At 66.5% G+C, this 55,348-nt stretch carries 59 protein-coding genes, 1 tRNA gene and 1 pseudogene (2 of these 61 running past the window's edge); 23 read left to right on the forward strand and 38 right to left on the reverse strand.

What is annotated here, in order from left to right:
* The 25 genes from QE452_RS17310 to QE452_RS17430 all read right to left on the reverse strand — a co-directional run.
* Positions 1-387: the 5' portion of a hypothetical protein gene (locus QE452_RS17310; protein ID WP_309660093.1), read on the reverse strand. The gene continues 255 nt to the left of window position 1, outside the view; 387 of the gene's 642 nt are visible here — the first part of the coding sequence; the start codon lies at positions 385-387; its stop codon lies off the left edge, out of view.
* Positions 384-1,082, reverse strand: coding sequence for a hypothetical protein (locus QE452_RS17315; protein WP_309660092.1), 699 nt, complete (start codon positions 1,080-1,082; stop codon positions 384-386). The genes QE452_RS17310 and QE452_RS17315 overlap by 4 nt, the downstream gene beginning before the upstream one ends.
* A complete protein-coding gene (locus QE452_RS17320; protein ID WP_309660091.1) occupies positions 1,079-5,020 on the reverse strand; it encodes a phage tail length tape measure family protein in 3,942 nt (1,313 codons plus the stop codon). The genes QE452_RS17315 and QE452_RS17320 overlap by 4 nt, the downstream gene beginning before the upstream one ends.
* Positions 5,007-5,180 (reverse strand): hypothetical protein, encoded by a 174-nt coding sequence (locus QE452_RS17325; protein WP_309660090.1) that lies wholly within the window; start codon positions 5,178-5,180, stop codon positions 5,007-5,009. Before QE452_RS17325 ends, QE452_RS17320 begins: the two co-directional genes overlap by 14 nt.
* Before the next feature lie 56 nt (positions 5,181-5,236).
* Positions 5,237-5,830 (reverse strand): hypothetical protein, encoded by a 594-nt coding sequence (locus QE452_RS17330; protein WP_309660089.1) that lies wholly within the window; start codon positions 5,828-5,830, stop codon positions 5,237-5,239.
* Positions 5,827-6,075 (reverse strand): hypothetical protein, encoded by a 249-nt coding sequence (locus QE452_RS17335; protein WP_309660088.1) that lies wholly within the window; start codon positions 6,073-6,075, stop codon positions 5,827-5,829. Before QE452_RS17335 ends, QE452_RS17330 begins: the two co-directional genes overlap by 4 nt.
* A 16-nt stretch (positions 6,076-6,091) precedes the next feature.
* On the reverse strand, positions 6,092-7,033 hold the full coding sequence (locus QE452_RS17340; RefSeq protein WP_309660087.1) for a phage tail tube protein: 942 nt from the start codon (positions 7,031-7,033) through the stop codon (positions 6,092-6,094).
* A 27-nt stretch (positions 7,034-7,060) separates the two neighbouring features.
* Positions 7,061-7,501 carry a hypothetical protein gene (locus tag QE452_RS17345; protein WP_309660086.1) on the reverse strand — a complete coding sequence of 147 codons (441 nt, stop codon included), beginning with the start codon at positions 7,499-7,501 and terminating at the stop codon, positions 7,061-7,063.
* 2 nt (positions 7,502-7,503) lie between these two features.
* Entirely contained in the window at positions 7,504-8,196 is a 693-nt protein-coding gene (locus QE452_RS17350) for a DUF6441 family protein (protein WP_309660085.1), read from the reverse strand.
* Between the two features lie 10 nt (positions 8,197-8,206).
* The gene (locus QE452_RS17355; RefSeq protein WP_309660084.1) at positions 8,207-8,548 is read right to left on the reverse strand and encodes a hypothetical protein; all 342 of its coding nucleotides are present in this window, start codon (positions 8,546-8,548) and stop codon (positions 8,207-8,209) included.
* A 57-nt stretch (positions 8,549-8,605) separates the two neighbouring features.
* Positions 8,606-8,767 carry a hypothetical protein gene (locus QE452_RS17360; protein ID WP_309730435.1) on the reverse strand — a complete coding sequence of 54 codons (162 nt, stop codon included), beginning with the start codon at positions 8,765-8,767 and terminating at the stop codon, positions 8,606-8,608.
* Positions 8,716-9,918, reverse strand: coding sequence for a major capsid protein (locus QE452_RS17365; RefSeq protein ID WP_309730438.1), 1,203 nt, complete (start codon positions 9,916-9,918; stop codon positions 8,716-8,718). Before QE452_RS17365 ends, QE452_RS17360 begins: the two co-directional genes overlap by 52 nt.
* Positions 9,919-9,997: 79 nt before the next feature.
* Positions 9,998-10,360, reverse strand: a complete 363-nt coding sequence (locus QE452_RS17370; protein WP_309660081.1) for a head decoration protein — start codon at positions 10,358-10,360, stop codon at positions 9,998-10,000.
* Between the two features lie 29 nt (positions 10,361-10,389).
* Positions 10,390-10,932, reverse strand: coding sequence for a hypothetical protein (locus tag QE452_RS17375; RefSeq protein ID WP_309660080.1), 543 nt, complete (start codon positions 10,930-10,932; stop codon positions 10,390-10,392).
* A 43-nt stretch (positions 10,933-10,975) separates the two neighbouring features.
* A complete protein-coding gene (locus QE452_RS17380) occupies positions 10,976-11,842 on the reverse strand; it encodes a S49 family peptidase (RefSeq protein ID WP_309660079.1) in 867 nt (288 codons plus the stop codon).
* The gene (locus tag QE452_RS17385) at positions 11,835-12,896 is read right to left on the reverse strand and encodes a phage portal protein (protein ID WP_309730570.1); all 1,062 of its coding nucleotides are present in this window, start codon (positions 12,894-12,896) and stop codon (positions 11,835-11,837) included. The genes QE452_RS17380 and QE452_RS17385 overlap by 8 nt, the downstream gene beginning before the upstream one ends.
* Positions 12,778-13,536, reverse strand: a complete 759-nt coding sequence (locus QE452_RS17390; RefSeq protein WP_309730440.1) for a phage portal protein — start codon at positions 13,534-13,536, stop codon at positions 12,778-12,780. Before QE452_RS17390 ends, QE452_RS17385 begins: the two co-directional genes overlap by 119 nt.
* Complete coding sequence (locus tag QE452_RS17395; protein ID WP_309660077.1) at positions 13,536-13,778, reverse strand: hypothetical protein; 243 nt, start codon at positions 13,776-13,778, stop codon at positions 13,536-13,538. The genes QE452_RS17390 and QE452_RS17395 overlap by 1 nt, the downstream gene beginning before the upstream one ends.
* Before the next feature lie 11 nt (positions 13,779-13,789).
* Complete coding sequence (locus QE452_RS17400) at positions 13,790-15,871, reverse strand: terminase gpA endonuclease subunit (protein WP_309730443.1); 2,082 nt, start codon at positions 15,869-15,871, stop codon at positions 13,790-13,792.
* 89 nt (positions 15,872-15,960) lie between these two features.
* Positions 15,961-16,581, reverse strand: a complete 621-nt coding sequence (locus QE452_RS17405; RefSeq protein ID WP_309660075.1) for a hypothetical protein — start codon at positions 16,579-16,581, stop codon at positions 15,961-15,963.
* A 928-nt stretch (positions 16,582-17,509) separates the two neighbouring features.
* Positions 17,510-17,719, reverse strand: coding sequence for a hypothetical protein (locus QE452_RS17410; protein WP_309660074.1), 210 nt, complete (start codon positions 17,717-17,719; stop codon positions 17,510-17,512).
* 120 nt (positions 17,720-17,839) lie between these two features.
* On the reverse strand, positions 17,840-18,547 hold the full coding sequence (locus QE452_RS17415) for a hypothetical protein (RefSeq protein ID WP_309660073.1): 708 nt from the start codon (positions 18,545-18,547) through the stop codon (positions 17,840-17,842).
* 4 nt (positions 18,548-18,551) lie between these two features.
* Positions 18,552-19,190: a DUF3164 family protein gene (locus QE452_RS17420; RefSeq protein WP_309660072.1), complete on the reverse strand. Its 639-nt coding sequence runs from the start codon at positions 19,188-19,190 to the stop codon at positions 18,552-18,554.
* Entirely contained in the window at positions 19,187-19,372 is a 186-nt protein-coding gene (locus tag QE452_RS17425) for a hypothetical protein (RefSeq protein WP_309660071.1), read from the reverse strand. The genes QE452_RS17420 and QE452_RS17425 overlap by 4 nt, the downstream gene beginning before the upstream one ends.
* Before the next feature lie 12 nt (positions 19,373-19,384).
* The gene (locus QE452_RS17430) at positions 19,385-19,702 is read right to left on the reverse strand and encodes a hypothetical protein (protein WP_309660070.1); all 318 of its coding nucleotides are present in this window, start codon (positions 19,700-19,702) and stop codon (positions 19,385-19,387) included.
* A 185-nt stretch (positions 19,703-19,887) separates the two neighbouring features.
* Here QE452_RS17430 and QE452_RS17435 point away from each other — a divergent pair, with 185 nt between their 5' ends.
* Complete coding sequence (locus QE452_RS17435) at positions 19,888-20,931, forward strand: methyltransferase domain-containing protein (RefSeq protein WP_309660069.1); 1,044 nt, start codon at positions 19,888-19,890, stop codon at positions 20,929-20,931.
* Between the two features lie 63 nt (positions 20,932-20,994).
* Here QE452_RS17435 and QE452_RS17440 read toward each other — a convergent pair whose 3' ends face one another.
* From QE452_RS17440 to QE452_RS17460, 5 genes and pseudogenes are all read right to left on the reverse strand, one after another.
* Positions 20,995-21,336, reverse strand: a complete 342-nt coding sequence (locus QE452_RS17440; protein WP_309660068.1) for a hypothetical protein — start codon at positions 21,334-21,336, stop codon at positions 20,995-20,997.
* 1,049 nt (positions 21,337-22,385) lie between these two features.
* On the reverse strand, positions 22,386-22,616 hold the full coding sequence (locus QE452_RS17445) for a hypothetical protein (protein WP_309730447.1): 231 nt from the start codon (positions 22,614-22,616) through the stop codon (positions 22,386-22,388).
* A gap of 175 nt (positions 22,617-22,791) precedes the next feature.
* A pseudogene (locus QE452_RS17450) lies at positions 22,792-22,870 on the reverse strand.
* A gap of 811 nt (positions 22,871-23,681) precedes the next feature.
* A complete protein-coding gene (locus tag QE452_RS17455; RefSeq protein WP_309660067.1) occupies positions 23,682-24,875 on the reverse strand; it encodes an XRE family transcriptional regulator in 1,194 nt (397 codons plus the stop codon).
* Entirely contained in the window at positions 24,865-25,548 is a 684-nt protein-coding gene (locus tag QE452_RS17460) for a hypothetical protein (RefSeq protein ID WP_309660066.1), read from the reverse strand. The genes QE452_RS17455 and QE452_RS17460 overlap by 11 nt, the downstream gene beginning before the upstream one ends.
* A 446-nt stretch (positions 25,549-25,994) precedes the next feature.
* Between QE452_RS17460 and QE452_RS17465 the strand changes: the two genes are divergently transcribed.
* The 3 genes from QE452_RS17465 to QE452_RS17475 all read left to right on the forward strand — a co-directional run bounded on the left by QE452_RS17465 (position 25,995) and on the right by QE452_RS17475 (position 29,264).
* Positions 25,995-26,423: a hypothetical protein gene (locus QE452_RS17465; RefSeq protein ID WP_309660065.1), complete on the forward strand. Its 429-nt coding sequence runs from the start codon at positions 25,995-25,997 to the stop codon at positions 26,421-26,423.
* A gap of 1,016 nt (positions 26,424-27,439) precedes the next feature.
* A complete protein-coding gene (locus QE452_RS17470) occupies positions 27,440-27,850 on the forward strand; it encodes a hypothetical protein (protein ID WP_309660064.1) in 411 nt (136 codons plus the stop codon).
* Between the two features lie 787 nt (positions 27,851-28,637).
* Entirely contained in the window at positions 28,638-29,264 is a 627-nt protein-coding gene (locus QE452_RS17475; RefSeq protein ID WP_309660063.1) for a PEPxxWA-CTERM sorting domain-containing protein, read from the forward strand.
* A gap of 143 nt (positions 29,265-29,407) precedes the next feature.
* Here the strand turns inward: QE452_RS17475 and QE452_RS17480 are convergent, their stop codons facing one another.
* The 6 genes from QE452_RS17480 to QE452_RS17505 all read right to left on the reverse strand — a co-directional run bounded on the left by QE452_RS17480 (position 29,408) and on the right by QE452_RS17505 (position 33,715).
* Positions 29,408-30,040 (reverse strand): SOS response-associated peptidase family protein, encoded by a 633-nt coding sequence (locus QE452_RS17480; protein WP_309660062.1) that lies wholly within the window; start codon positions 30,038-30,040, stop codon positions 29,408-29,410.
* A 4-nt stretch (positions 30,041-30,044) separates the two neighbouring features.
* Complete coding sequence (locus tag QE452_RS17485) at positions 30,045-30,293, reverse strand: hypothetical protein (RefSeq protein WP_309660061.1); 249 nt, start codon at positions 30,291-30,293, stop codon at positions 30,045-30,047.
* Positions 30,294-30,455: 162 nt separating this feature from the next.
* Positions 30,456-31,175: a hypothetical protein gene (locus QE452_RS17490; RefSeq protein WP_309660060.1), complete on the reverse strand. Its 720-nt coding sequence runs from the start codon at positions 31,173-31,175 to the stop codon at positions 30,456-30,458.
* A gap of 11 nt (positions 31,176-31,186) precedes the next feature.
* Positions 31,187-32,209, reverse strand: coding sequence for a DGQHR domain-containing protein (locus QE452_RS17495; protein ID WP_309660059.1), 1,023 nt, complete (start codon positions 32,207-32,209; stop codon positions 31,187-31,189).
* A 72-nt stretch (positions 32,210-32,281) separates the two neighbouring features.
* A complete protein-coding gene (locus tag QE452_RS17500) occupies positions 32,282-32,686 on the reverse strand; it encodes a hypothetical protein (protein WP_309660058.1) in 405 nt (134 codons plus the stop codon).
* Between the two features lie 207 nt (positions 32,687-32,893).
* Complete coding sequence (locus QE452_RS17505) at positions 32,894-33,715, reverse strand: helix-turn-helix domain-containing protein (RefSeq protein WP_309660057.1); 822 nt, start codon at positions 33,713-33,715, stop codon at positions 32,894-32,896.
* Positions 33,716-33,798: 83 nt separating this feature from the next.
* On the opposite strand from QE452_RS17505, the gene QE452_RS17510 reads away from it, so the two are divergent.
* From QE452_RS17510 to QE452_RS17535, 6 genes are all read left to right on the forward strand, one after another.
* Entirely contained in the window at positions 33,799-34,041 is a 243-nt protein-coding gene (locus QE452_RS17510) for a YdaS family helix-turn-helix protein (RefSeq protein WP_309660056.1), read from the forward strand.
* Between the two features lie 177 nt (positions 34,042-34,218).
* Positions 34,219-34,689 (forward strand): hypothetical protein, encoded by a 471-nt coding sequence (locus QE452_RS17515; RefSeq protein ID WP_309660055.1) that lies wholly within the window; start codon positions 34,219-34,221, stop codon positions 34,687-34,689.
* Positions 34,690-34,796: 107 nt separating this feature from the next.
* The gene (locus tag QE452_RS17520) at positions 34,797-35,102 is read left to right on the forward strand and encodes a hypothetical protein (RefSeq protein WP_309660054.1); all 306 of its coding nucleotides are present in this window, start codon (positions 34,797-34,799) and stop codon (positions 35,100-35,102) included.
* A 58-nt stretch (positions 35,103-35,160) separates the two neighbouring features.
* A complete protein-coding gene (locus tag QE452_RS17525) occupies positions 35,161-35,628 on the forward strand; it encodes a hypothetical protein (RefSeq protein WP_309660053.1) in 468 nt (155 codons plus the stop codon).
* Positions 35,618-35,893, forward strand: a complete 276-nt coding sequence (locus tag QE452_RS17530; protein ID WP_309660052.1) for a hypothetical protein — start codon at positions 35,618-35,620, stop codon at positions 35,891-35,893. Before QE452_RS17525 ends, QE452_RS17530 begins: the two co-directional genes overlap by 11 nt.
* Before the next feature lie 163 nt (positions 35,894-36,056).
* Positions 36,057-37,400: a hypothetical protein gene (locus QE452_RS17535; protein WP_309660051.1), complete on the forward strand. Its 1,344-nt coding sequence runs from the start codon at positions 36,057-36,059 to the stop codon at positions 37,398-37,400.
* A 14-nt stretch (positions 37,401-37,414) separates the two neighbouring features.
* On the opposite strand, the gene QE452_RS17540 is transcribed toward QE452_RS17535, so the two are convergent.
* Positions 37,415-37,490, reverse strand: a tRNA-Thr gene (locus QE452_RS17540).
* A gap of 157 nt (positions 37,491-37,647) precedes the next feature.
* Between QE452_RS17540 and QE452_RS17545 the strand changes: the two genes are divergently transcribed.
* Positions 37,648-38,970 carry a hypothetical protein gene (locus QE452_RS17545; protein ID WP_309660050.1) on the forward strand — a complete coding sequence of 441 codons (1,323 nt, stop codon included), beginning with the start codon at positions 37,648-37,650 and terminating at the stop codon, positions 38,968-38,970.
* Between the two features lie 51 nt (positions 38,971-39,021).
* A complete protein-coding gene (locus tag QE452_RS17550) occupies positions 39,022-43,629 on the forward strand; it encodes an NAD-glutamate dehydrogenase domain-containing protein (RefSeq protein ID WP_309660049.1) in 4,608 nt (1,535 codons plus the stop codon).
* 379 nt (positions 43,630-44,008) lie between these two features.
* On the opposite strand, the gene QE452_RS17555 is transcribed toward QE452_RS17550, so the two are convergent.
* The gene (locus QE452_RS17555) at positions 44,009-44,839 is read right to left on the reverse strand and encodes a flagellin (protein WP_309660048.1); all 831 of its coding nucleotides are present in this window, start codon (positions 44,837-44,839) and stop codon (positions 44,009-44,011) included.
* Between the two features lie 292 nt (positions 44,840-45,131).
* Between QE452_RS17555 and QE452_RS17560 the strand changes: the two genes are divergently transcribed.
* The 11 genes in view from QE452_RS17560 to fliN are tightly spaced (at most 24 nt apart) and all read left to right on the forward strand, a layout consistent with a single transcriptional unit that may run on beyond the window.
* The gene (locus tag QE452_RS17560) at positions 45,132-46,481 is read left to right on the forward strand and encodes a sigma-54 dependent transcriptional regulator (protein WP_309660047.1); all 1,350 of its coding nucleotides are present in this window, start codon (positions 45,132-45,134) and stop codon (positions 46,479-46,481) included.
* A complete protein-coding gene (gene fliE, locus QE452_RS17565; RefSeq protein WP_309660046.1) occupies positions 46,478-46,846 on the forward strand; it encodes a flagellar hook-basal body complex protein FliE in 369 nt (122 codons plus the stop codon). Before QE452_RS17560 ends, fliE begins: the two co-directional genes overlap by 4 nt.
* A gap of 4 nt (positions 46,847-46,850) precedes the next feature.
* Positions 46,851-48,527, forward strand: a complete 1,677-nt coding sequence (gene fliF, locus QE452_RS17570) for a flagellar basal-body MS-ring/collar protein FliF (RefSeq protein WP_309660045.1) — start codon at positions 46,851-46,853, stop codon at positions 48,525-48,527.
* Positions 48,524-49,528, forward strand: a complete 1,005-nt coding sequence (gene fliG / locus QE452_RS17575) for a flagellar motor switch protein FliG (protein ID WP_277600151.1) — start codon at positions 48,524-48,526, stop codon at positions 49,526-49,528. Before fliF ends, fliG begins: the two co-directional genes overlap by 4 nt.
* The gene (locus tag QE452_RS17580) at positions 49,521-50,246 is read left to right on the forward strand and encodes a FliH/SctL family protein (RefSeq protein WP_309660044.1); all 726 of its coding nucleotides are present in this window, start codon (positions 49,521-49,523) and stop codon (positions 50,244-50,246) included. The genes fliG and QE452_RS17580 overlap by 8 nt, the downstream gene beginning before the upstream one ends.
* Positions 50,240-51,559 (forward strand): FliI/YscN family ATPase, encoded by a 1,320-nt coding sequence (locus QE452_RS17585; RefSeq protein WP_309660043.1) that lies wholly within the window; start codon positions 50,240-50,242, stop codon positions 51,557-51,559. Before QE452_RS17580 ends, QE452_RS17585 begins: the two co-directional genes overlap by 7 nt.
* Positions 51,559-51,987 carry a hypothetical protein gene (locus QE452_RS17590; RefSeq protein WP_309660042.1) on the forward strand — a complete coding sequence of 143 codons (429 nt, stop codon included), beginning with the start codon at positions 51,559-51,561 and terminating at the stop codon, positions 51,985-51,987. The genes QE452_RS17585 and QE452_RS17590 overlap by 1 nt, the downstream gene beginning before the upstream one ends.
* A 24-nt stretch (positions 51,988-52,011) precedes the next feature.
* A complete protein-coding gene (locus QE452_RS17595) occupies positions 52,012-53,553 on the forward strand; it encodes a flagellar hook-length control protein FliK (protein ID WP_309660041.1) in 1,542 nt (513 codons plus the stop codon).
* A 14-nt stretch (positions 53,554-53,567) separates the two neighbouring features.
* Positions 53,568-54,227: a flagellar basal body-associated FliL family protein gene (gene fliL / locus QE452_RS17600; protein ID WP_309660040.1), complete on the forward strand. Its 660-nt coding sequence runs from the start codon at positions 53,568-53,570 to the stop codon at positions 54,225-54,227.
* Between the two features lie 3 nt (positions 54,228-54,230).
* Positions 54,231-55,163 carry a flagellar motor switch protein FliM gene (locus QE452_RS17605; RefSeq protein ID WP_309660039.1) on the forward strand — a complete coding sequence of 311 codons (933 nt, stop codon included), beginning with the start codon at positions 54,231-54,233 and terminating at the stop codon, positions 55,161-55,163.
* Positions 55,160-55,348: the 5' portion of a flagellar motor switch protein FliN gene (gene fliN, locus QE452_RS17610; protein WP_125993587.1), read on the forward strand. 114 nt of this gene lie beyond the right edge of the window; the window shows 189 of its 303 coding nt (coding positions 1-189); it begins with the start codon at positions 55,160-55,162; its stop codon lies off the right edge, out of view. Before QE452_RS17605 ends, fliN begins: the two co-directional genes overlap by 4 nt.

Below are 55,348 nucleotides of genomic sequence, written 5' to 3' on the forward strand. Positions count from 1 at the left end.
GATGACGTCGCGCACCTGGATGGGATCGAGCTTGCCCCGGCGATAGACATGCGCGTCGAGCAGCCGCTTGCCGTCGCCCGAAAAGATCAGCCGCCACAGCGTGGCCGGCGCGCGCTGCACCTCCTCGGCATCGAGGAGCTTCAGCGCCTTCTCGTCGATCCCCGACAGCGTCAGCGTGACATTCTGCGCGGCCCCGCCCAGCGCGCCGCCCGACACCTGCGCCAGCGCGCGGTTGCCGATCGGCTGGAAGGTGCGGCCCGCGAAGCTCAGCTCGCCGTAACCGCTCCACAGCCGGATCGGCACCTGGCCCAGCACCTCGACCGCGCCACCGACGATCGCGGTGCCGGCCTTGATCTCGGCCATCGCGGCCGCGGTGAAGATCTTCATGGCCGCAGGTCCTGGATACCCGCCAGCACCGTGCCGGTCGCGACCAGCCGCCGGTCGATCGGTGCGACCTTGGTGTCCTGCGGCATCACGGTCATGACGCAGGCGGGATTGTCGAGATGCGCCTGGGCGGTGGGCGGGATGAAATAGGGCAAGGGCGGCTCGATCGCGACGGTGACGATGCCGGTCGCCGAGGCGGTGCCCGCCTCGACGACGCGCGCGATCGTCCGCCGGCCCCAGCTTTTCGCGGCCGCGCCGCCCACGTCCCAGCGGAAGCCGATCAGGTCGGTGAGCGACAGCACGAGCCCGGCCGGCAGGCCGCGCAGCGTCAGATAGGCGGTGCCGACGCCGTCGATCGTCTCGGTCCAGCCGGTCGCGCTGCCGTCGAAGGCATTGCCGTCCGGACGCACCAGGCCACCGAACCCGCGCGGATAAATGCGGGGAAAGCTGCGCGCATAGTCGCGGCCGAGGAATCGCTTCTGGCTGCCGCGCATCGTCGACAGCCAGGCGATCCATTCGTCGGACACGTCGCGCGTGTTGCGCGCCGTCGTCCAGGTCGCGATCCACAAGGGGAAGCCCGCCTGGACGCCGCCCATCGTGCCGCCGGCCTCGGGCGCGGCGAAGTCGACGCGCTGGATGTCGAAGAGCTGCTGCCCGATGCCGGTGAGCGGCATCGGGCGCGGAAAGACGATGGTCATCGGATCACCCGCCTTTGCCTGGCTTCCTGATAGACGGAGATGATCTGGCCCGGCAGATCCTGGCGGAGCTGGTCGAGCTTCGCCTCGACCCGCGCCAGGCCGGCCGCGTCGGCCCCGGTCGCGTCGATCGTGATCGGCATGTGGATGCTCGGGCCGCCGTCACTGTCGGCCGCGAAGGCGCGCGAGGCGGCCGCCGAGCGGACGCGGGTGCCGGCGGGCAGGTCCGCCAGCTCCGGGCCATGCTCGCCGACCCAGGTCAGGCCGCCCGACCAATTCTCGGTGCCCGAGGCCAGCCGACCGATGCCGCTGCCGCCCATCGCCGATGGGGCCGGGCCCAGGCTGCTCGGCGCGACGATCGGCACGCTGGAGCCGCCGATGCCGAACAGGCCGCCGAGCTTGCCGAGCGCCCCCGCCAGGGTCGGCAGGTCGGAATTGCCGTTGATGAGGTTCTTCAGCGGATTGAGCAGCGCGAGCTTCATGAATTCGTCGCGCAGCATCTTCAGCACGGTCTTGCCGGCATTGCCCCAGCTCGACCACGTATCCTCGTCGAATATCGTGTCGATGCAGGCGCTGCCGAACCGCCGCATCTCGTCCAGATTGGCGGCTGCGATCTTCAACCTGGTGTTCATTTCCGCCTGCGCATCGACGCCCGCCAGGATCGCCTCGGCATCCTCCCTGGCGAGATCCGGGAAGCGGCGCCGGATCTCCTGCGCGGTGCGCAGCTTCTCCAGCTCGGCCGCGCGCACCGTGTCGCTGGCGCCGAGCAGCTCGAACTCGCGGCGCGACATCTCCAGCGCATCGGCCTGGTCGCGCAGCCGGCCGGTGGTGAAGCGCGCCTTCTCGGCTTCATAAGCGCCCTGCGCCTCGTCGGTGCGCGCCCGGACCAGGTCTTTGCGGTCCTGCGACTCCTGTGGCAGGTGCAGCTTGTCCGCCTCGCGATTGGCGGCGCGCGACGCGGCATTCAGCGCCTGGTCGAGCGGGGCGAGCGACAGGTCGGCGATGACCGACTTCAGCTCCTTGGCGCGATCCTTGCTCTCCTCCAGCGCCCGGGCGAAGCCCATCCGGTCCTCGGAGGCATGCGCCTCGTCCAGGCTCTGGCGGTAGGCGTCGATGACCTTGTTCAGGGCGACGAGCGCATCGCCCTGGGCGATGCTGCGCAGCTTCACCAGCGAGCGCATCGCCGCCTCGTCGGACAACGCGCGCGACATATCGGCGACCGACAGCGTGCCGCCGCGCACCTGAGCGATGACGGCGCTGCGCGCAGCGGTCTCGTCGCGCAGGCCGGCGACGGTCTTCGCCCCGCCGGCGACCGCGTCGGCGACCTGCAGGGCGAGCTGGCGGCGGACCTGCGCGTCGACATCGATGCCGCGCCGGGTGGCGTCGGTCAGCGCCTTGCGCCGCGCCTCCGCCTCCGCGCCGGCCGCGCTGCTGGTCAGATAGGCGTCGGCGACCGCCAGCGCGCCGCGCGCATTGGCCTCCATGCTCTCGGCCTCGCGGCGGAGCTGCTCGGCATGACGATCGCGGCCGGAGCCGGACGAGGCGCGCGCGCGATCGGCGCGGGCCTGGGCCTGCGCCTCGGCATGGGCACTGGTGATGACCTGGCCCGACAATTCCAGCCGGGCCTTCTCGGTCGCCAGCGCGGCCTTGGCCTGGGGCGTCTTCGCCGCCGCGATCCTCGCGTCCAGCTCCGCCATCCGCTGCATCTTCTCGCCGCGCGGGATGAAGGTATCGATCGCGTGGCTGTAGGCGTCCAACGCTTCCAGAGTCGCCTTGCGCTGGTCCGCCGGCAGGTCGGTGGCGAGGGCTGCGCGCAGCTTGCCGACGGTCTTTTGATAATCGGACCGCTGATCGCCGGTATATTGCTCGACAATCGACGCGCCAGCCTGCTGAGTGCGGTTGGTCGCCGCTGCCCTGGCCTGGTTATCCTCCTTGCGCGCTTGGCGCTGGAGATCGGCAATCTGCTTGTCGAACCCGGCCTGGAATTCGGCTTGGCTGGTGCCGGTGACCATTTGCCAAACCGAGCGACCGCGCGCCTTCTCTGCCTGGATGTCTGCGATCCGCTCGGCGATGACGCCACCACCGGCCGCCCGGTCGATCGCCTTGCCTAGCCACGACCAGGCGCCTGATGCAGCGTTCTGAACATGCTCCCAGCCACGCGCGAGCGCATTGGCCTTGTCGGCCGCGCCATCTGTAGCCTCGGCCAAAGCCTCCATCAGGACGCGCTGCGCGCCCGTCTTGTCGTTCTGCTCGACGAGGTTGCCGATATACTCGATCGTCGCCTGGTTAATCCAGCCGTACCGCTCGGCGAGCTGCTGCGCGCCGTCGATCGGATCGGCCATCGCTGCGTCCAGCGCCTGAGTTGCAGTGGGCACATCCTGCCCGGTCGCGGCCGCGAAATCCTTGGTCATGGCGGTCAGGCCGAGCAGCACGCCCTTGGTGACATTGCCGCTGGTGACATAGGCCGTGGCGATCTCGCGCGCGGCGGAGACGGTGATGTCACCGGCACTTGCCGCCGCCTCGGCTGCCGCCTCGATCTGCTGGCCCGTCATGCCGAGGGAGCGACCCGAATAGAGGCCGGCGGTGTTCAGCTTGTCGAGTGCCTCGTTATAGTCCCACCAGCTCTTCGTCGCGATCGCGACCACCGCGGCGGTCGCGCCGATCGCGAGGCGGGTCGGGGTGAGGAGCGCGCGGACCTTGCCGAGCGCGCCACCGACGCCACCCTCACCCTCGGCAAGCGATCCGGCGGCCTCCTTGGCCTTCTCCTTCAGCGCGTCGAGCGCCGCGCCGGTCCGTTCGCTGCCGCCCTGGACCTCGCGCGCGCTTTCCTGGCTGGCATCGCCGACCCGGCGGATGCTGCCGGCGACGCTGTCGTCGCCCATCGACATCGCCTGGACGACGTCGATGCCCTGCTCCATCAGCACGCGGAACAGCGGCATGCCCGCCGCCAGCGACGAATAGGCGTTGAAGCCGGCCGAGCGCAGCATCATCATCTGCACGCGATTGAGGCCGGCGGACTGCGAATTGCCGTCGAGCGCCTGGCGCGCTTCCTCCAGCCGGTCGGTGGAGACGGCGAGCGCCTGCGCATGCTCCTTTTCGCTCAGCTCGCCGCGCTGGAGCAGGTCGTTGTAGACCCGCAGCTCGGCGTCATAGCGTGCCTGGGCGACCGACAGCGGATCGATCATCGCGCGGATCTTGGCGAGCGCGGCCGCCCGGTCCTCCTCCGCCTTCAGCTCCGCTTCGAAGACCGAGCCGCTGTCGCGCGCGCTCTTGCCCGAATGCGATGCGCCGATCGCGCTGAACCGGGCCTGCTGGGCCTGCGCAGCGATGTCCGCCTTGGCGGCCGCGGCATCCTCCCGCCAGCGCTGCTGCTCCTTCTCGGCCGCGACGCCGGCTGCATCCGCCACCTCGCGATACGCGTCCGCCGCCTTCTTCAGCGCGGCGGTATGCTCGGCCTCGGTGATCGCGCCCTGCGACACCAGGCTGTTGGCGGTGCGGAGCTGGTCGTCGTAGCGGACCCGGGCGAGATAGAGCGGGTCGAGCGCGGCCCGCAGCTTCGCCGCGCCGGCGGCCGCCTGCTCCTCGCGTTCGAACATCTCCTGGAAGACCTTGGCGCTGTCGCGCGCGGCCCCGCTCGACCGGTCCAGGTTGACGGTCGCGAACTGCTGGCTGCCGGGCGTCGCCATGGCCTGGTCGACCGCACCGCGCTGCGCGCCTGCGGCCGCCGCCAGCTTGGCAGCGGCAGCCTGACGGTTCCACGATTCAATCTGGCGCTGGGTGAAGCGGTCGGTGGCCTCGGCCGAGCGCTCGGCCGCCCTTTCTGCCGCTTCGGCGACGCCGGTCATGGCGTCGGTCCCGTCCTTGCGGATCTCGGCGAAGTCGTTCTTGACCTGGGCCTTGCCGTCGGTGCGCAGGTTGAAGCCGATGCTACGGATCGTCATCGCCCGGCTCTCCCTCTTCCTCGTCGCCCATCCCGTCATCCGGGTGGACGATCGCGCCCTCGATCCGGGGCAGGATCTCGGCGAGCAGCGCCTGGTCGACACCGCGGCCGGCGCCGAGCGCCATCACTGCGCCGAAGTCGAGCCCGACCGGCCGCGACACCACGCCGTCAGGCGTCGGATAGCTCGCCAGCCGGACCTGACCGCCGCAGCCGCGGATCAGCTGCCAGACGGCTTCGCCGGCTTCCGTGCGCGCTTCGTGCGTTTCGTAGGGACAGGCGGGGCGGCCGTCGTCGTGCCGGCATCGCCCGAGCCGTCCCGCGTCGCAGGAGAGCCGGCAATATTGCCCTCCTGCGTCGCCCCCGCCGAAGTGCCATTCGGCGAGGGCGACCAGCCGTTTTTTTCCGCGTCCGCCTGCGACCAGGGCAGGACATATTCGCGGTCCGCCGCCTCGACCAGGCGCGGCTCGGCGAGGAAGTCCGAGATGGTCCCGGGCTCGATGCCGATCACCGCGCCTTCCGCGTCCAGGATCTCGGTATCGGGCGTCGGCTCGACCGGCTCGCCATCCTTGCCGATCCCCGACCAGGCCAGGATGTTGTGGCGGATGATCTCGGCGGTGAAGGCGTCGCCGGCGCGCTCCTCGACGTCCGGCCCGCCCTTGCGCAGCACCGCCAGCGCCGCGCGCCGGCCGGCGCGGATCGACAGGAGGCTGGGCTGGGCGGCGAAGGTGACGCGGACGGGCGGCCGATCGCCGATCGCCGGGATCAGCTCATGCTCGACGGGCTTGGCCCCGGTCAGCGCATAGCCGCTCATGCCGCGTCCTCGTGGCGATCGGTATCGGCGACGACGCCGGTCGACGCGCCGGGCACGTCGAGGCGGATCTCGCGCGCCTCGTCGAGGATCACGAAGCCATCGGCATCGCGGACGAAGACGTCGTCCTCCACCTGGAAGCGGCGGACGCGGCCGGCGACCGGATCGACCTCGATGACATGCGACAGGATCTCGCCGGAGACGACATCGACGATGCGCTGGTGCGGCGCGGGCGTGAAAAAGGCCATGCGGTACTGCTCCCGATCAGGCGTAGGTGGCGACGTCGTTGACCAGGGTGACGGTCAACTGCGCGGCGAGCGCGCCGGACGCCTGGAAGTTGAAGCTGCCCTGGAGGCCCTTGGGCCCGTTCACCGGACGCTTGGCCTTGGGCAGCCAGACGCGCGGCAGCGTGAAGACCAGGCTGAAGCCGCCGTCGAGCTTCCAGCCCAGCGCCACTTCGGCCGGGATCTTGCTGCGCGACTTGTTGAACAGCACGCCCCGCGCGCCGCGCGCGGTGATCGCGCCATTGGTCATCGCCTTGCCCGGATCGATGCCGCCGATGCGGCCGTCCTCCCGGATGACCTCGACCTTGTCGAGCTGGTTGGAATAGGTGATGTCGGCGGAGACGATGTCGGCCGCGACATTGCCGTCCAGCTTGATCGAGCCGGTCGCCTGGGCGAAGCGAAGGCCCTGGAGCGCGGTGGGCGCGCCGGCGACGCTCGCCGCGACCGCGTTGGTCTCGCCCTGCGCGATCAGCGACAGCACGGCATTGAGCAGGCCGGAGCGCGCCATCGCGATCTTCAGCGAATTGACCGCCGCGCCGTAATGGACCGAATAGCTCGGCTCGTCCGGATGGCCGACCTCGATCGACGTCGTCGGGAGCGATGCCGCACCCGACTTGAAGACATGGGTGAACATGCCGTTGGCACCGGTGGTGGTCGGCGCGCCGAAGGTCTGGCGCAGCCAGAAGCCGATCCCGCGCAGGTCGACCGGCACGGTCAGGTCGCCGTCATTGGTGATGACGTCATAGACCGGGTCGAGGCCCTCGCGGCCGAAGCCGAGCTGGTCGTCCTCGATCAGCGGCTGCTCCTCGCCCATCGAATGGCCGACGAACGGCAATTTGAAGAAGCCGCCGGCGGGCGTCTGCCCGTAAGACGGCTCGATCGCGGCCGACATGACCGCGTTGATGCCAAGGGGACGTCCCATAGCGTGTCTCCTGTCAGGTGAAGGGGATCAGCCCAGCGGGCTGGTGGTCGAGTAGAAGGGCACCAGGTTGAAATCGGCCCAGCCGACCGGGACCGCGCCGGGCATGTTCTGCTCACCGTCGACCGGCATGGTCGCGTCGAGATGGACGCAAAGGCCGCCGAGATACGGGTCGGCCTGGCGCGCGACGTCGATCCGGCCGATCATCTCGGCAAGGACGATCTGGGCGCGCCGGCCGGGCTCGCCATAGGCGGCGATCTCGATCGGCACGACATGCTCCCACCACCAGGTGGGCGGCGACAGGTCGATGTCCGGGTCGCCCGGCATGCCTGAGCGGACGATGACCAGGCCACCCGGCCCGACCGCCTCCGGCTTGGCCTCCTCGTCGTCCAGGCCGATCACCTGGGCGTCCGGCAAGGCGGTCTGGATCAGGCGCTTGATCGCCTCCAGCACGGCTAGGCGCTTGGACATCGCTATTTCCAATGCTTGTCGAGATTGGCGGGGAAGCGCGACTGCGCCAGCCGTTCCGGCTCGGACAGGTCGACGGTCTGCGGCTTCTTCACGCCGGGGGTCAGCGTGAACATGATGACGCTTTGCACCGGCCGGGGATTGCGGGTGCGGCCTGCCAGCTCGCGTTCGGAAGCATTGCGCCAGCGGCCGGTGGCCTTGCGGATGACCAGCCCCTTCAGGACCAGATAGGCGACGCCGGCATGGCGGATGCTCGGCGTCCGGAAGCCGCGGTCGCTGGGCGAGACGAATTGCAGCGGCCGGCCGAAGCGCTCTTCCACCTCCTCGGGCGTGAGCGCATCGCCGGACCGATGACGCGGGCAGTCGTCGGTCGGCACCGCCAGCCAGCGCTTGCCCTGGCGCGGGGTGATGTAGGCGCCGCTGGCATAGCTCTCGATGATGGCGGCGGCACCGCGGCCCTTTTTCGACGGCTGCGCATAGACCCAGCCGGTCGGCGCCAGCGCGTCGCGGTTCTTGGGATAGGTGACGCCGCGCACGGCGTTGGCCAGCCGGTCGCCGAGACCCGCCGCGCGCACCTGGGCGCGGAAGGCGTCGCGGACCTCCTCGGTGGTGTCGCGCATCGCCGCGGTCATGAAGCCGGCGACGTCGCTCTCCAGCCCGGCGGTTTCCTTCTCGAAATCCGCCGTCCCGATCTTCATGCCCAGCATGTCAGGCGGGGACCAGCTCGCACATCCAGCCGGTCGCCTCGATATCGAGCCTGGGCCGGCCGGCGATCGTGAAGCGCTCCAGGACCGCGCCGGTCTTCTCGTCGACCATCTCCAGCCGGGCGCCGGCGATCGGCTGCGGCACGTCGGCGCGGATGATCGAGGCGAATTCGGTATCGACCGAGAGGGTGGCGCTGTTGAGCTGCATCTCCTCGGTCGGGCGCTTGCGGATGACGCGGATGTCTTGCGGAAAGACCGCGCCCGGTCGCCAGTAGCGCGCCGCGGTCGAGCCCGGCGCCGCATGGATCACCGGCAGCGCAAGCGCGAAGGGATCATCGAGTGGCATTGGCGCCTCCCGGCAGCAGAGGGCAAGCGGGCCGGCCTGGACGGCCGGCCCGGCCGGTCAGGCGGCGTAGACCTCGACCATCTCGATCACGTCGAGCTTCTTCAGCGCGTCGATATCGAGCTTGGCCTTGGCGATGATTTCCTCGGTCAGCACGGTGCCGCCCAGGATCACGCCCTCGCCGCCCTTGCCGTAATGGAGCTGGTATTTGGTGCGGGGCATCTCGACCGTCTTCGGGCCGCTGTCGGTCGTCTCGGTGGCCATGAGTCTGTCCTTCGTAAAAGCCGGCCGCGCCGGCGCTGGTCGGGGAAAGCCCGCGCCGATCGGCGCGGGCGGGGCATCAGGAGCGGACGGTCATTCCGGCCGACGGCGTTGATCCGCTTCGCCACGAAGACCGGGGCCGACTGCGTCATCAGGAATTCGCCGGCCGGATCGTCGTCGATCCAATTCTTGGAGAAGAGCCGGGCGGCGCCATACGCGTTGCGCGGGTCCTGGATCGCGCCGTAGCAGGGCGTGCCGCCGAACGCCGCCGGGGCGCCGGCAATGACGGTATAGTCGGGCAGCAGCGACTTGATCGTGCCGTCCGTGTCCTCGTAATTGTCGTTGTAGATGTAGATCTCGGTGACGCCGATCCGGCCGAGATAGACCGGCGATCCGGGCACGCCGGGCTTGAATCCCAGGTCGATCGCGCTGGTGGTCTGCCCGAGCGTGATGTCGAGCTTGTCCTTCAGCTTGGTGTCGGCCTTCAGCAACCGGCCGGCGAGCTTGTCCATCACCACATGGCTGGGCGCGGCCCCGCATTCCGAGGCGATGTCCTCGATAAAGCCCTCCAGGCTGTCGACGGCGGATACGCCATTCTGCCCCCAGCCGGCGCCGGACAGGAGGATGCGGGTCAGCGACGCCTTGCGCTTGAAGTCGACGACGGCGCGCGGATATTCCTTGCCCTCCATGACGCAATAGCCGTTGAGCAGGATCTGCGACGCCATGATCTCCTCGCGGCGCTCGATCTGGGTCTTCTGGCCGAGCAGATAGTCGGTGAAGTACAGGTCGCGCCGCTGGGCCAGCGAGAAGCCCCCGCCGATCGGCTCACCCGGGCGGCGCTGTTTGATCTTGTCGGCCTCGATCCGCTTCTTCGGCTTCACATAGCCGGGCGCGAAGCTGTCGGTCTGGAACGTGCGGTCGGGGCTCATCGAGCCGAGCGCAAGGGGGCTGACCCAGGGCGCAGCGCGCAGGTCGTCGAACACGCGGTCGAACTTCACATCCGCGGTGTCGAACTCGATCGATGCCGCGCTGAAGAACAGGCTGCGCAGGAAATTGCCGGGCACGTACAGCGGCGCGATGACGCCGACGAGCGTCTGGGGTTCATAGAGCATCGTGGCACTCCGAAAATGAAAAAGGGGGCGGCACGACCGCCGGTCGCACCGCCCCACGGACAAGTCAGACGCGGACGCGTCAGACCGAGATGGTGATGCCCTTGTCGCGCAGGCCCTCGCGGATGCTGGCGAGCGTATGGCCAGCGCCGAGCACCAACGCCTCACCGATCAGATTGCCAGTTTCGATCACGATGGCGTCGACGTCGCCAGCGGTGGCATCCACCGCATAGGGCAGGACGAAGTCGGGCGCTTGCGAACCATCAGTCGCGGCAGCGGCCGACAGCGTCGCCTTCTTCGACGCGGTGATGGTGCCGAGGACGGAGCCGAAGGCATAGACGCTGCCGGCGAGCAGCGTCACCTTGCGGGTGATGGGCGTGCCGGCACGAACGAGGGAATTGGCGACGGGCGACGTCTGCGACGCGCTGCCAGCGGACTGGTACATGAGCGGTTCCTGATAGTTGGAGGACGGGATCAGTCGCGCTTCAGATGCGCGAGGCCGGGATGGTTGGCGGCGGCTGCCAGGCCGAGGATGCCCTTCGACAATTCCGCAGCGGTCTTCGGCTTGCTCGGGTCGGCGGTGGCGGTGCTGGCGCGCTGCTCGGGGAGCTGCTCGGCCGACACGGCGCTATCGCGCAGGTCGGACATCGACGCGCCGCGCGTCTTCGCCGCCTTTGCTAGGCCGATCGCGAAGGCGCCGGCCTCCTGTCCGTTCTCGATCGCCTTGCGCAGCGGTGTCGCGAACACGCTTGACGGGCACAGGTCGGCGAGCGCCAGGATGCGCTTGCGCTCGGCCGCCGTCGCGGCCGCCGCCGGATCGGCCGGCTGATCGGCCGAAGCCGCCGCCTCGGCCGCCGCAACCTTCGTCTTCAAGCCCGCCAGCTCGGCTTCGTCGGCCGTCTGCGCGGCTTCCTCCTCGGCGGTCAGGTCGCGATTCTCACCGAGCGCGGTGTTGATGCGGGTCTCCATGCGCGTGGCGACCGCACGCGCCTGCGCCCGAAGGGCTTCCAGGTCCATTGTCTACTCCATTGGTGCGGGCGCACATCGCCCTCGGGAAAAATCAGAAGGCGGCGGCCTGCGCCTGGGCGCGCCGGCGCATCAGCGCCAGCCGGGTGCGGCTCGACGAATATTTCGCCACCACCTCGCGCAGCGTCATCACGCCGTCGGTGACGCCGGCGGCCGCCGCCTGGGCGGCCGAGAAGGTGCGGCCCGATCCGTGAATGCCCGGCACCGCCGCGGCATCGATGCCGCGACCGCGCGCGATCGCCGCGATGAAGGCGAGGTTCATCTCGTCGATCTCGGCCTGCAACTCGGCCCGGTCCTCGTCCGACAGCGGCGCGTAAGGGTGGCCGGCGATCTTCTGCGGGTCGGATGCGATCAACGTGGTTTTCATGCCGATCTTGTCCTCGAACCCGGACATGTCGACATGGCCGCCGCGCACCCCGACCGATCCGACGCCGCCGCTGGTCGAGGCGTGATAGGCGGACGCCTGCGTCCCCACCCAGTGCGCGGCCGAATAGGAATAGGGGCTGGCGACCGCGATCACCGGCTTGCGCTGGCGTACCTCGAAGACCGCGTCGCCCGCCTCGGCAGTGCCGAACACCATGCCGCCCGGGCTCATGATCGGGATGATCACCGCGCCGACCGAATCGTCGTCGCCGGCCTCGCGCACCTGGTCGGCGAAGCGTTCGGTCGAGGTGCCGCCATAGCTGCCCCGGGGCGACAGCGGCCCGGACAGCGGGATGATGATCGATCCGCCCTCCCTGACCGGGTCCTGTGGTTTGGCGGCGGCCGCACCGCCCCCGATCGCCGCCAGCGCCTTCAATGCCGCCGGCATCATCGCATCGAGCGACCCGCGTTTCAGGAGCGCGCCGAGTGCGTCCGGATGCATCGCCCAAAGGGTGCGCGCGCCGAAAGTCTCAAGCATCCTGATTCTCCTGCTTGTCCGCCGGTGCCTCGTCGGACGCCGGCTCGTTGTCCGGCTTGCCACCGGCCGGGGCCTTGGCGGCGCCGGCGGTGGTCGGGACCGGCAGGCCCTCCGCCACCCAGGCGCGATGCTCCGCGCCGCGCCGCCGGATGTTCTCGCGGAAGCTGCCGCCGGTCAGCTCGGCGGTGATGTCCTCGCCGGTCCGCCAGCCATGCGCCTCCTGCACCTCGAAACCCTTGGCCTCCTGGAGCGGATTGAGGCTGATCTTGCCGTCGCCGCGCCAATTCGCGCCCAGCCAGGCGGCGCGCACCCGCAGGTCGCTGAAGAAGCCGGGCATGACATAATGGCCCAGCACCACCTGCTCGGCGACGAAGCACAGATAGGTGAGCGCGCAATCGTCGCTGGCGAACCAGGCGCGATCGGCCCGCACCTGCATGTAGAGCGCCTCCAGCTCGGCCTTGCTCGCCGTGTAGCTGGAATTGAACATCAGCATCAGCGCGCCGGCCGGGATGCCCAGCGCCGCTCCGATCTGGCGGACGATCGCCTGAAAGAACGGGTCGAACGCCGAATTCGGCCGGCCGGGCGACTTGATCTCGACGTCGCTGTCGCTGTCGATCTCCATGATCGAGCCGGCTTCGAAGCGGTACTGGCTTGGCTCGGGCGCGGCGGCATAGGGCTCGCCACCCTCGACGCTGACGCCGCCCTCGCCTTCGCCATAATCCGGCTCGGGCATGGGCTGCGCGCCGCGCGATTTGTAGACGACCGCGATCATCGCCGACATGACGGTCGCGTACAGCTCCGCGTCCGACGCATCCGAGATCATCTTCAGCGGTTCGATGATCGTCGCCAGCATGCCGACGCCGCGATCCTGCTCGGGCCGCTCGCGCTTGAAGACATGGACGACGCGCGGCAGCGCCAGCTTGCGGTCCCACGCTTCAATCCGCTCGGGGATCAGCCCATCGTCCAGTCGCAGCATCAGGTCGCCTGGATGCTGCTTCAGGATGTGATAGGCGACCGGCGCGCCCCATTCGTCCGTCTCGACGCCGCCGGCGATCTGGCGGCGCGGTGGTCGGGTCGATCGCGCCGTCCGCCACGGTCGGCGGATTGCACAGCCGGTCGGCCTCGATCAGCTTCCAGGCGGTGGCATGGACGCGGCCGGGCTGGTCCTCCGGCATGACGCGCAGCTTGATCATGTCGCCCGAGGTGATCGTGCCGCGATAGGCGACCGCCTGGAGGCCATAGCCGGTCGACTTGCGCTCCGCGTCGACGTCCTTGGACGCCATATAGGCGTCGAAGTCGATCGCCAGGCGCCGCTGCCAGGCGTCGACCTCCTCGGGCGTCAGGCCCAGCGCCTCGCCATCGATGGCGGGGATCGCCATCAGGCCGGTGCCGATAGTGAAGGTCACCATGCGGTTGAGGGCGGCGACCGCGATCGGCGCGTTCATCGCCGCGTCGCGCTGCTCGGCGCGCAGGCGATCCGAGCCGGGGATCATATCCGCATTGGCGGAGCGGCCGCGCGCGAAGAAGCCGCGCCGCTTCTGGCGGTCGCCCTGGCCCCCGCGATAGCCTCCGGTCCCGAACATCGACGTCGACGCCGAGATCGCTGCCCGGCCCGCCAGCCGCTCGGCCCCGGCCCGGGGCGAGAACCAGGCGACCGCCCGGTCGAGGAGATTGGGGCGAACGTCGATCGCCATCAGCGGCTCCGATAGACGCCGCGGCGGACGCGACCGACCGCAGGCAACCGGACGCCGCCCAGGCTGCGGAGCTTCTCGTCCCAATAGGTCAAGCCGGCCCGGATCTCGCCGAGATCCGCGCGCGTCAGCTCGCGGCCATCGGCGAACTTCACCGACTGGCCCGCCAGCACCGCCTTCTCGGCCTCCAGGTAATAGTCGACGCGCTCCTTCGCGACCGCGATCGTGATGCCTTCACCGGCCATGCCTGTCTCCTTCAGCGGGGTCGGACGACGCGGATGCCGCGCCGGGCGCCGGGCCGTCCTGCCGGCCGGTTGCCGCCCGGCCGGGTGACCACGACCCGCTCATGGCCGGCCGGTGCCGGCGGGGTGGTGTCGGGATCGTCGTCCCCGCCGGGTGGCAGGGCGACGGCGGGCGCGGTCGGCTTGGGCGGCCGCGCCCAGGCCGGCACCCGGGCCAGGTTCTGGTCGAGGCCGCAGAGCCGGACCATCACCACCAGCGCGTAGATCAGCAGATCCCACGTCTCGTTGCGGACGCCCTCGGGCTTGGTCCAGACGCCCTCGACCACCTCTTCGGCGCGCAACTCGGCGACGTGCTTCTCATGAGCCTTGTCGGCGAACTCGCGCGGCAGATCGATGAAGGCCGGGCCCGACGTCGGCCGGCGCATCCGGATATCGGCCATGAACTTGAAGCGGTTGACGTTCGGGATGAACAGCTCGCACTCCGGCGCGTCCTTCACCTGCCGGCGCGCATCGACGGTCGGGCCGGGCAGCAGCAGCTTCTGGGTCGGCTTGCCGCCCTTCAGCAGCGTGATCGCCGTCGCCGGCAGCGCCGCGCGCCCCTCGCGCTGGCTGCCGGCCATCATGTCGTGCCACCAGGCATAGGCATTGTCGGTCGCGTCGTCCGATCCGCCCGTGTCGATGCCGGTGCACAGGATCTTCATCAGCCGCGACGGGTCGCGCTGGAGCGGATAGCGCCGGCGCAGGACCTTCTCGTACAGCACCGCCCAATGCTCGCGCCGGGTGAAGGGCGACAGCTTGGTGATGCCGTCGGAGAGCGTCAGGATGTCGAAGCGGTCGATGATCCAGGCGCGATTGCCGACACCGTGGCCGACGATCATGACCGAGAAGCGGTCGACGCCGAGATCCACCGTGGCGGTCAGCGCCACCACCCCGTCCGGCACCTGCCCGATATGATAGGTGGAGGCGCGGGCGCGCTCGACCAGCGTGTCGACCGTCACCGGCGCGTCTCCGCTCGATCGGGACACGTAATTGCGCCCGACCTTGGTCTGGAAGAAGGACTTGAGCGGCCCCTCGTCCTGATGCTCCTCGAACCGCAGCTCCGCCTGGCGGTACTGGCGGGCGAGCGAGGACCACGGCGCCAGGCCGAAGGTGCCGTCCCACCAGTAGCTGTCGATGCTGTTCGGTTCGAGCAGGCCGGTCTTGCCGGTTTCCGTCTCGACCGCCCAGGACACCGCCGTCTCGCCCTTGCCGACCCAGCGGCCGGTCGCCATCAGCGCCGGCTTCTCGTCCTGGACGTGCGGCCGGCCGCAGGACGGGCAGCAGAGCAGCGCCGATCGGGCGGCCTCCATGGCGGTGCCCGCCTGTTCGAAGCTCAGCCGCTCCCACGCCATCTCGAACGGGTCGTGGCATTGCAGGCAATCGACCCACCAGCGCTTGCTGGTGCCCGAGGCGACGAGCGGCTCGATGCCGCGTTTCGGTCCCTTCTTGGGGCTGGAGTTGACATAGAGCTTCCAGCCATAGCCCTGGAAGCTGGTGGTGCGCCCTTCGAACAGCGACACGGCATCGCCCTGGTCGCCGATGTCGTCGGGGAAATCGTCGTAATCGTCCTGCCGGCCGCGCGAGAACGGGCGAGCGCGGAAATTCGCGCCGGTCGGCCACAGGAAGTGCCAGTCGCAGCCGCGGAACTGCTTGAGGAAGATGTTGTCGGCGCTGGCGCCGGTGAGCTGGCGCTCGGCGACGTCGGGGCATTCCTCCAGCAGCTTGTTGATCTGGGTGGTGACGTAGGAAGCGGTCAGCTCCTTCGTCGGTGCCCAGAAGCCCATGTCGGCCGGATCGTAAATGACCGAATGGAGCTGCCAGTTGTTGCCGACCTCGGACTTGCCCATCTGGCTCGGGCTGATCACCGCCACGATCGAGTAGGGGCTCGTCATCGCCAGGTTGTTGGTCGGCTCGACCAGGTGCTGCATCGGCTCCGGGCTGTCGCGCCACGGGCCGCTGTACGCGCCGGGGTTGCGCAGATGCCGGTGCCGGTTCGCCGCCTCGATCGGGGTGATCTTCTCGGGGAAGCACACCTCGCGAAAGCCGCGCAGGATCACGTCCCGGGCGTTTGCGAACTGGGGCGGCTCCCGTTTTCTGCTGCCGGACGAGGGTCAGCGCGCCGAGGCGTGGGTGCGGCTGGGCCGCGCTATCCTGCATCGGCGTCGGCAGGCACGCCGATCTTCGTGACGAAGGCCATCAGCCGCTCGGCGATCAGCGTCTCGATCCCCGCCTCGACCTCGCGGCCCAGGTCGAACTTCTTGCGGATCGTCGGGCCGATCGCCTGGAGCTGGCGGCGCAGCTCGATGACCGCGTTCATCATCGCGCCCTCGATCTCGTCGGCCCGGCAGAGCAGGCCCTTCTTTTCGAGGAAGTCCATCTCGGCCTCGCCGGCCTTGTACTCCTCGTACCGCTGCCTGCCGGTGAGATTCAGGCCCTCGTCGCTGCCGACGTCGCCCAGCATCTGGAGGCGCCATTCCTCCAGTTGCCGGCGCCGGATGTCGTCAGGGCCGGACGCGCCTGCGGTTTTCCGCGTCCGATACCAGGCGAGCGCGCCCTTGGCCTCGATCTGGTAGCCAACGCCCGGCCGGCCGCGCACCCGCATCCAGTCCGCGTCGACGGGCGCGGTCTTCAGGTGCGACCGCATCGTCTCGGGCGTCACGCCGCACAGCGCGGCGAACTCATCCAGCGAGACGGTCAGATCATCGGCGGGCTTGGCCTTTTTCGAGGCCTTTCTGGCGGTTGCGCGCGGCTTCGGTGCTTTCGCCATGGCACCTCCCGCACACGCTCAGCGGCCCGCCCGACAACCCAAAGGCGTAACAACAAGGCGTAATGGTTTTCGACACGGGAAACGCGCGCGGGTCGCGCCTTCGCCCCCCGTATCGGTCCCGATCGCCAGGGAGGACCCAAAGGGGGGTCTAGCGGCGCCGGGAGCTGAAGCTGGACCGTGACGTCACCGAGGTGATACGCGTCACGGTCTTGGTGCCGCCGAATACTACGCGCCTGGTGGTGTTCGTCGTCACAGTAATACGGCGGACATGCTTACGGCTGCGCTGATAGTTTGCGATCGGACGGCGGTAGCCACGATAGCTCCTGATCTGACACGATACCAGCTGCCGCCGGCCTGTGCGCCCGCGCTTGCGGTTGTCAGGACGATGCGTCGGCGGTGCCCACTTCTTCCTAGGAGCAGCCTTGGCAGCCGAGGCTTGGGGCTGGAATGGCATGCTTGACGCACCTTGATCAAAGTTAGAGTGGCTGCACCTCAACGTAGGCAGAGGCTGAGGTATGCGGTGAGACTCTGGACGGCTGAAGATGACGAGCGGCTGGTACGTGCGCTTCAAGCAAAGACATCTATTGCAAAAATTGCTGCCGATCTTGATCGAAGTCGAGCTTCGATAGAAAGACGAGCACGTAACTTTGGATTTTCGCAATTAAACACGCGTACCCGACCGTAGAAGATCGTAGCAAAGCCTATTTGCTTGAACGTTGAATTAATGTCGGGCGTTGATGCGCGGCACTTTCTATGGCTCGACATGCACCGGGCAACGGGGAGACCGTGAGGCGCACGGCCGACGCGTGAGTCGGATCGTCGAGAATCGCCTGGACCTGCGCCATGGGGCTGACCGCCTGGCGCACCTGGATGGCGACGAGGAGCGGCACCATCCGGCCGCCGCGAGGGATGACGGGGAGCCGGCCGGTCAGCACCGGCCACGCACGACGGCGCGGACATCTGCCGAGATCTGCTCGACCATGTCGATGCGCTGGTCGGCCACCTCGATGGACAGCGCCGGGCTGTCCATCATGTCCGCCACCTCCAGCAGTTCGAAGGCATGGATGCGGATGCGATCGCTCGGGCTGACATGCTGGGGCGGCGACGGCACGCGGCGTCGCAACGGGGATGCGGCCATCGCCATCTCCGATCTGGAATTTCGGGTAACCGCAGGACACCCGCCGGCACGCATGGCCGTGGGTTTGGTGGCGGGGAGCGCAAGGACACGAAGTCCCAGATCGTCTAGCCCCAGGGCCGCTCAGGCGGCGGTGCTCTTCCGAGCTGCAGCTTCATCTACATCAAAGGGCGACAGCCGCCAAGCCTCGATCTCCCAGGCATATGACCCGCCGAAGGACACCAGGGCCTTGCGGCCCAGGCCCTTGACCACGGTGCCGACCAAGCCCGCCAGCGAGGGAGCCTCAGCGACCACCACCTGCAACCCCGCGGCGAAGTCCCGCCGCTCGGCGCGCAGCGCCTGGAGGCGTTCCCGGGCCGCCCGACGCGCCGCCCGGTCCCGCTCCGCCTGGCGGCGAAGGCCAGCGATGTGGATGCGCTTGGCCTCGGCGCGGGTCTCGGCGGTCCGGATGGCCTGGAGGAGCGCGGCCTCCTCCTGCTCGGCCTGGCGCAGGCCGGACAGCTCGCCGGCGCCGATCAGCGGATATCGATCGCCGTCCCGGAACAGCGAGAAGGCAGGATGCGGGCTGACGCCCTCGATCCGCTGGTCCATGGCGATCGTCGCCAGCTCGGCCATCGCCGCGACCGGCGCGAAGACGATGGTCGGCAGGATCGGCGCCTCGATCTCGACGACCGGCTTGCTGCCGTCGATCAGGCGACAGCGGCCGGGCTTCTCCCGGCGCATCGTCCTGCGCGGCGTCCAGGCATCGATCCCGGCCGCCACCAGCGAGTCCGCCAGGGCAAGCGTCCGCCCGCCCGAGGTGCGCAGGATGCACCAGCGATCATGGGCCATCGCGTCAGACCGATGCGATATCGATGGAGATCGCGCGCCACTGACCATCCGGCACCGGCCGCTGGTAGAAGCGGGCATATTCGCGGCTGCCGACGACCCGCATCGACTCCCGGATCGCGTTCATCGCCCGCAGCCAGCGCGGGTCGGTGATGTTGACACGGAGGAGCATGAGCAGCTCGCTGCGGTTGATCTGGCCCTCCTTCTCGACCGAGAACACGCGATTGACGATGGCGCGGATCTCGGCGCCGCTGTTGCCCGACCATTCCATCAGGCATTCGTCGATCAGCGCCTTCGCCGCGAGCAGCTCCGGACCGAATTCCGTCCGATCCGCCACGGCAATCTGGATTTTCCGGCAGCCGTTGAACGACGACAGCGTGATGTTGCCCTTCTTGCCGCCGATGAAGGCGCCATGCTCCTGCGCCAGCAGCTTCTGGAACGCCGCCACCTTGTCGAACGTGCTGGCCCGGAAGGTCGCGATCAGCGCACTGACCTGCTCGGCCTCTTCGATGATCTCCCGGACCATCTCGTCCATCAGCCAATCGATCGGCTTGACCATCTCGATCGGCACCAGATTGGTCTTGGCATCGCGCAGATACAGCGCGCCGCCCGCCTCGACCGCGTCGGGATGCGCCCGCGCGCTCACGCCGCGATCGCCGTCGATTGCGGGTCGAGGAGCAGGCCGCGCACCTTGGCGAGCGCGTCCTCCGCGCGGTGGCCGCGCTCCACGGCATCCAGGAGCTTGCCGAAGTCCGCTTTACCCATCGTGACGCCATATTCGTCAGCGGCATCAGCGATCTTCCGCATGGCCTCGATATCGTACCGCATTGCTGGTCCCGCTCAGTTCACCTCGCGATTTGCCAGGATCAGCGGGATGATCGGCAGGTGCTTATTTGTGCAGGGGTGCACATTTAGTTTGCCCAGCGGATGGGCGTGGTTCCAGCCATGCCGCCCGAGTGTGTCGGCAATCAGCACGCGGCAGCGGTGCGCGTCCCGGATGCGAATGCCGCGACGCGAACCGACGTCCCGCTCGATCGCGCCGATGCGGACGAGCTGGTCGACGAGCTGGCGCACCCGTGATCCGGTGACATGCGGGCGCATACCGCGTCCGATCTCGCCATAGCTCGGGCTGGTGCCCGTGCGTTCGATGCGCTCCATGATGTACGCCAAGGCCTCAATGCGCCGCGGCGCACCGTGGAACGCGGATGGCTCCCCCACAATTCCTCCATGACACCCCCGTCACGGAACATAGGGGGAATTGCACCGTGTCGCCAGCGCGAGGAACGACGCGCCGTCCCGCCCCGGGCATGTAATCGCCACGGCGCTGGAGGCCGGCTGCGACCGTGATCCAGGGCGCGGCGGACAATCCGTCCGCCGCGCCTCTCTTTTCCCCTCCTATGGAGCGGCTGTTTGAAGCGAACGTACCCCGGCCGTACCCCAGCATGACGAGGACGAATTGCAACTACGGTGATGTGGGCAGAACGCGTAGGTTCATCTTCGATGCAGTTTTCCCGCAAACGATCAAGTTTCGGGACCGCTTCAAGGTTGGAGTGGCCGATCTGGCTCCGCTGCCTTGCTCACTTCAGGGCTCGTTCCTACAAGAGACCATGTCACATAACAGGCCCATGCCAGCTAATCCGGCGAATGCTCCAAGCACCCGCTTCTTTCCTGATGTGGGGATCATCGCGAACATGCGCGTGCTGGATGTGGGATGCGGCAACGGTGATCTGAGCCGGCTTGTGGCTGGGTTGGTCGGCCCGGGAGGCGAGGTTGTTGGTGTTGACAGGAGCGAGGAAGCGCTAGCGTCGGCACGCGCTGTACCACCGAACACGCAGGCTGCTCCGATCCATTATCAAACCGCCGATCTGAGCGGTGAATTGCCCGATCTTGGCGTGTTCGATGCGATCGTCGGCCGGCGCGTGCTGATGTACCTTCCGGATGCCGCTGCAACGCTGACCCAGCTGGCACGCTTCGCAAAACCGGGTACGATCCTGGCTCTGCAGGAACATGCCCGCGCCGATCTCCCGGCCGGCACCAACGCTCTCCCGGTGCATCGGCAGTGCTACAGAATGATGTGGGACACCGTCGCCGCAGAAAAGGGAGACGTCGCCCTCGGCTATCGCCTTGCGGCTCTGATACGCACAAAGGGGTTTGCGATCGAGCATGCACGCAGCGAGGGCGTTCTGATCCACCCTTGGGAAGAATCCTTCCTGCCGGCGCTCATGCGGATCATGCTGCCACGCATGGTCGAGCACGGCGTCGCCCAAGAGCAGATCGATTTGGATATACTCGCTCAGCACCTTGATGACGAACGTCGAGCAGCGAACGGCACGATCTTCTGGGATTTGGCCTTTCTTGTGTCGGGCCGTTTCGAAAGCGTCGGATAATTCGAACGACCTTTCCAGTTGGGATCGAATATCGGGAAAAGCGACCTGACCAGCGAGCAGGGCCTACCCGGCGTTGCGGCGCAAAGTCCTCTCAATCAACCAAAGGTGCAGAAGCTGCACCGCGACAAGTGTGACACCGGTTCCGACCAGCACGGGGAATACAAGTGACTCCTGCCCGGCTCGGGCAGGAACATTCAACGCCATGAATACCTGAAAGCCAAGAACGCCGATTGCCAAGATCGGTATGAAGGCAAGCGCAACAAATCGGGGCGCGGACCAGTTCACTGCCCCTGTGATCCCCCACTGCATTGGAAGTCGGCTCTCGTTGCGAAAGCGTGTGTTCGCGCGGTAAGCTAAGGCGGAAAGTATCACGACAAAGACTGCCGAAACGACAAGCATACCCATAGACCGGCCCCTTCACGGATCGTCGTAGCATATTACCGACACAACGTCTCGCCTTCCCGTTTAGGAACGGCCGGCGAGACAGCCGGGCCATTCCCGTTGGGATGGTTGACCGGGAGTGAGCGCGTGATGCTTCCTCTGGTCTACTGTCTGCGCGGCCCTTATCCATGCCGTGTCGCGACCCTAGGTCGCTGTTACGAGATTGCTCATCCGATAGCATTCAGGGATGCAATCCGAGAATACAGCCTTATAGGCTCTTGTTCGGCTGTTCGGTTAAGGCCGAGATCACACACGAGACTTGTATGACAAGCGACGATTTTGAGATACTGCTTGATTGTATGATCGCATCGATCGCGCTTTCTGCGGCGATTTATAGTTTAGCATTCCTCCAATCATACGTATCGTTTATTGGCGGTGCGCTTGTAAGTGCATTTATATTCAATACGAGAAATCATAATCTATCCGACAATATCGGACTTGACCTCAAGAACGCTCACTACCTCATCATACCAGCGCTAGTCCTGAGCATAATTTGGCTCGGCGCCTTGAACGTAAAGGAATCTCAATCCTCCTGGCCTGTTATTGCTGGCCTAGCGTGTGCCACGCTGTACATTAAGGATGCTCTCCGAATTTATCAAAAACGACGATGACGGCATTCTCAATTTTTCCCACAAGTGAACCCGTGGTGGGAATGCGGACCTACCGACCGCGCTGACAGGCGTCCGGATCATACGCTTTCCCAAAATCTGTTCCCAATTGCTCTTTCCCGAAAAGGCATGTTGGAGACGGAGAAACGGGAAAGATCGCGCTGAACGAATGGCCATTTTCGGGAGCCGGGATCGCCAGCCTGCTCGACTGAGATTGGGCGTGGAACGGACGCGGCACGTGTCGGACACACCCTCCGCCGCACGCTGCTTTCCCTCTCATACTATAAGGCTGAATGAAGCGGATATACCCCACTGATACCCCGCCAAGGCTGCGGCTCTCTGTGTCCGGTATTGGGAGGAAAGCGGAACGGCAGCTTTCGGACACGCCTAGGCGAAAGTCGCCGTTCAAGCCCCTTTGATCGAGGCGTGCGTCGATCTGATTTCCACGGCTGCGGGTTGATGCCCCTCGTTCCAAATCGATAACCAAGCGTCGTCGAACCAATCAAACGAATGAGGATATCCATCTTCAAGTGTCACGATTGCTTCTCCACCAACCGGAACCTCGAATCGGTGGCAGATCGGCTCGATAAAGATCGTCAGCAGCTGATCGCTCTTGTTTCGGATTGGCAGCCTCAAACGTCATCCTTCATATTGAAGGACCCATGAGCGGGACTCGAACCCGCCAAACGCTCCGATTGCTCGATGCGCCCACTCCGACAGCGTCAGGGCCGAGATCAACTTACCGGATGGACGAGCGTCCGCAATATGGCGAAGCTAGGCTGGCGTTGAACGTCTGCAATTGGGCGAGAATTGCAAGCGGCAGGGGATCGAACCCGCACCCGTCGCCGGGATCGCTGTAGCGATACGTCTACCAATTCCGTCACGCTTGCAGCAATGGTTTACCGCTTGATCGGGTTGATAGGCAATGTCCGGTTTCGGGTAGCGCGAACGGACCGCTGAAAGGCAAGAAGTGGGCGAAAGCGGACATGGTCTGCGGCGGACAAACCCTCCGCCGCGAGGCTCCATTCCCCTCGTATGACCGCCCACGAATGCCCGATCATACCCCAGCGATACCCCACCTAATTTGTCGCAGTCTTTTGTGGCAGAGAGACACGAACTTCCATTTTATGAAGGACGCGAGTTAGTTAATCCAATTTGGAAATAATTAATTCGGGTTGATCATTGTTCATGTGCGGCTACGATAAATTATCCCACCGTGGGATAAGGAGATGTGCAATGGCTTGGTTGAAGTCAATCGCCTCTTACGCCATCATAGGCGTAGCAGTAACATCAGCATATTTTCCAACTGCGGCGACCGCCCAGGAAGCTGACTATGACCGTTGCGTTCAGGGATGCATTCAGACATGGGGGGCAAGTTCACCCTACGCCAACAATCTAAGGTTGGCTCAATGCGTAAACATCTGCGAGCAGCGCTATCTAGGTGGGCAGGGTCCGAACCCGCCGTACGTACCACCTTATAAGCCGCCAGAGATCGATTACGAGTAAATCTTCAAAGTGCGGTAGGGTGGACACGCAGCCCTGCCGCACATGGTTTGTAAAGGGCGGAGGCATCCTCCGCCGCAATGCTCGGTTCATCCCCTATGAGTGACCAAGTGAAACCAATTGTACCCCAACGATACCCCCCCGGCAGATTGGTCAGTCACAGTCAGTTATACATAGATCGCAAAACACGACTCACTCCTACTTCAAGGTTGGATTGAGATGGAGCTGTGACTCAGTGCCGAGGTGGCCGGCTGGCAATCCAGCAAGCCGTTCTACGATGCTAGGTGCAAGGCGAAGTCGATTAAGTAGCTCATCTCTGGCCAACGCCCCAGACGTAATTACCAGATCGGCAACCTTCCCAAGCAGCAGAGGTTGTTCCAGAGGAATGCCGCCGTCACCGTCCAGCGGTTCTGACTTCCTCCATTTTTTGAATGAAATCTGCTTATAGAGATTGGTCACCTGCTGATCATCGAAAATGCCGAGATCGCGACAACGATATACCATAGCCTGGATTGAGACCTTCCATCGACGCTTTAAGTCGACAAAGGCCATAATCCGGGGTGAGTATACCTCGTTTGGAAACGACTTACGCGGCAACAGAAAGGCACTAGCAAAACGATCAGCCTCCGACTCGATTTCCCGTAGGCGATCCTTGTCCTCTGTTTCCTCAGCGCCAATCCACCGATGCAGGACAAGGTGGCCTAATTCGTGTGCTGCATCAAATCTAGCCCGCGCGCCGCTGCTCTTGTCAGAAGCAAGAAAGATAAACGGCTTGGATCCGCTCCAAAACGAAAAAGCTTCGACATTCTCGCCAGGCATCTCCAATCGGCAAACGATGACGCCTTTTGTTTCCAAAAGGCGAACAATATTTGAGATTGGACCTAAGCCAAGTCCGAAATGCGATCGTACCTTCTCTGCGATCGTCTCAATTTCCTCTTCGTCATAAAGAGAGTCGGTCGAGCGTTCTGGCTCAAAGGCAGGGAGATCAACCGCCGGAAAATTGGCAAGGTCGTTAAACGCAAAAGCTGTCTGCGCGAACCATTTCGCGTGAACTGCACAGGCGGCGTTTCGCTTTTTCGTATCCGCGCCAGTTTTGCGGAAAAAGTTTGTGCTGAAGGGGCCGAAAGACGTCGGGCTTTCTGCTGTGAAATAGCTAATTGGCTGTTGAAGAACATCTGCAATCACGCGCATGGTGCCGGGTTCTGGAACTTTATCTCCCTGCTCATACGCAGAAATAGCCTGACGGCTGACATTTACTTCAGCAGCTAGCTCGGTTTGATTCTTGCCGCATGCTATGCGTGCCTCTGTCAGGCGCCCAGGAATCAAGCGCCGCCCGAGACTTTCGTCGCGAGCGGCAACTGGAAACTGGAAGACGTTGTCGTTAAGCGTCATTGTCCCTCCGCCACTGCTCAAGATCTTGCTTGAGCAGGTTCAGCGCGTCGAAGTCGGTGTCTGTGTTCTCTGCGGGCGGTAGGTCATCCGCCAGCTCATGAGGCAATCGCATCAAATTAGGAGAAAGGTAGCGAAATCCCCTTTGGTGGGTAGGATGGGGAACTCCAAGGTGCGCAAATTCGAGCGTTTGATAGCCATGGGTAATCAGGAGATGAGGAAGCCCTTTGATATGCTGTTCCGCTTCAAACTCGGGCAAATCAAAGCAAGGCTCATTGTTCAGTCGGCCATTTTTACGAAATTCGACGCTACGCGGTTGCTTTTCCGGCGCGGCCACTTGGCTGATAGAAGCTACAGAATGAGATAACCTAATTTCTAGGTAACGGCCAGTGGGCTTTGCGAATGACTTCCATCTATAATCGAATGGCAATCGACCGCTTTCGATGAGGCGAACGAAGCCCAGATCGATCGCCCAGGAGATCAGCCGACCACGATTATCTTTGGCGCTTTCAACCTGAAGGATAGGCTCTTCGGCTGCCAGCAGCCTCGCTGCTTCGTACGCCGTCACAAGCGTGGTTGGGATCAACGGCCAATACTGACGCGGAAATTGGTCCATCAGAAACAGCTCAGGACTCACATTTTCCATATCGGCTCCGAAGCGAACAGCGCTGCGCAACCTAATCCGAAAAATAGCGCAATTTGTCAACCAGAGAACGGTGTTGTGATCGTTGCATTGGTATCACTCGAAAGCGCATGTGCGCGCTGGAGGACATCCCCTCCGCCGCGCATGTCTTGCCACGTCACGAGGGCCGCGAGACGGATACGAATATACCCCTCGTATACCCCAAAGCTGCAACTCGGGGATAGGCGCTCCACTCACCTCGCCTGCACGTCGCGTTATCCTGCGCAGTGCTCGATGCAGAAACCAGGACGTTACAACAAACAGGAATGTTGCAAAAATTCATTGCATAAAGAAGTGCAATCTCGCATTTCCCTGCAATGATCGCATTGCTAATGCTCGCTATTGCCTCCGCTGGGGGTATTGCATCAACTAGTTCGCTTTGCCTTCCAGCTCGACCTACCTCGTCGATCCCTCCTGCTTCTCGGATAGAAGCACATAAGATGCTTCGTGAGGCAATTGGTGAACCGATGCCGCAAGCACCCACAATGGTCATGTTGCATGGCAAGGGCGGACACCTCGCGACGAGCGAATACAGCATTATCGTCGTTCGAGGTGGCGATGGGATTTGGCACGGAACAGCGGTGGGCCGCAGTCAAATATGGATTAAAGACGCTCCTTATTCACCCATGAAGCGAGCGGAATGGGAGTTGGATCAGGTTGCGGCCCGCCAGCTTGATAAAGCCATATCTCACCGTTGCCCCTCCGTTCGTAAGACCGTCAACGGGCAAGGCACCTCGCAGCCACCAGCGCCCCAACTCGATTACATGACGGAAAGTATCGACGTCATTCGGCATGGGCGTTCATTGCCTGCCTTCTATGCTTATGAGGGAGACGGAGCTATCGCCGCCCTCATTCGACCCAAGCAATGATGTGACTGGTTGATTCTATTAGACTAAATTATCTCTTCGGAGATGAGAGGTTCCCAGATTGACGAACGCCATTCTAAGCTTTCGCAATTAGCTATCAGCTGGCCAGCTACGCGGCGGACGGACCGTCCGCCGCGCTAGACAAGCCCCCTCGTAACGGGCGTGAGTTTCGTCTCGATATACCCTATCGCTACCCCATAATTAGACACTGGGGGAGCAGGCGCTACCGTGCCAGTCGGAGGCGCAGAAGGTTGGCGGCTGTTATGGCGCCAAAGGTCACAAAGAGACTTCCGCACAGCACATATTGCGCTGAGCCATTAGGCAGTGGGTCGGTGCCAATCAGTACTCGCACCAGCATCAGGGTTCCCAGCCCAGTGACGAACATCAAAACCGGCCAGAGTGCGACCTTGACGCACAAGCGATCTGCTCTCGTCATCGACTATCTCCTGGGCACTTTGGTTGGATGGTCATATCACTTGGTATTGACGTCGGCTACTGGGGCGGGAGCGGGCACGATCGCGGCGGAGAAGCCCTCCACCGCGCCAGCGCGTCCTCCTCGTAAAGCGTCTCACGGCAGGTAAGGCATACCCCGCTCATACCCCATTCTGGGCGACCGTGTGCTAGCGTCCGAGTTTGGAAGGAAAGCGGACGGTCAGCCGAACCACCTATCATGCATCGCGTGGATGAAACTGGCGTCAGCGACGGGAAAGCCAGATGCCGAGCCGAGGACCGAGTCAATTCCGCAAAAAGGGCAGAGCGCGGTCCCTCTCTCGTCCTCAACCCATTCTGCTACATCAATGACCGAAAACGTCTTTTCACAATAGAAGCAGCAGCAAACGTCGCTGTGTTCCAACTCCGCTCGGTGATTGGCTGAATGGCGGTGAGCAGCGTCGAGCGTGATGCGTGGGAAACCCATGAACGCAGTATCGGCTGGTTCGCGAGTGTCTGCAACTGGGCGCTAGCAGACCGACCGGGCGTGGTGGATTGCGGACATTGGCTCAAAATGCCAGCATCCCATTATGCCTCTATACGAGCCGATCGAAACAGGCGTTCGCCTGAACGCTCTTGCCAGCGACCTCCTTTCAATTCGCTGGGAGACGAACGCAATCTCTGCGGACTTCGTCTTACCGGATGACGATGAGCACGTTCTTCGCATCTCCTTCGACGGCCCCTGCATCGTGCGCCTGCTCGATGAAATGGCACTATCCACCGAGAAAGACGACACACCGGATAAAGGGCTGGTCCCCAATCACTTCGCATACCGTCTAGAAGGCGCGCACTTTGCCTGCTCTCAATCCGAGACATGGAGGGAAGTCAGTGCCCCTGTGGGCCAGTCAGCCATCCATTATCGGTTTGTCACAGGCTGGGCCTGCATGGATGTTTTGAGCGGCGCAATTCCATCCTTTTCGATTGCTGCCAAGGGTAGTTGAACGTCCGCAACTGGGCGTTAGCGGCATGACCGCTTTTGGGAGGATTGCGGACGTTCAGTGACCAGCGGATCGCATGTTGCCGCGAGAGCGTCACCGCCGCTACTTATCAAATATGTTGGATGCAGTCGTACCACTCGGCACCTTGGCGATCATACTGATGTTCGTCGCGCAAGTGCGCCGCTTGATTTCCCATGCGATTTTGAACCGGACGATCCGAAAGGCGCTAGAGATTGACCCTCCAAGTGCGCGTCTTTTGATAGAAAAGCTCGACCCTCGGCCACGCTGGCCTGACGCTTTAGCGGGTTGGATCATGGTGGTCGCGGGGCTAGCACTCGCGGCCGCAGCCATATTTGCCGCAGCGCCCGAACGCACCGGGGCGCTTCAACTGGCCGCCATAAGTGTCGTCGTCGGTGGGGGCATTCTATTGTATGCTTGGTGGGTAGAACGGGCCACCCCTCGCCTGTAGGCATCGTTGCCTAGAGACGGCGAGACGGAACGTCCGTAAGTGGGCGTTAGCGGACATGGTGCGCGGCGGAGATAACATCCGCCGCGTGCCAAACTCTTCCTTATGCAGGAACAGGCTCAGGTCGGAGACATACCCGAGACGTACCCCATGCGCGAACGTCGGGCGGACGGAATACAGGAACGGAAGGGCGACCATAAACAAGCCTTCCACACACTACTCTGTCCGCCTTGGGCGCATGGATTGGTACGGAACTATATAGTCAATCCACTCTAGGTTGCAGTGTTCCAAAACGGCACGCACCTCAGCAGACCCCAATCCTATATGAATCAACCGGTTGACGATAGTGAACAATCGATTAATGAAATAAAGCAACACCGGTTGCACTTAGCCGTGGTTTTTTGGGGGGATGTCATGATTTCATTGAAGACGGCCGCATTGAGCGTAACCAGTGCAATCGTTGCGGTTTCGGCCGCTACCGGGGCCCAGGCTGCGGTTATTAACTACAGCTTCTCGGACGCCTATTACGAAAATGTCGCTGATAGCGCAGCATTGTCGGGTACGTTTACGTGGGACACCGATCTCGACCGCATTATCTCTTCGAAGATCGGTTTGACCGGACACCGCGGAAACACCATCGTCGAATGCAGCAATTGCACGACTGGCATTTACGACCCGGAGCATTTCGCGATCAACTTGGGTGGCAACGCTCTCTATATCACCTTCGCTGACTCGTTGTCATCGGGTGGTAACGTCGCACTTTCTCTCCGCGCGGCCACGCAATCCAATGAGCCGCAATATCAGGGGCGCTCCAGTTTCACGACGGTTCGTGGTAGCGCCATTGCGGCTGTCCCGGAGCCTGCGACGTGGGCGTTGATGCTGTTGGGTTTCGGGATGGTCGCGGCTTCCGCGCGCTACCGCCGCAAGACGGCGACTGTGACCTTCGCTTAATCTTCACCTCGCCAATCCATAGCAAACCACCGGTGGAAACGCCGGTGGTTTCTGGTGATGCCAGTTCAAGGCGTCCGGTGAGCGCACCTCCACTTGCTTGATATGTGCGAGGAGAAACGGGTCCGGGTCGCCAGTCGAGCTATCTACGACTGTTGGCCTGTCCGCGTCGGGAACACCGGCCCACGCACCGTCATCTTTTCCGCCGGATAGGGCCGCTGGAGGCCGACCACATCCTCATAGCTGCCCGTCAGCCACCGGTCCCAGTCCGCCTCGGGCAGGATCGTGATCATCGCCTTGGGGTGGATCGGCGCGACCAGCGCGTTCGGGTCGCAGGTCACCATCGCGAAGCCGGTGCCCTTCGCCGTCTGCTGCCAGAAGCCGGCGATCGCGAACACCGGCTGGTCGGGCACGGCGAACCACATCTCGCCCTTGATCGGCGGCCCGTCGCCGACCCGGTGCTTGTCCGGCGTCCACTCGCAGAACTCGGTCAGCGGCACGAGGCAGCGGTGCTGCGGCTCGGCGGCGAGCCGGCGCCATTGCGGCAGGCCCAGGTTGCGCACGTTCGTCATCGGCCATGGTGCCGCGCCGCCCAGCACGTCCCACAGCATCAGGTCGACCACCCGGGCCTCACCCGCCTGGCGGACGACGAAGGCCTTGCTCTTGGGGAACAGCTCGACCGGATCGCGGTTCGGCCGGACCACGCCGTCCGCCCAGCCGGCCCCGAAGCGTTCGAACAGCGTCTCGGGATCGCTGGCCAGCCGGGCGCGGTTGCACATGCAATCAGCGCCGCGCCGTGACCGGCACGGATGGGCGGCTTGGGATCGGCGTCTCGGGCGCGGCCGGCGGCCCGTCCAGCGATGCCGAATGCCGGGTCGCGTGGAGATGTCGCAGGATCAGCGCCAGATCGCGCTCGGTCAGCCCCGATGCCGGATCGATCACGCGCCCCTCGGGCAGCGGCTCGACCCAGGCCGCCAGACGGTTGCATGCTGCGCCCAGCGCCGGGTCGGAGGAGTCGTCGAAGTTAGCCATGCGCAGAAACTATGCCTTTGCAAACGTGGTTCAAGCTACGTTCTGCTCAAAACATTCACCCACACACCTGTTCTTAACAAGCGGTCTTGCACAAGGTATTTTAAATGGATGCCGAGTGCACATTGTCTTGGGCATGATTTGCACAGTGCCCACTTCAATCAACTACGTTAAGGGGCATCGCTCGCGGAGTTTCCATAAAGAATTAAGGTGTAATCGTCTTTCGTCCGAAATTTTTACCCCTGTATTTTTAATCAATTCATCAAGTGCAAACAGCAGCTTCGTAGGATACGCAAATGCCAAATGATCGTCTAAGTATGTATATTGGAAATTATCGTCGTCTCGGTAAAACTTGAACCTTTTAGCTAAGTCGGACTCGCTCGAGATCAGGCTTGCGTGTAAGCGGGGATCATTAAAACTATGAGTATAATTTACATTTTCTCTGAATTTTCTAAGCTTTCCATAAGCCTCTTCAGAGTCTTGCGAACTAAACCAATGATCTTTGGCCTGAGTTCGCCGTATGGAATACCAATTCCAATGGTGGCTTGATTTTCCACCCTTAAAAAAGTTACTACCATCCACCTCCAAGAGCATTTCATCCCCAGAATTGAAGGGAATTACCTTTGAGAAAAGAAGAATGGCCTTAATACAGTAGAAACTACAGTAATAAAATTTAATCACCGGCCAGGAGGTTGATCTTATTTTGAGTCCATATAGTGACTCGGCATATGAAATGGCTGCTGCATAAGCCGCGTCCATGGCAGCATCAAGACGGTGAGACTCGATGCTGCCAAGCTGATCAGTCGAGAGCTTATAATTTACGTATGGTTTACCGGCAGGCTTTTGACTGTATGCTAGCCGCGCCAATCGAGATGCATCAGACATAGCCGGTTTGCTTAAACCTTGAAGCCCTTCGGCTCTTCAGCCGGACGGAATGCGCTAATCAGGCGTTCGTGAACTCGGTTCGCCGCTTCTGTTCCCCCAAGCCCTTTAACATCCTCCTGCAAAATTCTTCCCGCTTCATCAAGATGCAATGCTTCTGCCACCGTATCAACCTCAAAAGATCCCTTTGTTCTGCAATAATCAAACATATGGGTCCGAAAAAAATCTACCGCACCAATAAAGCCGCTTGCATAAACAAAGGCATTGTTTCGATCGTTCCATTTGGTGCCGTATCTAAGTTGTAGCGCTTTAAAATAATTGCAGAAAACCTTTTTTTGCACCTCTAACTCGGTGATTCCTATCTGTTCCAGAATACCCTTAGCCTCAACTATTGGCTTTATTGTTGAAACAGCTGTTGATAACGCAACGCCTCCACGCTGCCTCTCTTGATTGGGCAACTTTATCCAACTACTATAAGGCTGGCCATCAGAACTTATAAAGGTGATGATGTCACTTGCTCTTATTGCAGCCGGATCCATCAAATCAGATCCAGTTACACCGTACAAATCGAAAACTAGGCTCTTAGGCGCCGGCCGCTGCTCGGTATTAATTGATATAAAAATACGAGCGCTATTCGCGGTATCGAGCCCTTCGTAAATAGCTACCGGAATTTCGTAAGAACCTGACTCTGGATTTTCCTCTATCGCTTGCCGCAAGCCAGCCACACGGTGCTGTCCGTCAATAATTTGCGCAGCTTTCGGCTTATCTGGGATTTCGATGCAGCCATTGCGCTCAACAATAGGATCATCGTCAACCCAATTGAGCACGATTGCGGCGGGGAAATCGCCCATTCTTAACGCAAAATCTTTGATGCCCGCGATGCGAGCGCCGTTTAAAACTCGCTGAACGGCGCCTTCTTCTTCGTCCTTTCGCCTGACCGCAGCATACGAGATTCTCGTTAGCAATTCTGCTGGAAGAGACGTCAGCCGAAAAGAGTGCTCCTTCTGTCGAACACGTATGAACGGGAACTGCGCCATGGGTCCTCACAACATTTCGGTATAAGCTAGGCTGAGTTGGTGAAGGCGTCTACCTCACTCTGATCATTAGCACTAAATGCATCCTCCCATCTTAGAGTGCAGCCAATAGCGATCCCACCGCACAGCCGCTCCGGTCGCGATCGCGGCGCAGGCCAGCGAGCGGCCGTCGGGGAGGGTGCAGCGGGCGACGATGCGGTTGTAGCTGAGGTCGACCGGCTGGCAGCGGATGCGCTTATTCAGGACGAGGGCGGAGACCAGGCGCTGGCTGCGGGCGGCGGCGTGATCGTCGCAGCGGAAGGCTCGGCGCTGGCGGGCCGGGCGGCGGCAGGGGGCGGCGTTCTCGAAGTCGGGGGCCTGGATGCCGGCGATGCGGATGCGCTCGCCCGTGCGGCACCAGAGAGGGCCGTCGCCGTCGTGGACGCGGATGACGTGGCAGGTGAAGGGCGTCATTGCCGTCGCCAGCAGGGCGATCAGCATCCACGCTCATCCGCTAAATAAGTCCCGTTTGACTTCAACACGTTCGCTCTGCGCCCCGCAACAACAGGGTCCAGACTGGTTGTGATTGAGTCCAATCTGGTTTGGACGCAACTATAGAACGTCGCAGGAACGGAGGCTTTCTCATCATGCGCGTATTAGTATATCAGTCGGAGCCGGGCTGCGGTTACCGCTGCAAGCCGTGCTTGGTTATTTGCGCTGAGCTTGCCGAGGTTCGTGATGATCAGTGGCGGGAGGTTCAACGCCTTCAGGCTCTTCACCAAGCGGCTCCGTTGCCTCGTACATCGTCACGTCTTGCAGACGCGCGAGCGCTCTGGGCAGACGCTTGGCGAGCGCACGAGCTAAATCGTCCCCCTGGAGGCGAGCGAAAGCCTGCAGCTGCGCTTGAAACATCGCTGTCAGGGCCGCTTCGCTCGGCAGTTCAGAACTGGGCTCCGATACGCGACGGCGTGCAGTCACGAACCCATCTACAACTGTGTGAAGAGATGCTCGATCAGCCTTCCCCAAGGAGCGCAGACCTTCGAGCAACGCACGTTCGTCAGCAGAAACAGGCGCACTTTCCGACGCCTCACCATGCTTCGCATCGCTCCGGCCGACTAGCCATTCGTAAGAGACGCCAAGGAAAGTAGCGATCGTTGGTAAGTGCTTTGAGTGACGTGTCTTGCCCAACAGGATCAGGCTGATTGTGCCTTGAGTGACGCCGATCGCGTTGCCGAGCGCCGACTGATCGACGCCAGCTTCTTCCATGGCTTCGCGAAGGCGTTCGGCTACGGTGCTTCCGGTGGCAATATCCGTCGCACTTTCTTCAGGGTGATCAACTTCCCCAACGAGGTACTCGACGGTCGTCTTAAGTGCGCGAGCAAGCGCTGTGAGGTAGGGCGACCACCTGTATGGCTTACGAATCAGGCCATTCAGCGTCGACTGCCGCATGTCGGCCATACGGGCAAGTTCGGACTGGCTAGGAATGCCTAGTGCCTTCCGCCTTTCTTCAATGCGTTCGCCAATCGTCATGGTTACCACGCTAACGGCACGCCGTTAGAAAGAAATACGCGCATGCCGTTGACCAGCTACCAGCATGCCGTTAGCTGGTAGGCATGGCTCTTGAGCATCGCCTCGAATCGGTATTTGCCTCAGCGGTCCAGAAAGCTGGATCACAGAGCGCGTTCGGCCGGATCATTGGGAAGCGTCAGTCTGTTGTTCATGACTGGCTACGTCGTGGCGTCCCACTACCTGCCGAACATGTCCTCAAAGTCGAGGCTGCTACTGGCATTTCGCGATACGATCTCCGGCCAGACATCTATCCTGCTCCGATGGATGGCAGCGATGCGCAAGCATAAGTCACTCCCCCTTTCGCGCCGCTGGCAGACCGGCGCGGGACACGGCCGGGCCTTCACCACCCCTTCGGCCCCGGTCCGTGACGGCCGTCTGCCCTTCCCGAAGACCGCTGCCGATCCTGGCGGCGCCGGGGTCGATCGTCGCCCACGATCGGCCCCGGCTTTTCGGGGCGCGGCGGCATGACCAAGCTGCGCGCGCCCCTCTCGATCGACAGCGCCCTGGCGCGCATCGCCGGCGCGCTGCCCCAGGGCTGGCGCGAGATGGCGCGGGTCGTCGAGCGGCACGAATCGACCGTCCGCGCCTGGGGCGACGCCGATCGCCCCGAGCAGATCCCGCTACCCGCCGCGATCGCGCTCGACATCGCCTTCCAGCGCGCCGGCGGCGAAGGCCGGCCGTTGTTCGAGACCTATGCCCTGCAATGCGAGGTGGCGCGCGAGGCGGCCTTTGCCGACGAGATGGAAGTGGCGCGCCGCGCCTGCATCCTCGTGCGCGAGAGCGCCCAGGCCACCGACGCGCTGATCCGCGCCAGCCAGGCCGCGCCCGAGGCCGGCGCGCGGCTGGAGGCGATCCGCGAACTGGAGGATGTCGTCCGCGAGGCGACCGCCACCATCACCGTGCTCCAGCAATCCCAGCTCGCCGCGCCGCCATGACCTGATCCCCGCGCGGCCGCCCGCCGCTTCCCCGACCCCCGCCGATCCCGCGCCGCCCTGCCGACCCCTATCGGCGGGACCGGCCCTTCGCATGCCCGGAGCCTGTCGTGCCCATCGTCACCATCGGTCAGTATCTGAAGCACTGCCGCCTCCGCGCCGGGATGACGACGCTCGACGTGGCGCTCCGGGTCGACACGGTCCCGGCGGTCTGCGCCATGATCCGCGAAGCGCTGGTCGTGGGGATCGAGGCCGGCTTGGTGCCGGTGCAGATGGAGGCGGCCCTGGCATGGGCGGCGATTCCGGAACTGCGCATCGATCCCGATACCGCCGCCCGGCTGGTGGATCAGCAGTCAGGCCCGGTCGCGGTGCGCATCATCCGCACCCGCACCCTCGCCGAGGCGATGCCGAAATGATCCCGCATCATATCACCCTTGCCGGCGCGGCGATCATCCTGACGCGAGCTGGCAAGCGATGACCGCCCGCACCGACGATTATCTGGCATCCGTCCGCGCCGAAATCCGCGCGCGGCGGGAGCGGGACCGCATCTTCGCTGGCCTGCACGCCGCCGATCCGCGTTGGGCGGTCATCCTGGAACTGGAGGCGGCGACGCTTGCCGGACAGCCGCACATCCTGCTCGGCACGCTGATCCGCGACGCCGGCATGACGCACACGACCGGCCTGCGGACGATCGACAGCATGGTCGCGGCCGACTGGCTCACCTCGACGCGCGATCCGAAGGGTGATCGCCGTCGTCTGATCGCGCTGGCCCCGCGCGCGGTGCAGGCGCTGGCCCGGTACCGGGCGCGGGTGGGCTATGCGCGGGCAAGGGCGCCGAAGCCGATCGGTATCGAGGACGAGCGGCAAATCGATCTCGAAGAGGCCATCGCCACCGCGCTGGCTGACAGCAGAACCAACCGGGAGCGTCACCATGAAGCATGAGTCCCTCCAGCCACCGCCGGCGCTGACGCCGGCGATCCTGATCGAGCTGCATGACGGTCGGTGGCACGCCACGGCCGTGATCGCGGACGATGCCGAGCCGATCGGCATCGTCGGCCCATCCACCGCGTCGGGCGCATCGCCAGGTGCCGCGGTCGACGAGATGCTCGGTCGCCACTTCGGCCGCCCGATCGGCGACGATCTCCCCGCGTCCCCGATCGCCATCGATCGCGAAGCCATGATGCCGGCATCGGAAAGGAGGCCTTGATGGGTTCGCTGACGATAGCGAAGCTCGATCGCAAGCTGAGTCGAGCGGTCGAGCAGGGAAAGGGGGTGCGCCTGGAGGCGGCCGATCTCGACCTGCTCGGCTCCATCGGCTTTTTCGATCTCACCGCGCGCGCAGCCGCCGACTATCTCAGGACTCAATCGCAATGTCGGGACGCGCAGCGCCGGTCTATAATCGGGGGAAATACTGGCTTGGCTGGGACGAGCGGGCGGACGGCACTCGCCGCAGTCCCTATCTCACCATCTTCTGGTACGACCCCGACGCGCGACGTATCCGCAGCAGCTCGACGGGCACGGATGTCGAGAACGATGCCATCATAGCGCTGGACCGCCGTTATCTGGCGGACGCCACCGAAGGGCCGGCCTTCTGCCCGACCTGTGGCCAGCCGACGGCGCAGGCGAAATCCTATCTGCTGACCGACGCGATCGCCGACTATAATCTGGAATGGGGCAGCACCCGCGCGTCGGCCGACACGATCGAGGGCCGGCTGAAGCACGTCGTCGATTTCCTGGAGGCGGAGGACGCCAAGGGGGGAGACGCCCGATTCGGGCTGGGCACCACATGCGCCGTCGCCTGTGGCACCGTCTTCGCGACCGCGCTGCGCGCCTGGTCGCGGACCCAGCCGGTGCTATTCCGGAATGGGAAGGGGGAGGTCACCGGCTCCCGGCCGCGCTCGCCCGCCTCGACCGAGGCGTCGATCGCCCAGCTGATCGCGGTGCTGAATCACGCCGCCAACGCGGAGCCGCCGCGATCGGACAAGCGCCCGATCTACAAGCCGCTGCCGGCGCAGCAGGTGCAGCGCAAGCGGCGCACCCGGATTGGCGTCACGGAGTTGGCGGCGATGCTCCGCTATGCGGCGGAGCCGGGCAAGCAGCGTGGTTCGCTGCACGCCTTTCTGGTCGCCTCGATCTGCACGATCGCGCGGCCGGGGGCGGTGGTCGACATCAATGTCGCGCCGGAACGCCTGCAATGGTGGCCGGGGGCGGAGTCGATCGATCTCAACCCGCAGGGCCGCACCCAGACGAAGAAGCATCGCGCCATGCTGCCGGTGCTGCCGCTTCTGGGCGAATGGCTCCAGGCCGAGCTGGACGACTATCTGGCATTGCCGGTGGAGAAGCGGGCGGGCCGGGGCTTCCTGGTCAATTACCACGGACGCGGCGTCCAGGACGTGGATCGTGCGTGGGACACGATGCTCCGCAATCTCGACTTTCCGATCGGGCGGGAGTGGCGGTCCTATGTGCTGCGGCACAGCCTTGCGACGCTCGCCCGCAATCGCGGCGCGACCTTGTGGGACCTGGAGGGCTTCATGGGCCACCGCGCCAGCAGCCAGACCGAGGTCTATGCCATCGGCGAATTTCCGACGGCGCAAGCCGCGCTGCAATCCATCATTTCCGAGATCGAGACGCTGGCTCCGGGTGCCCTGCACCGGACCGACACCGGAGCCAGCGCTCCCAACGCGCAGCGCAGGGAGGTGAAAATGTCAGGGTAGCCAACGCTTTAAGGTGGTGCCGCTTACAGGACTCGAACCTGTGACCCCCGCATTACGAATGCGATGCTCTACCAGCTGAGCTAAAGCGGCATGGCCGGCGACTGCCGGGCTGGAAGTGCGGCGCTTACCAACGTCGAATAGGGCTGGCAAGCGCTGTTTTGCCATGCGGCCCGCATCACGGCCGATTTACGGATCGTTTACCACGGGTGATGCACGATCCCCGCCAAAGTTTGGGGACGCCACGATCATGGACAGCGCGCGCACGCTGGAAAGCGACACGGAACACGGCATCGGCGGCGAGCATCTCGCCGGGCGGCGCGGCGCGGGTGCGCCCGAGGAGCGCATGTTCGACCTGGGCGGCGACGAGCGGCGGATGCATGTCCGCGCCTATAATCACTGGGTATCGCTGCTGAAGGGGCGCGCCTTTCCGTCGATCGCCGATCTGGAGCCGGCGACGATCGCCGATTTCGGCGCGCATAGCGTGCTGATCGACTTCACCTCCGGGCTGGACGACCCGCGAATCGCCTATCTGGGCCGGGCGCTGCGCGACGAATGCGGCCTGCGCGGCGAGATCGCGCGGATCGCCGATGTGCCGCCCCGGTCCTTGCTGTCGCGCCTGACCGACCAGTATCAGCAGATCCTGGCCAATCGCGCACCCATCGGCTTCGAGGCGGAGTTCATCGGCGCGCGCGGACGGACGACGCTCTATCGCGGCATCCTCATGCCCTTCGCGGCGGCGGGCGCGGAGCGGATCGACTATATCTACGGCGTCATCAACTGGAAGGAAGTCGCCGACCCGGTGGTGCAGGCGGCACTCGACATCGAGCTGCACGCCGCCCTGGCCGCCGAATCGCCCGCGCCCGCGCCGATGGGCGAGCGGTTGCGCGGCGGTGCGGAGGCGGCGGTCTGGGCGGACGGTCCCCATGCCGCGGAAGGCAGCGGCGTGGTGCCGGCCGAATCACTCGCGGAGGTGCTGCAGCTGGCGCAGGACAGCGCCGCCGCCGTCGCCACCGCCGACCTGCGCAGCCGGGGCGCGCTCTACCGGGCGCTGGCTCGGGCGCATGATTTCGGACTGGCGGCGGAGCGGGACCCGCAGGCCTTCGCCGCGTTGCTCGCCGCCGCCGGGCTGAAGCCGCAGGCCCGCGCGCCGCTGACGCCGATCGTCAAGCTGGTCTTCGGCGCGGGATATGACAAGACGCGGCTGACCGAATATGCCGCCGTGCTGGGCCATGCGCGCCGGCTGGGCGTCGCGGAGGGGCGGCTGGGCACCTTCTTGGAAGGGGCGGAGGGCGGCATCAAGGCGGTGGTCGCCGCCGAGCGCGATGCGCGTCGTCCTATCCCGACCGCCTCCGTCGCTGCCGCCACGCTGGCGACCCGGCCGGCGCTGGCGCGCGTCGCCATGACCGTCGATGCGGCGCCGGGCGAGGCGGTGGTGCTGCTGGCGCGGATGGGCGCGGACGGCGTGCTCGACGTGGTGCACAGCCATAGCGATCCGAAATTGGCGGAACGATTGCTGGTAGCGAAACCATCGCGGCGGAAAGGATCGGACGGGCGACCAAGGACAGCATAACGGTCCTACAGTGCTTGAGAAGACCCGCTCGCGGGCGCATAGGAGCCCGCCATGGAGAAGGATCACATCACAGCCGCGCTCGCCGCTCGGCTGACCGTCGGCGCTTTGCCTGGGGAACTGCGCGATTTCGGCCCGGCCGAGATCGAGGCCGCGACGCGCTTCGTCGCCGCCACCGCCGCGGTTCGCCGTCCGGGTGAGGCCGCCATCGCGCTGGAGCCGATCGCCGCGGACGATGTCCGCCGGCGGATGCGGGTCGCGATCGTCAATGACGACATGCCCTTCCTGGTCGATTCGGTCGCCGCCGCGATCACGGGCCAGGACATCGCGATCGACCGGATCATCCACCCCGTCGTCCCCGTCACCCGCGACGGCGAGGGCCGGTTGCAGTCGGTGGGCGAGGGTGGGGCGCCCGAATCGATGATCTATCTGGAGATGGAGCGCGCCGATGCGCGCGACCGTCGCGAGCTGATCGACGACCTGTCCGCCGCGCTGGCCGATGTGCGCGCCGCCGTCACCGACTGGCAGGCCTTGCGCCAGGCGATGGCGCAGGATGCCGATGCGCTCTGGTCGGGCGAGGGCGCGGCGCTGCTCCGCTGGTTCCTCGACGGCAAACTGACGCTGCTCGGCCATCAGCGCTGGTATCGCGACGGCCGCGCGGGGCAGGACCTGGGCATCGCCCGCAATCCGCAGCCGCGTCCGATCCTGGCCGATGCGTCCAAGGACCTGGCGCTCGGCTGGTTCGACAAGGGCGGCGAGCCGCCGCTGCTGCTCAAGTCGAACCTGAACGCGACGGTCCACCGCTCGGTGCCGATCGACCTGATCGTGATGCCGATCCGCGAACAGGGCGCGGTGGTCGGCCTGTCGATCCATATGGGCCTGTGGACCAGCGCCGCGCTGGCCAGCCCGCCGCGCGAGGTGCCGCTGCTGCGCGCCCGCCTGGCGGCGCTGGAGGAGAAGTTCGGCTTCGATCCCAAGGGGCATACCGGCAAGGCGTTGACCCATGCGCTGACCGCTCTGCCGCACGACCTGGTGGTCGGCTTCGACGCCGAATCGCTCGAACATCTGGCGCTGACCGCCATGTCGCTGGCCGATCGCCCGCGCCCGGCGCTGGTGCTGGTCCGCTCGCCGCTCGGCCGGCATCTGTTCGGCTTCGTCTGGCTGCCGCGCGACGACGTGACCACCGGCCGCCGTGTCGCGATCGGCGACATGCTGGCGGAGGCGGCGAATGCGCGGCTGCTCAACTGGGCGATCGCGCTGGAGGACGGGCAGGTCGCGCTGATGCGCTACATGCTCGACCTGAAGGGATCGGGCACGCTGCCCGACACCGCGCCGCTCGCCAACCGGATCGAGCGGATGGTGCGCGGCTGGGTGCCCGAGGTCGAGGCGGCGCTGACCGACCTGGTGCCGCCGGCGCGCGCGGCGCGACTGGCGCTGCGCTGGGCCGGGGCCTTCCCGCAGAATTACCGCAACGTCACCAGCGCGCAGGAAGCGGCGCTCGACGTGCTGCGGCTGGGCCAGCTGGAAAGCGCCGAGGACCGCGGCGTCCGCCTGATGCCGCAGGCGGAGGATGCGCGGCCCGGCGAGGATCGCCAGCTCAAGATCTACAAGACCGGCGGCGCGCTGGCGCTGTCGGACGCGGTGCCGGTGCTGGAGAATTTCGGCTTCCGCGTGATCGGCGAACTGCCGACCCGGCTGCGCGAGGCGGGCGACGCCTTCGTCCATGACTTCGTGGTGTCGAGCTTTGGCGCGATCGCCGACCCGGCGGTGCTGGAGGGAGCGATCGCCGCCGTGCTGCAGGGCGCGGCGGAGAATGACGCGTTCAACCGGCTGCTGGTGGAGGTCGGGCTGGCCCCGCGCGACGTGGTGCTGCTGCGCGCCTGGTTCCGCTATCTGCGCCAGGCGGGCCTGCCCTACGGCCTGACCACGGTGGTCGACGCGCTGCGCCGTGCGCCCGCCGTCACCCATGCGCTGGTCGCCCGCTTCGCCGCCGCGCACGATCCCGCCAATCACGGCCAGGTCGAGGCGGAGGACCAGGCGATCGCCGCCGGGCTGGACGCGGTGTCGGCGATCGACGACGACCGCATCCTGCGCGCCTATGCCAGCCTGATCCGCGCCTGTCTGCGCACCAACGCCTTCGCGCCCGCATCGGCGGAGGCGCTGGCGTTCAAGCTCGACAGCGCACAGATTCCGGGCCTGCCGGCGCCGCTGCCATGGCGCGAAGTGTGGGTGTACAGCCCGCGCGTCGAGGGCATCCACCTGCGCGCCGGGCCCGTCGCGCGCGGCGGCCTGCGCTGGTCCGACCGGCGCGACGATTTCCGCACCGAGATCCTGGGCCTGATGAAGGCGCAGCGCGTCAAGAATGCGGTGATCGTGCCGACCGGGGCCAAGGGCGGCTTCTATCCCAAGCAACTGCCATCGCCCGCGCAGGATCGCGACGCCTGGCTGGCCGAGGGGACGGAGAGCTACCGCGTCTTCATCCGCTCGTTGCTGTCGATCACCGACAATATCGTCGACGGCCGCATCGTGCATCCGGAGGGCGTGACGGTATTGGACGGCGACGATCCCTATTTCGTCGTCGCCGCCGACAAGGGCACGGCGACCTTCTCCGACGTGGCGAACGCGATCGCGCTGGAACGCGGCTTCTGGCTGGGCGACGCTTTCGCCAGCGGCGGCAGCCAGGGCTATGACCACAAGGCGATGGGCATCACCGCCAAGGGGGCCTGGGTCTCGGTCCAGCGCCACTTCGCCGAGCGCGGGGTGGACGTGCAGCGCGATCCCGTCACCGTGGTCGGCTGCGGCGACATGTCGGGCGACGTGTTCGGCAACGGCATGTTGCTCAGCCGGTCGATCAGGCTGGTCGCGGCGTTCGACCATCGCCATATCTTCCTCGACCCCGATCCCGATCCGGCGGTGTCCTATGAAGAGCGCGCGCGGATGTTCGCGCTGCCGCGGTCGTCCTGGGCCGATTATGCCGCGCCGATCTCGGCCGGTGGCGGCATCCACAGCCGGGCGGCCAAGACGATCCCGATCACGCCCGAGGTGCAGGCGCTGCTCGGCATCACCGACACGCTGCTGGAGCCGGCGGCGCTGATCTCCGCCATCCTGAAGGCGCCCGCCGACCTGCTCTGGTTCGGCGGCATCGGCACCTATGTGAAGGCGGCGTCCGAGAATAATGCCGGGGTCGGCGATCCCGCCAACGACCGGCTGCGCGTCGATGCGGAGGCGCTGCGCGTTACCGCGATCGGCGAGGGCGCCAATCTGGGCGTCACCCAGGCGGCGCGGATCGCGTTCGCCGAGCGGGGCGGGCGGATCAACACCGATTTCATCGACAATTCCGCCGGCGTGGATTGCTCGGACAATGAGGTGAACATCAAGATCGCGCTCAACCGCGAGATGAACGAGGGCCGGCTGGCCGAGGGCGACCGCAACACGCTGCTCGCCTCGATGACCGACGATGTCGCGCATCTGGTGTTGGAGGATAACCGGCTCCAGACGCTGGCGCTGTCGATCGCCGAACAGGACGGCGCGGCGGCGATGCCCAGCTATGTCCGCGCGATCGAGCTGTTCGAGGCGGCCGGCCGGCTCGACCGCCGGGTCGAGGGGCTGGCGGGCAATGACGACCTGCTGCGGCGCGGGCAGGACGGGCAGGGCCTGACCCGGCCTGAGCTCGCCGTGCTGCTGGCGACCGCCAAGCTCGCGCTCCAGGATGCGATCGAGGCGACCGATCTGGGGCTCGATCCCGTGCTGCGGCCCGACCTGCACGCCGCCTTCCCGGCGGCGATGCGCGCGCGGTTCGCCGACGCCATCGACCAGCATCGCCTGCGTCGCCAGATCGTCGCGACCAAGCTCGCCAACCGGATCGTCAACCGCCTGGGCATCCTGCCCCCGGTCGAACTGGCCGAGGAGGAGGGCGTCGGCATGGCCGATATCGCCGCGATGACGGTGGCGGCCGAGCATCTGTTCGACCTGCCCGCCCTGTGGCAGGCGATCGAGACCGAGCCGATGAGCGAGCCGGCGCGGATCGCCTTGTTTGACGAGACGGCGCGCGCGGTGCGCAGCCATGTCGCCGACCTGCTCCGCGCGGTGCCGGCGGGAACGATGCCGGGGGCGGCGATCGAGCGGCTGGGGCCGGGCATCGGCAAGCTGGCGGCGACCACCGACACGCTGCTGCTCGACGAGGCGCGGGCGGCGAGCGACCGGATCGCCGGCCAGCTGCGCGACAAGGGCGCGCCGGACCATCTGGCGGCGCGGGTCGCCGGGCTGTTCGACCTGGACGGCGCGGTCGGGCTCGCGGCGCTGGGCGTCGAGCTGAGCGTGGACGAGGCGGACCTGACCCGCGCCTATACGGCGCTGGGCCAGGCATTGGGCCTCGACTGGGCGCAGGGGCAGGCGACGCGCCTGTCGCCGGGCGATCCGTGGGAGCGGCTGCTGGTCGCCGGACTGGTGCGCGAGTTCGAGCAGTTGCGGCTCGACTTCCTCCAGCGCCGGGTCGGGACGGATGCCGCGCCGGAAGCGCTGGTGGCGCAATGGCTGGCTGACAATGCCGCGCGCGTGGGCCAGTTCCGCGCCGTGGTCGACCGCGCCCGCCATGCCGCGCAGCCGAGCGCCGCGATGCTGGCGCAGGTGGCGGGTCAGGCGCGCGTGCTGCTCGGGCGGTAGGTCGCGCGATGGCTGCGGCTCCCTCCCCGGCGTCGCTGCGGGAGGGAGCGCTCCTGTCCTTGGCCTCCACCCCGCAGCGATGCCGGGTCGCTACCATGGTCCTGCGGACGCAGGGGCCCATAAGGCGTAGTTTGGCTTGACCCTGGGCTCCTGCGTTCGCAGGAGCACGAGCCTGCCTGACCTTTGCGAAGGTTCCACTTCCGCCGGGAGGATAGGGTGCGTTCTGGAGCCAGTGGCTCCGACACCCTGCTCCAGACAGCCGAAGGCCCCGGCGGCGTGAACCACCGGGGCCCGTGAGGCGACCCTTCAGGAGGGAAGGGCCGCCCGTCTCGAAGCCGGCACCCGCGATCGGGGGCCGGGGCCGGCGCCGAAGCCCGGATTACTGGAGCAGCTTCAGCACCGACTGCTGCGACTGGTTCGCCTGGGCGAGCATCGCGGTCGAGGCCTGGCTGAGGATCTGCGCCTTGGCGAGGGCGGTCGTCTCCGCCGAGAAGTCGGTGTCCTCGATGCGGCTGCGCGCGTCGGACAGGTTGGTGACGTTGCTGGTCAGGTTGTTGACCACCGAGGCGAGGCGGTTCTGTGCCGCGCCCAGCGTCGCGCGGGTGGTGGCGACGTCCTTCAGCATCGTGTCGACCGTGCCGAGCGTCGTGTTGGCGTTGGCGTCGGTGGTCACGTCGGCCGAGGCGAGGTCGGACAGCGCGGTGAAGGCCAGCTCGACCGTGTCGCCATTCTGCGCGCCGACCTGGATCTTGGTGGTGCCGGCCGCGGCGGTGTAGGTGCCGCCGGTCGCATTGCCGTTGAAGACACGCTTGCCGTTGAACTCGGTCGTCGCCAGCACGTTGGTGATCTGGTCCTTGAGCTGCGAGACTTCGGCGTTCAGGTTGGTGCGGTCACCGTCCGTATAGGTGCCCGAGGCCGACTGGACCGACAGTTCGCGGACGCGCTGCAGCATGTTGGTGACTTCGCCCAGCGCGCCTTCCGCCGTCTGGGCGTAGCTGATGCCGTCATTGGCGTTGCGGATCGCCTGGCTCATGCCGCGGATCGACGAGGTCATGGTCTGCGAGATGGCGAGGCCGGCGGCGTCGTCCTTGGCGGAGTTGATTCGCTTGCCGGTCGACAGGCGCTCCATCGAGGTCGACAGTGAGGTCGACGCGCTCATCGAGGCATTGGCAGCGCGCAGCGCGGCGGTGTTGGTGGCGATTACGGTCATGATGTGTCTCCGTCTGCACGGCTTCCCCGCCGCCCCCAGAGCGGAGGGCCGAGCCGTCGCAGCAAGGAACGGCCGGGCGGGGCGGGGCTTAAGCGGAAAAAATCACGGGTTCCGATTCGCGCCGGATTCGACCGGTCCCGATCGCCGAAAAGATCGGGTCGCGCGCACCGACACGGGGTATTTCCCTCTACGTGCACACGGGCGCGGTAGAAAACTGCCCTCATTCTGGGGGTTTAAGAGTGTGTTTACCCAAATCCGGCAAAACTTGCCGCACGAGCAATTGGGGGCATACATGCGATCAATCTTTCCGTCGGCGACCATCGCGAACCAGCGCTACGCGCTGGTCTCGTCGCTGCGCGCCCAAGGGCTCGGCATCGGCAGTTTCGAGGCGGGCCAGCCCGGCCCGCGCGACCTGTTCCTGGTCGCCGAGGGCGAACCCGCCCCGATCCCGGCCCGCACGCTGATCGTCGGCGACCAGGGGCGGCGAATCGCACCGGGGCGCGACGGGTCGCCGCATCGCATCTCCTACGGACCGGCCGACACGGCGGTCGGCCATGGCTTCGTCCGTGCGCTGGCCGGCGGTCCCGACATGCCGACCGCCGCCGATCCCGAAACGCTGGCGCTGTTCGCGCTGGCCGAGCGGGTGGCGCAGGCCGACATCACCGTGCTGATCAACGGTCCGACCGGCACCGGCAAGGAAGTGCTGGCGCGCGCCATCCACGCCGCCTCCGCCCGCGCCGCCAAGCCGTTCATCGCGATCAACTGCGCCGCATTGCCCGAATCGATGCTGGAAGCGCTGCTGTTCGGCCATCAGAAGGGCGCGTTCACCGGCGCATCGTCGGGCGGCGAGGGCTTTTTCCGCGCGGCGGAGGGCGGCACCATCCTGCTCGACGAGATCGCCGAGATGCCGCTGTCGCTCCAGGCCAAGCTGCTGCGCGTGCTGCAGGAGCGGGAGGTGGTGCCGATCGGCGCCAGCGTGCCGCAGCCGATCGACGTGCGCGTCGTCGCCTGCGCCAATCGCGACCTGCAGGCCGAGGTGGCGGCGGGCCGGTTCCGCGCCGATCTCTACTATCGTCTCGCCGTCTTCCCGCTGACGACGCGCGCGCTCGCCGACCGGCCGCAGGATATTCCGGCGCTGGTCGCGACGATGGTGCTGCGTCATGCCGGCACGCGCGCGGTCGTGCCCTGGCCGACCGTGGAGGCGGTCGACCTGCTGATGCGCCATGACTGGCCGGGCAATGTCCGCGAGCTGGAGAATGTCGTGCAGCGCGCGCTGCTGTTCGCCGGCGGCGACACGATCGAGGCGGCGCATATCGTCTTCGACCGGCCGATCACGATGCGCTTCACGCCGAGCGCGGCGGCGACCAACGTGGTGCCGATCGGTGGCGTTGTCCCGGCCGCGCCCGCGACCCCGGGCTCCGCGACCCCGGGCCCCGCGACCTTGGGGAATGTCGTGCAGATGAGCGAATTCCAGGCGATCCGCGAGACGCTGGCGGCATGCGGCGGCAGCCGGATCGAGACCGCGCGGCGGCTGGGCATTTCGGAACGCACCTTGCGCTACCGCCTCGCCAAGGCGCGCGAGCAGGGTGAGGACCTCTCCCGGGCGGTGGCCCAGGCGGTGGCCCAGGCGGTGGCATCGTGAGCGGCGTCGGGGGCATCGGCGGCGCGAACGGGATCGACCGCGTCCTGGCGCTGCGCGCGCAGATCCTGGAGCGCAACCAGGCGCTGGCCAAGGCGGCCTCGGCGCAAGGCAGCGCGCCCGTCGCGACCAATCCGGCCGGCGGGGTCGGCAGCTTCGCCGACACGTTCGACACCGCGCTGAAGAGCGTCAATGACGGCCAGAACCAGGCCACCAAGCTCTCCGAGGCCTATGAGCGCGGCGAGACGGTCGACATCGCCAAGGTGATGCTGGCGCGCCAGACCGCCTCGGTCGGGTTCGAGGCGACGCTTCAGGTCCGCAACAAGATCCTGTCCGCCTACAAGGACATCATGAGCATGCCGGTCTGATCCGATGAGCAATGCCCTCACCACCACCGCGCCCGCCGTGCCGGAGCGCTTCGCCAACCCGCTGCGCCAGATTCGGGGCGTCATGGCCCAGCCGGCGGTGCGCCGGTCCGCGCCGATGGCGATGCTGGTCGGCCTGATCGGCGCCGCCGGCCTGGCCTATGCGTCGCTGTCGACGCCGCCGCAGAAGACGCTGTTCGCCAATCTGGCCGATGCCGACAAGGCGGCGGTCATGGCCTCGCTGCAACAGGCGGATATCGGCGCGCATGTCGACGACGCGACCGGCGCGGTGACGGTGAACGAGGACCAGTACAGCCGCGCGCGGATGCTGCTCGCCAGCCAGAACCTGCCCAAGGCGGCGCCCGGCGGCTATGCGATCCTCGACCAGTTGCCGATGGGCGTCAGCCGCGCGGTGGAGGGCGAGCGGTTGCGCCAGGCGCGCGAGAGCGAACTGGCGCGCTCGATCCAGGAGATCGATGCGGTGGCCGAGGCGCGCGTGCACCTGGCCATGCCGGAGGCGACGGTGTTCGTGCGCGACCATGCCGAACCTTCCGCCTCGGTGGTGGTGAAGCTCAATGCCGGCCGCGCGCTGAGCGACGCGCAGGTCAGCTCGATCGTCAACCTCGTCGCCTCCTCGGTCCCCGGCATGAAGCCCGATGCGGTGACGATCGTCGACCAGGCGGGCGCGCTGCTGACCCGGCCGGGCGGCCGCGACGGGCTGGGCAAGGCGGGCGACGAGCGGCTGGACGTGCAGAACCGGGTCGAGGACAAGGTCCGCCAGCAGCTCACCCAGTTGCTGACCCCGCTGCTCGGCGCGGGCAATTTCTCCGCCGAGGTGCAGGCCGACGTTAATCTGGACGAGACCCAGGCGACGCGCGAAAGCTACGAGAAACAGGGCGCGCTGCGCGCCGAGACGGGCCAGTGGACCGGCAACCAGGGCGGCGCGGGCGCCCCCGGCGGCATCCCCGGCGCGCTGTCCAACACGCCGCCCCCCGCCTCCACCCTGCAGGTGCCGACTCCGGCGGTCGGCGCGTCCGGCTCGCCCCAGCCCCAGGCGGGCGCGGCTCCGCCCGATCCGGCGAAACAGTCGGATAGCTACCAGCGCGCCTATGACCTGGGCCGCGAGGTCTCGGTCACGCGCGGCGCGCCGGGCTCGATCAAGCGGCTGTCGGTCGCGGTGCTGCTGCGCGATCCGGCGACCGGCAAGCGCACGGCGATGGAGATCAACCAGATCACCGACCTGGTGAAGAGCGCGGTCGGCTTCGACGCCAATCGCCAGGATCAGGTGACCGTCATCAGCCGCAAGTTCGCCGGGGCCAGCGACGCCGTTGACACCAGCAAATGGTACGACAATGCCTGGTTGCCGGTGCTGGCGCGCAACGGCACCGCGATCGTCATCGCGCTGCTCGTGCTGCTGCTCGGTGTCCGGCCGCTGGCCAAGGCGCTCATGAAGAAGAAGGATGAGGCCGAGGCGCCCGTCCCCGGCAGCGCCCCGGCGCTCGGCACGGGCGGGGCGGGCGTGGGCGCGGACGGTATCGCGGTCAGCCCGCCGGTCAGCCTCGACCAGCTGGAGACGGCGCGCGGCTATGACGAGCGGATCAGCGCGGTGCGCGGCTTCACCCGCGACAATCCGGCGCGCGCGGCGCTGGCGGTGCGCGACATGATCCGGACGGACGGCCAGTGAGCAGCCTCGCCACCCGCAGCTATACCGGCATTGAGCGCGCGGCGGTGCTGATGATGATCGTCGGCGAGGAGGAGGCCGCCGCCATCCTCCAGAAGCTGGAGCCGGAGGAGGTGCGCCAGCTGGGCGCGGCGATGTTCAACGTCGCCGACGTGTCCGAGGCGGAGGTGGCCGAGGTGCTGGACGATTTCGTCGGCAAGGCGCGCGAGCGCACCGGCATCAGCTTCGACCCCCGGCCGCAGATCGAGGCGGTGATGACCCGCGCGCTCGGCCCCGAAAAGGCGGAAAGCGTGCTGAAGCGCATCACCCCGCCCGAGGCGGTATGCGAGCTGGAGCTGCTCGACTGGCTCGACGCCAGCGAGATCGCGGCGATGGTGGAGAAGGAGCATCCGCAGATCGCGGCGGTGCTGATCGCCAATCTGGACCCGGCGGTCGGCGGGCAGGTGCTGGAGCGGCTGCCCGAGGCGGCGCAGCCCGACATCCTCCACCGCATCGCCAAGCTGGGGCCGATCACGCCCGAGGCGGTCGAGACGCTGAAGGCGATGCTGGCGGCGCGCACCGGCGGCCCGCCGCAGACGGTGACGCTGGGCGGCACGCGCGAGGCGGCGAAGATCCTGTCCGGCGCGCGGCGCGGCACCGAGCAGAAGCTGATGCCCAAGCTGTTCAAGATCGACAAGGATGTCGCCCGCCAGATCGAGGAGGCGCTGTTCGTCTTCGACAATCTGCTGGAGATGGACGACAAGAATCTGGGCACGCTGATCCGCAACGTCGATGGCGAGATCCTGGTCAAGGCGCTGAAGGGCGTGGACGAGGATATCCGCACCCGCTTCCTGGGCTGCATGTCGGCGCGTGCCGCCGACGGCATCCGCGACGAGATGGAAGCGCGCGGGCCGATGAAGCTGGCCGAGGTGCTGGAGGCGCAGAAGGCGATGATCGCCGTCGCGCGGACGCTGGCCAAGGACGGCACGATCCAGATGGGCGGGGGCGACGACGATTATGTCTGAGGGGTTCGTCGCGGGTTTCGCGGTCCGCCACGCGGTCGCGGCTGAGACGCTCCAGGCCGCCTTCGCGCCGCCCATGGGCTTCGCCGCAGTCGATCCCTGCGCGAACCGGCGCACCGATGCGGCGGAATCGACCGGGCCGAAACATTTCCGCCCCGCCGATCCGAGCGTCAATCCGACCGCCGGCTGGGACATGCTCGACCCCTGCGCCGAGCCGGTGGTCCAGATCGATCCGCTGGAGGCCGCCCATGCCGCCGGCTTCGCCGAGGGACTGGCGACCGCCCATGCGGCGGCGCAGGCCGAGCAGGCGCGCGACCGGGCGTTGATCGACGGCGTGGCGGGGGCGCTGGGCGCCCGGATCGACCGCGACGCGATCGCCACGCAGCTCCGCCAGACGGTGCTGGCGCTGGTCACGCGGCTGGTCGGCGAGGCGGGCATCGATGCGGAGCGGCTGGCCACCCGCGTCGGCGTCGCGGCGGAGATGCTGGCCGATGCGCAGGAATCGGCGATGCTGCGCGTCCATCCGGCCGATGTCGCGCTGCTGGACGGGCGCTTGCCCGCGACGATCTTCGCGGTCGGCGACGCGCAACTGGCGCGCGGCAGCTTCGTGCTGGAGAGTGCCTCGACGGTGGTGGAGGATGGCCCGGCGCTGTGGCTGGAGCAATTGTCCGCCGCGATCGACCGGGCGCCGCTGCCGGTGCGCGAGGCCGCGTCATGCTGAACCGCTTCGTCGCGGATTATCTGGAAACCCTGGCCCAGGCCGATTTCCGCCCCGTGCCCAAGGTCGCCGGGCGGCTGCTGTCCTGCGACGGGCTGCTGATGGAGGCCACGGGGCTCACCGTGCCGGTTGGCACCGTCTGCGAAGTGGGCGGCGTGGTCGAGGCGGAGGTGATCGGCTTTCGCGGCGACCGCACCATCCTGATGAATCTGGGCGGCCCCGCGCCGCTGCTGCCCCGCGCGCCGGTCCGCCCGATCGGTGCGCCGGGCGAGGCAGAGGTGGGCGACGCGCTGCTCGGCCGGGTGGTCGATGGCGCGGGCCGGCCGATCGACGGGCTGGGGCCGATCCGGGGCGCGGAACGCTGGCCGCTGGCGGGCAAGCTGCAGGGGCCGCTGGATCGGGGACGCGTGCTGGAGCCGCTGGATGTCGGCGTGCGCGCGATCAACGGCCTGCTGACGATCGGGCAGGGCCAACGGATCGGCATCATGGCCGGATCGGGCGTCGGCAAGTCGGTGCTGCTCGGCATGATGGTCCGCGCCGCGCGCGCCGATGTCGTCGTCGTCGGCCTGATCGGCGAGCGCAGCCGCGAAGTCGCCGACTTTCTCGACACCAAGGTGGCGGGCGCGGCGCGGGCGCGGTCGGTGGTGGTCGCGGTGCCCGCCAACCATTCGCCGGTGCTGCGCATCCGCGGCGCGCTGCGCACCCATGCCATTGCCGAGGCGTTCCGCGCGCAGGGCAAGACGGTGCTGCTCATCATGGATTCGCTGACCCGCGTGGCCCATGCCGGGCGCGAGATCGGGCTGGCGCTGGGCGAGCCGGCCTCGGCGCGCGGCTACCCGCCCTCGGCCATCGCGATGCTGCCCAATCTGATCGAGCGGGCCGGGCAGGATGCGCACGGGCCCGGTTCGATCACCGCCATCTACACGGTGCTGGCGGATGGCGATGACGGCAACGACCCGGTGGTCGATTCGGCGCGCTCGATCCTGGATGGGCATATCGTGCTGTCGCGTGCCTTGGCCGAACGCGGCGTCTATCCGGCGATCGACCTGGGGCCGTCGGTCAGCCGCGTGATGACCGACATCACCGGCCGCCCGCACCTCCAGGCCGCGCGCGTGCTGCGCCGCCATCTGGCGACCTATGAGGCCAATCGCGACCTGGTCCTGATGGGGGCGTATCGCGCCGGGGCCGATCCGGCGATCGACGCGGCCATCGCCTATCATCCGGCGATCACCGACTATGTGCGCCAGGATCATGACGAGATCGTGCCGCTGGATACCGCCATCGCCGAACTGACCGGCGTGTTCGGCGACGGCTGATGAACCGCGACACGCTGGCGCGGATCCACCGGGTCCGGACGATGCAGCTGACGCTCGCCCGCGCCGAGGAAGCGCGCCAGCGGGCGGCGCTGGAGGACCAGCAGGCGCTGACCCGCCGGATCGCCGGGCTGGTCGACGCGGTCGCGCCGACTGAGGCGTTGCACGATTCCGCCCATTTCGCTGCCGTCGCCCATTATCGCGAGCGGCTGCACCAGTCGGCCGCCGCCGCCGCGCAGCGCGTCGCCCAGGCCGAGGCCCGCGCCGCCGCCGCCACCGCCGCCAGCCAGGACGCCAAGCGCGACCAGAGCGCCGTCGAGAAGCTGATCGACCGCGCCCGGATCGAGGCGGATCGCCTAGCGATGCGCGCGCTGGAGGATGCGCCGGTGTTTCGCGCCGGCCTGTTCGCGAAACGGCACGATCCTTGCTGATCGGGCGGCGAACAGGGAAATTCCATGATCCAGATCGCCGCTCCTGCCACTAACGTCCCAAATCCCGCCGGCCGCCCGGCCCCCGTCGCGGCGGGCGCGGGCCTGCTCGCCTTCCTGTTGCCGGGCGGCGAGGCGGGGGGCGCGCCGGCGGGCGTGACCGGAGGGGACGCCATGCCCGGCGAACGGCAGGAGGATGCCGCCCCCGGCAGCGATTTGCCGGAGGGGGCGACCGACGACCTCCGCTTCCTCGCCGCCATGTTGCCGGGCGTCCCCCTGCCGGTCGCGCCGGAGGAGAAGGCATCGCTGCCGAGCGCCGCCTCCGGGCCGGTCGCGACCCCCGTGTCGGCGACCGATCGATCCGGGCCGAAGGCGGAGCGCTGGACGTTGCCGGCCATCTCCACTGTCGGGCCGCAGGCGCCGGTCGTGGCGCCCGATGCCGTTTCGCCCACGCCTCTTCCCGATGTCGTATCGGTCCGGGGTGAGGTTCCGGCCGTGCCGACCGCGCCCGCCATGTCGGTGGCACCGATCCCGACGGCCCCGGTGTCGCCCAAGACGCAGGCACCCGACATCGAAACGGCCGTGCCCATCGCGTGGCCTGCCGTGCCGGCTCCCGCCATGCCCGCCGTCGCCGCGCCGGCCGCCCCCTCGGCCGCCGTCGTGATGGCGGCCCGGACGATGGTGGCGGACGCGATACGGGCCGGCGTGCGGATCGAGACGGTGCCGCTGCCCGCCGCGCCGGTGCTGCCGCTGGCCCCGGTCGCGCTGCCGGCGAACTGGCAGGCGCAGGCCGCCCCCGTCGTCGCACTGGCGGGTCCGGTGCCGCTCGCGGCGGCGACCCCGATGCCGGTCGCGACCGATGCTGCGCCGGTCGCGCCCCTGCCAGCCGAGGGAGGGATCGACGCCGCCCACCCGGTGATGCCGAACCGCATCGATCAGCACGCTGCGCCGCTGCCGCAGGCGCAGCCGGTCCCGCCGGCCGTACCCGATCCGGCCGCCGCGCCGGTGTTCGCCGCCGCCGTGACGGCGGCGACCCAGCCGGCCGGCAAGGACCGCGACCCGGCCGCCCCGACCGATCCGCTCGCCGCGATCGCCCCGGCCGCCGCGACCCCGTCGGTCGTCGCCGTGGCACCGCCGAGCAGCGGCGAGCGGTCGATGCTCGACCTGACGCAGGAGCGCTGGCCGCAGGCGATGGTCGCGCATATCGAGCGGCTGCGCGATGCCGCCGATGCCGCCGACACGCGCATCCGGCTGGTGCCCGACGCGCTGGGCGCGATCGACATCGGCGTCCGCCAGGAGGGCGAGACGCTCCATGTCCATTTCACCGCCGCCGAGGCGCAGACGCGCAGCCTGTTGCAGGAGGCGCAACCCCGCCTCGCCGAAGCGGCCGAGCAGCGCGGGCTGAAACTGGGCCAGACCTCGGTCGGCCAGAACCAGGCGGAGGCCGGCAGCGGACAGCGCCAGCCCCAGCCCCAATCCCAGCATCAGGCCGCGCCGTCTCCGCGCCCGGCCTCCCCCCATCGAACCGCATCGGCGCGCGACGGCGATGACGATGCGCGTCTCGCCTGACCGAAGGACCCGATATGAGCGATACCAAGACCGAAGCTCCCGCCCCCGCGAAGAAGGGCGGCAAGAAGAAGCTGATCATCGGCGCGGCGGCGCTGCTGGTGCTGGTCGGCGGCGGGGTCGGCGCGGGCGTCTATGCCACCCAGTCCGGGCTGGTCGGCGGCAAGCATGAAGCGGCCGAAAAGCCCGCCAAGGACGAACCGCATCTCGTCCCCAAGAGCGAGCAGAAGCGCCCCGGTGAGGGTGGCGAAGGCGGCGAGGGCGGCGGTCATGGCGGCGGCGGCGGCGGCGAGGGGGAGGCAGAGGCCAAGACCGGCGGCGAGGGGATGCCCACGCCCGAGGGCCATGGCGGCGACCGCTATGCCTCCACCTACTACGCCATGGACAAGGATTTCACCTCCAACCTCCAGGACTCGGTGCACTTCATCCAGCTCGGCGTGGCGGTGTCGACGCCCTATGACGACAAGGTCGTCCAGAACCTCAAGACCAACGATATCGCGGTCCGTTCGGCGATCCTGATGGCGCTGGGCGACACGACGGAGGACCAGGTGTTCACCACCGCCGGCAAGCGCCAGCTCCAGGACCGGCTGGTCAAGGCGATTAACGCAACCTTGCAGCAAAAAGAGGGGTTTGGCGGCGTCAGTAACGTTTATTTTACCAGTTTCGTGGTTCAGTGAGACATGGTTAACGCCGCTTCACCAACCAGCGATCAACGCTCGCGCCGCCGCACGCCCGTGCCGGATGCGGAAGCGGCGACGCTGGGGGCGGCCCCGCTCAATCCCTTTGGCGACCTGCACACGCTCCAGCATCTGTCGGCGCGGCTGGCGCGTGGGCTGCGTCCGGTCTGGGAGCGGCTGTTGCGCCGCGAACTGCGCTGCGCGGCCGAGCCGCTGGTGGTGCAGCGCTTCGCCGATTACCGGGCGGAACGCGGCGACGCGCTCGCGGTCTGGCTGCCCTTCGCGGCGGATGCGGGGTCGGTGCGCGCCTTCGCGGTGTTGGACGGCGGCGCGCTGCTCCAGCTGCTCGACCAGTTCTTCGGCGGCACCGGTGCCGCGCCCGCGACGCTGCCGACCGAATTCTCGCCCGCCGCGCTCGCCATGGGCCGCCGTATCGCCGAGATGCTGGCGACGCCGCTGGCCCAGGCCTGGGAACCGCTGACCCGCATGGCCTTCGCCGCCGGCGCGCCGGAGACCGGGGCCGATCTGGACGGCGAGGATGCGGTGATCCTGACCCGCTTCGTGATCGATGCCGAGGGGCCGTCGCCGCTGACGCTCGACCTGCTCTATCCGGTCGCGCCGCTCAAGCCCCATGCGCCGACCCTGACCGGTAAGGTGCTGGACAAGGCCGAGCCCGATCCGGTGTGGCGCACGCAGCTGACCCGCGCCGCCATGGCGGTGCGCTTCCCGGTCCGTTCGGTACTGGCCGAACCGGTCGTCTCGCTCCAACTGCTGATGGATCTGAAGCCCGGCGACGTCATCCCGATCAGCATCGCCCCCGACGTGCCCGTGATGGTCGGCAACGACCGGCTGGGCCACGGCACCGTCGGCGTCTCGAACGGCCATGCCGCCATCCGTCTCACCGCGCTGGCACTTCCCGAAGGATTGAATCCATGAACCAGATGACCGGCCAATTCCCGGTCGACGCCGCGGTCGCCGCCAATTTCCGGCTGCTCCAGGATGTCGACGTCAAGCTGACCGTCGAGATCGGCTCGACCCATTTGTCGTTGCGCGAATTGCTGGCGCTGGGCGAGGGCAGCGTGATCGAGCTGGACCGCCAAGCCAATGAGCTGCTCGACGTG

The sequence above is a fragment of the Sphingomonas sp. SORGH_AS_0438 genome (assembly GCF_031453475.1).
In the GTDB taxonomy this organism is placed as follows: Bacteria; Pseudomonadota; Alphaproteobacteria; order Sphingomonadales; family Sphingomonadaceae; genus Sphingomonas.

Excerpts from the sequence above, each read along its gene's own strand:
- QE452_RS17315 (WP_309660092.1), bottom strand. The coding sequence starts at position 1,082 with ATGACCATCGTCTTTCCGCGCCCGATGCCGCTCACCGGCATCGGGCAG.
- QE452_RS17320 (WP_309660091.1), bottom strand. The coding sequence starts at position 5,020 with ATGACGATCCGTAGCATCGGCTTCAACCTGCGCACCGACGGCAAGGCC.
- QE452_RS17330 (WP_309660089.1), bottom strand. The coding sequence starts at position 5,830 with ATGAGCGGCTATGCGCTGACCGGGGCCAAGCCCGTCGAGCATGAGCTG.
- QE452_RS17335 (WP_309660088.1), bottom strand. The coding sequence starts at position 6,075 with ATGGCCTTTTTCACGCCCGCGCCGCACCAGCGCATCGTCGATGTCGTC.
- QE452_RS17340 (WP_309660087.1), bottom strand. The coding sequence starts at position 7,033 with ATGGGACGTCCCCTTGGCATCAACGCGGTCATGTCGGCCGCGATCGAG.
- QE452_RS17345 (WP_309660086.1), bottom strand. The coding sequence starts at position 7,501 with ATGTCCAAGCGCCTAGCCGTGCTGGAGGCGATCAAGCGCCTGATCCAG.
- QE452_RS17350 (WP_309660085.1), bottom strand. The coding sequence starts at position 8,196 with ATGAAGATCGGGACGGCGGATTTCGAGAAGGAAACCGCCGGGCTGGAG.
- QE452_RS17355 (WP_309660084.1), bottom strand. The coding sequence starts at position 8,548 with ATGCCACTCGATGATCCCTTCGCGCTTGCGCTGCCGGTGATCCATGCG.
- QE452_RS17360 (WP_309730435.1), bottom strand. The coding sequence starts at position 8,767 with ATGCCCCGCACCAAATACCAGCTCCATTACGGCAAGGGCGGCGAGGGC.
- QE452_RS17365 (WP_309730438.1), bottom strand. The coding sequence starts at position 9,918 with ATGCTCTATGAACCCCAGACGCTCGTCGGCGTCATCGCGCCGCTGTAC.
- QE452_RS17370 (WP_309660081.1), bottom strand. The coding sequence starts at position 10,360 with ATGTACCAGTCCGCTGGCAGCGCGTCGCAGACGTCGCCCGTCGCCAAT.
- QE452_RS17375 (WP_309660080.1), bottom strand. The coding sequence starts at position 10,932 with ATGGACCTGGAAGCCCTTCGGGCGCAGGCGCGTGCGGTCGCCACGCGC.
- QE452_RS17380 (WP_309660079.1), bottom strand. The coding sequence starts at position 11,842 with ATGCTTGAGACTTTCGGCGCGCGCACCCTTTGGGCGATGCATCCGGAC.
- QE452_RS17390 (WP_309730440.1), bottom strand. The coding sequence starts at position 13,536 with ATGGCGATCGACGTTCGCCCCAATCTCCTCGACCGGGCGGTCGCCTGG.
- QE452_RS17395 (WP_309660077.1), bottom strand. The coding sequence starts at position 13,778 with ATGGCCGGTGAAGGCATCACGATCGCGGTCGCGAAGGAGCGCGTCGAC.
- QE452_RS17405 (WP_309660075.1), bottom strand. The coding sequence starts at position 16,581 with ATGGCGAAAGCACCGAAGCCGCGCGCAACCGCCAGAAAGGCCTCGAAA.
- QE452_RS17410 (WP_309660074.1), bottom strand. The coding sequence starts at position 17,719 with ATGGCCGCATCCCCGTTGCGACGCCGCGTGCCGTCGCCGCCCCAGCAT.
- QE452_RS17415 (WP_309660073.1), bottom strand. The coding sequence starts at position 18,547 with ATGGCCCATGATCGCTGGTGCATCCTGCGCACCTCGGGCGGGCGGACG.
- QE452_RS17425 (WP_309660071.1), bottom strand. The coding sequence starts at position 19,372 with ATGCGGTACGATATCGAGGCCATGCGGAAGATCGCTGATGCCGCTGAC.
- QE452_RS17430 (WP_309660070.1), bottom strand. The coding sequence starts at position 19,702 with ATGGAGCGCATCGAACGCACGGGCACCAGCCCGAGCTATGGCGAGATC.
- QE452_RS17440 (WP_309660068.1), bottom strand. The coding sequence starts at position 21,336 with ATGGGTATGCTTGTCGTTTCGGCAGTCTTTGTCGTGATACTTTCCGCC.
- QE452_RS17455 (WP_309660067.1), bottom strand. The coding sequence starts at position 24,875 with ATGACGCTTAACGACAACGTCTTCCAGTTTCCAGTTGCCGCTCGCGAC.
- QE452_RS17465 (WP_309660065.1), top strand. The coding sequence starts at position 25,995 with ATGCTTCGTGAGGCAATTGGTGAACCGATGCCGCAAGCACCCACAATG.
- QE452_RS17470 (WP_309660064.1), top strand. The coding sequence starts at position 27,440 with ATGCCTCTATACGAGCCGATCGAAACAGGCGTTCGCCTGAACGCTCTT.
- QE452_RS17475 (WP_309660063.1), top strand. The coding sequence starts at position 28,638 with ATGAATCAACCGGTTGACGATAGTGAACAATCGATTAATGAAATAAAG.
- QE452_RS17480 (WP_309660062.1), bottom strand. The coding sequence starts at position 30,040 with ATGTGCAACCGCGCCCGGCTGGCCAGCGATCCCGAGACGCTGTTCGAA.
- QE452_RS17485 (WP_309660061.1), bottom strand. The coding sequence starts at position 30,293 with ATGGCTAACTTCGACGACTCCTCCGACCCGGCGCTGGGCGCAGCATGC.
- QE452_RS17490 (WP_309660060.1), bottom strand. The coding sequence starts at position 31,175 with ATGTCTGATGCATCTCGATTGGCGCGGCTAGCATACAGTCAAAAGCCT.
- QE452_RS17495 (WP_309660059.1), bottom strand. The coding sequence starts at position 32,209 with ATGGCGCAGTTCCCGTTCATACGTGTTCGACAGAAGGAGCACTCTTTT.
- QE452_RS17500 (WP_309660058.1), bottom strand. The coding sequence starts at position 32,686 with ATGCTGATCGCCCTGCTGGCGACGGCAATGACGCCCTTCACCTGCCAC.
- QE452_RS17505 (WP_309660057.1), bottom strand. The coding sequence starts at position 33,715 with ATGACGATTGGCGAACGCATTGAAGAAAGGCGGAAGGCACTAGGCATT.
- QE452_RS17510 (WP_309660056.1), top strand. The coding sequence starts at position 33,799 with ATGGCTCTTGAGCATCGCCTCGAATCGGTATTTGCCTCAGCGGTCCAG.
- QE452_RS17515 (WP_309660055.1), top strand. The coding sequence starts at position 34,219 with ATGACCAAGCTGCGCGCGCCCCTCTCGATCGACAGCGCCCTGGCGCGC.
- QE452_RS17525 (WP_309660053.1), top strand. The coding sequence starts at position 35,161 with ATGACCGCCCGCACCGACGATTATCTGGCATCCGTCCGCGCCGAAATC.
- QE452_RS17530 (WP_309660052.1), top strand. The coding sequence starts at position 35,618 with ATGAAGCATGAGTCCCTCCAGCCACCGCCGGCGCTGACGCCGGCGATC.
- QE452_RS17535 (WP_309660051.1), top strand. The coding sequence starts at position 36,057 with ATGTCGGGACGCGCAGCGCCGGTCTATAATCGGGGGAAATACTGGCTT.
- QE452_RS17545 (WP_309660050.1), top strand. The coding sequence starts at position 37,648 with ATGGACAGCGCGCGCACGCTGGAAAGCGACACGGAACACGGCATCGGC.
- QE452_RS17550 (WP_309660049.1), top strand. The coding sequence starts at position 39,022 with ATGGAGAAGGATCACATCACAGCCGCGCTCGCCGCTCGGCTGACCGTC.
- QE452_RS17555 (WP_309660048.1), bottom strand. The coding sequence starts at position 44,839 with ATGACCGTAATCGCCACCAACACCGCCGCGCTGCGCGCTGCCAATGCC.
- QE452_RS17560 (WP_309660047.1), top strand. The coding sequence starts at position 45,132 with ATGCGATCAATCTTTCCGTCGGCGACCATCGCGAACCAGCGCTACGCG.
- fliF (WP_309660045.1), top strand. The coding sequence starts at position 46,851 with ATGAGCAATGCCCTCACCACCACCGCGCCCGCCGTGCCGGAGCGCTTC.
- QE452_RS17580 (WP_309660044.1), top strand. The coding sequence starts at position 49,521 with ATGTCTGAGGGGTTCGTCGCGGGTTTCGCGGTCCGCCACGCGGTCGCG.
- QE452_RS17585 (WP_309660043.1), top strand. The coding sequence starts at position 50,240 with ATGCTGAACCGCTTCGTCGCGGATTATCTGGAAACCCTGGCCCAGGCC.
- QE452_RS17590 (WP_309660042.1), top strand. The coding sequence starts at position 51,559 with ATGAACCGCGACACGCTGGCGCGGATCCACCGGGTCCGGACGATGCAG.
- QE452_RS17595 (WP_309660041.1), top strand. The coding sequence starts at position 52,012 with ATGATCCAGATCGCCGCTCCTGCCACTAACGTCCCAAATCCCGCCGGC.
- fliL (WP_309660040.1), top strand. The coding sequence starts at position 53,568 with ATGAGCGATACCAAGACCGAAGCTCCCGCCCCCGCGAAGAAGGGCGGC.
- QE452_RS17605 (WP_309660039.1), top strand. The coding sequence starts at position 54,231 with ATGGTTAACGCCGCTTCACCAACCAGCGATCAACGCTCGCGCCGCCGC.